Annotated in this window: 44 protein-coding genes and 1 riboswitch; of the genes, 24 read left to right on the forward strand and 20 right to left on the reverse strand. The window is 73.5% G+C overall.

Going from position 1 to position 51790, the window contains the following annotated elements; all coding sequences use genetic code 11:
* Positions 1 to 44: 44 nt before the first annotated feature.
* The 4 genes from ACFVYI_RS13180 to ACFVYI_RS13195 form a co-directional block, all read right to left on the reverse strand.
* Positions 45 to 2537, reverse strand: coding sequence for a DEAD/DEAH box helicase (locus ACFVYI_RS13180; protein WP_387884517.1), 2493 nt, complete (start codon positions 2535 to 2537; stop codon positions 45 to 47).
* A gap of 297 nt (positions 2538 to 2834) precedes the next feature.
* The gene (locus ACFVYI_RS13185; RefSeq protein WP_387884355.1) at positions 2835 to 3500 is read right to left on the reverse strand and encodes a hypothetical protein; all 666 of its coding nucleotides are present in this window, start codon (positions 3498 to 3500) and stop codon (positions 2835 to 2837) included.
* On the reverse strand, positions 3493 to 5349 hold the full coding sequence (locus tag ACFVYI_RS13190; protein ID WP_387884357.1) for a hypothetical protein: 1857 nt from the start codon (positions 5347 to 5349) through the stop codon (positions 3493 to 3495). The genes ACFVYI_RS13185 and ACFVYI_RS13190 overlap by 8 nt, the downstream gene beginning before the upstream one ends.
* A gap of 25 nt (positions 5350 to 5374) precedes the next feature.
* Positions 5375 to 5827 (reverse strand): hypothetical protein, encoded by a 453-nt coding sequence (locus tag ACFVYI_RS13195; RefSeq protein WP_387884360.1) that lies wholly within the window; start codon positions 5825 to 5827, stop codon positions 5375 to 5377.
* Between the two features lie 226 nt (positions 5828 to 6053).
* Between ACFVYI_RS13195 and ACFVYI_RS13200 the strand changes: the two genes are divergently transcribed.
* The 3 genes from ACFVYI_RS13200 to ACFVYI_RS13210 all read left to right on the forward strand — a co-directional run bounded on the left by ACFVYI_RS13200 (position 6054) and on the right by ACFVYI_RS13210 (position 8470).
* Positions 6054 to 7268: an 8-amino-7-oxononanoate synthase gene (locus tag ACFVYI_RS13200; RefSeq protein ID WP_387884362.1), complete on the forward strand. Its 1215-nt coding sequence runs from the start codon at positions 6054 to 6056 to the stop codon at positions 7266 to 7268.
* A gap of 91 nt (positions 7269 to 7359) precedes the next feature.
* Entirely contained in the window at positions 7360 to 7863 is a 504-nt protein-coding gene (locus ACFVYI_RS13205) for a hypothetical protein (RefSeq protein WP_387884364.1), read from the forward strand.
* Positions 7864 to 7939: 76 nt separating this feature from the next.
* On the forward strand, positions 7940 to 8470 hold the full coding sequence (locus tag ACFVYI_RS13210; protein ID WP_387884367.1) for a hypothetical protein: 531 nt from the start codon (positions 7940 to 7942) through the stop codon (positions 8468 to 8470).
* 143 nt (positions 8471 to 8613) lie between these two features.
* Here ACFVYI_RS13210 and ACFVYI_RS13215 read toward each other — a convergent pair whose 3' ends face one another.
* The 3 genes from ACFVYI_RS13215 to ligD all read right to left on the reverse strand — a co-directional run bounded on the left by ACFVYI_RS13215 (position 8614) and on the right by ligD (position 11232).
* Positions 8614 to 9495 carry an aminoglycoside phosphotransferase family protein gene (locus ACFVYI_RS13215; protein WP_387884369.1) on the reverse strand — a complete coding sequence of 294 codons (882 nt, stop codon included), beginning with the start codon at positions 9493 to 9495 and terminating at the stop codon, positions 8614 to 8616.
* A complete protein-coding gene (locus ACFVYI_RS13220; protein ID WP_387884370.1) occupies positions 9492 to 10142 on the reverse strand; it encodes a GNAT family N-acetyltransferase in 651 nt (216 codons plus the stop codon). The genes ACFVYI_RS13215 and ACFVYI_RS13220 overlap by 4 nt, the downstream gene beginning before the upstream one ends.
* An 82-nt stretch (positions 10143 to 10224) precedes the next feature.
* Positions 10225 to 11232: a non-homologous end-joining DNA ligase gene (ligD, locus tag ACFVYI_RS13225; RefSeq protein ID WP_387884373.1), complete on the reverse strand. Its 1008-nt coding sequence runs from the start codon at positions 11230 to 11232 to the stop codon at positions 10225 to 10227.
* 75 nt (positions 11233 to 11307) lie between these two features.
* Between ligD and ACFVYI_RS13230 the strand changes: the two genes are divergently transcribed.
* Complete coding sequence (locus tag ACFVYI_RS13230; RefSeq protein WP_387884376.1) at positions 11308 to 12369, forward strand: ATP-dependent DNA ligase; 1062 nt, start codon at positions 11308 to 11310, stop codon at positions 12367 to 12369.
* A 77-nt stretch (positions 12370 to 12446) separates the two neighbouring features.
* Here ACFVYI_RS13230 and ACFVYI_RS13235 read toward each other — a convergent pair whose 3' ends face one another.
* Positions 12447 to 13808 carry a serine hydrolase domain-containing protein gene (locus tag ACFVYI_RS13235; RefSeq protein ID WP_387884379.1) on the reverse strand — a complete coding sequence of 454 codons (1362 nt, stop codon included), beginning with the start codon at positions 13806 to 13808 and terminating at the stop codon, positions 12447 to 12449.
* A 535-nt stretch (positions 13809 to 14343) separates the two neighbouring features.
* Between ACFVYI_RS13235 and tdh the strand changes: the two genes are divergently transcribed.
* From tdh to ACFVYI_RS13250, 3 genes are all read left to right on the forward strand, one after another.
* On the forward strand, positions 14344 to 15372 hold the full coding sequence (gene tdh, locus ACFVYI_RS13240) for an L-threonine 3-dehydrogenase (protein ID WP_387884380.1): 1029 nt from the start codon (positions 14344 to 14346) through the stop codon (positions 15370 to 15372).
* 29 nt (positions 15373 to 15401) lie between these two features.
* Positions 15402 to 16595 (forward strand): glycine C-acetyltransferase, encoded by a 1194-nt coding sequence (locus ACFVYI_RS13245; protein ID WP_387884383.1) that lies wholly within the window; start codon positions 15402 to 15404, stop codon positions 16593 to 16595.
* Between the two features lie 465 nt (positions 16596 to 17060).
* Positions 17061 to 17972 (forward strand): LysR family transcriptional regulator, encoded by a 912-nt coding sequence (locus ACFVYI_RS13250; protein WP_387884385.1) that lies wholly within the window; start codon positions 17061 to 17063, stop codon positions 17970 to 17972.
* A gap of 93 nt (positions 17973 to 18065) precedes the next feature.
* Here ACFVYI_RS13250 and ACFVYI_RS13255 read toward each other — a convergent pair whose 3' ends face one another.
* The 3 genes from ACFVYI_RS13255 to ACFVYI_RS13265 form a co-directional block, all read right to left on the reverse strand.
* A complete protein-coding gene (locus tag ACFVYI_RS13255) occupies positions 18066 to 18461 on the reverse strand; it encodes a CBS domain-containing protein (protein WP_387884388.1) in 396 nt (131 codons plus the stop codon).
* Positions 18462 to 18548: 87 nt separating this feature from the next.
* Positions 18549 to 20120, reverse strand: coding sequence for a DEAD/DEAH box helicase (locus tag ACFVYI_RS13260; RefSeq protein WP_387884390.1), 1572 nt, complete (start codon positions 20118 to 20120; stop codon positions 18549 to 18551).
* Between the two features lie 366 nt (positions 20121 to 20486).
* The gene (locus ACFVYI_RS13265; protein WP_030918248.1) at positions 20487 to 20690 is read right to left on the reverse strand and encodes a cold-shock protein; all 204 of its coding nucleotides are present in this window, start codon (positions 20688 to 20690) and stop codon (positions 20487 to 20489) included.
* Positions 20691 to 21218: 528 nt separating this feature from the next.
* Between ACFVYI_RS13265 and ACFVYI_RS13270 the strand changes: the two genes are divergently transcribed.
* Positions 21219 to 21446, forward strand: coding sequence for a hypothetical protein (locus ACFVYI_RS13270; RefSeq protein ID WP_360640631.1), 228 nt, complete (start codon positions 21219 to 21221; stop codon positions 21444 to 21446).
* A 156-nt stretch (positions 21447 to 21602) separates the two neighbouring features.
* Here ACFVYI_RS13270 and ACFVYI_RS13275 read toward each other — a convergent pair whose 3' ends face one another.
* Positions 21603 to 22190: a GNAT family N-acetyltransferase gene (locus tag ACFVYI_RS13275; protein ID WP_387884393.1), complete on the reverse strand. Its 588-nt coding sequence runs from the start codon at positions 22188 to 22190 to the stop codon at positions 21603 to 21605.
* 84 nt (positions 22191 to 22274) lie between these two features.
* Entirely contained in the window at positions 22275 to 23309 is a 1035-nt protein-coding gene (locus ACFVYI_RS13280) for a LacI family DNA-binding transcriptional regulator (protein ID WP_387884395.1), read from the reverse strand.
* Between the two features lie 382 nt (positions 23310 to 23691).
* Between ACFVYI_RS13280 and ACFVYI_RS13285 the strand changes: the two genes are divergently transcribed.
* The 3 genes from ACFVYI_RS13285 (at position 23692) to ACFVYI_RS13295 (ending at position 28165) form a co-directional block, all read left to right on the forward strand.
* The gene (locus ACFVYI_RS13285) at positions 23692 to 24855 is read left to right on the forward strand and encodes an MFS transporter (RefSeq protein WP_387884397.1); all 1164 of its coding nucleotides are present in this window, start codon (positions 23692 to 23694) and stop codon (positions 24853 to 24855) included.
* 115 nt (positions 24856 to 24970) lie between these two features.
* Entirely contained in the window at positions 24971 to 25678 is a 708-nt protein-coding gene (locus tag ACFVYI_RS13290) for an alpha/beta fold hydrolase (RefSeq protein ID WP_387884400.1), read from the forward strand.
* A 3-nt stretch (positions 25679 to 25681) separates the two neighbouring features.
* The gene (locus ACFVYI_RS13295) at positions 25682 to 28165 is read left to right on the forward strand and encodes a beta-glucosidase (RefSeq protein ID WP_387884401.1); all 2484 of its coding nucleotides are present in this window, start codon (positions 25682 to 25684) and stop codon (positions 28163 to 28165) included.
* A gap of 61 nt (positions 28166 to 28226) precedes the next feature.
* Here ACFVYI_RS13295 and ACFVYI_RS13300 read toward each other — a convergent pair whose 3' ends face one another.
* The 6 genes from ACFVYI_RS13300 to ACFVYI_RS13325 are packed head-to-tail and all read right to left on the reverse strand — an operon-like array spanning position 28227 to position 34962.
* Complete coding sequence (locus tag ACFVYI_RS13300; protein WP_387884402.1) at positions 28227 to 29654, reverse strand: amidase; 1428 nt, start codon at positions 29652 to 29654, stop codon at positions 28227 to 28229.
* Positions 29651 to 30535, reverse strand: coding sequence for an ABC transporter ATP-binding protein (locus ACFVYI_RS13305; RefSeq protein ID WP_387884405.1), 885 nt, complete (start codon positions 30533 to 30535; stop codon positions 29651 to 29653). Before ACFVYI_RS13305 ends, ACFVYI_RS13300 begins: the two co-directional genes overlap by 4 nt.
* A complete protein-coding gene (locus tag ACFVYI_RS13310; protein ID WP_387884408.1) occupies positions 30532 to 31503 on the reverse strand; it encodes an ABC transporter ATP-binding protein in 972 nt (323 codons plus the stop codon). Before ACFVYI_RS13310 ends, ACFVYI_RS13305 begins: the two co-directional genes overlap by 4 nt.
* Positions 31503 to 32372, reverse strand: a complete 870-nt coding sequence (locus ACFVYI_RS13315) for an ABC transporter permease (RefSeq protein ID WP_387884410.1) — start codon at positions 32370 to 32372, stop codon at positions 31503 to 31505. The genes ACFVYI_RS13310 and ACFVYI_RS13315 overlap by 1 nt, the downstream gene beginning before the upstream one ends.
* Positions 32369 to 33325: an ABC transporter permease gene (locus tag ACFVYI_RS13320; protein ID WP_387884413.1), complete on the reverse strand. Its 957-nt coding sequence runs from the start codon at positions 33323 to 33325 to the stop codon at positions 32369 to 32371. The genes ACFVYI_RS13315 and ACFVYI_RS13320 overlap by 4 nt, the downstream gene beginning before the upstream one ends.
* Positions 33325 to 34962, reverse strand: coding sequence for an ABC transporter substrate-binding protein (locus ACFVYI_RS13325; protein WP_387884414.1), 1638 nt, complete (start codon positions 34960 to 34962; stop codon positions 33325 to 33327). The genes ACFVYI_RS13320 and ACFVYI_RS13325 overlap by 1 nt, the downstream gene beginning before the upstream one ends.
* A gap of 153 nt (positions 34963 to 35115) precedes the next feature.
* Between ACFVYI_RS13325 and ACFVYI_RS13330 the strand changes: the two genes are divergently transcribed.
* Together ACFVYI_RS13330 and ACFVYI_RS13335 are read left to right on the forward strand one after the other, a co-directional pair.
* Positions 35116 to 36198, forward strand: coding sequence for a LacI family DNA-binding transcriptional regulator (locus ACFVYI_RS13330; protein ID WP_387884417.1), 1083 nt, complete (start codon positions 35116 to 35118; stop codon positions 36196 to 36198).
* Positions 36199 to 36241: 43 nt separating this feature from the next.
* Positions 36242 to 37171 carry a Gfo/Idh/MocA family protein gene (locus tag ACFVYI_RS13335; RefSeq protein WP_387884419.1) on the forward strand — a complete coding sequence of 310 codons (930 nt, stop codon included), beginning with the start codon at positions 36242 to 36244 and terminating at the stop codon, positions 37169 to 37171.
* Between the two features lie 87 nt (positions 37172 to 37258).
* On the opposite strand, the gene ACFVYI_RS13340 is transcribed toward ACFVYI_RS13335, so the two are convergent.
* Complete coding sequence (locus ACFVYI_RS13340; protein WP_387884421.1) at positions 37259 to 37801, reverse strand: hypothetical protein; 543 nt, start codon at positions 37799 to 37801, stop codon at positions 37259 to 37261.
* A 233-nt stretch (positions 37802 to 38034) separates the two neighbouring features.
* On the opposite strand from ACFVYI_RS13340, the gene ACFVYI_RS13345 reads away from it, so the two are divergent.
* The 11 genes from ACFVYI_RS13345 to ACFVYI_RS13395 all read left to right on the forward strand — a co-directional run bounded on the left by ACFVYI_RS13345 (position 38035) and on the right by ACFVYI_RS13395 (position 51683).
* Positions 38035 to 38733: a hypothetical protein gene (locus ACFVYI_RS13345; RefSeq protein ID WP_387884424.1), complete on the forward strand. Its 699-nt coding sequence runs from the start codon at positions 38035 to 38037 to the stop codon at positions 38731 to 38733.
* An 85-nt stretch (positions 38734 to 38818) separates the two neighbouring features.
* The gene (locus ACFVYI_RS13350; RefSeq protein ID WP_387884427.1) at positions 38819 to 39004 is read left to right on the forward strand and encodes a hypothetical protein; all 186 of its coding nucleotides are present in this window, start codon (positions 38819 to 38821) and stop codon (positions 39002 to 39004) included.
* A gap of 208 nt (positions 39005 to 39212) precedes the next feature.
* Positions 39213 to 39974: a GNAT family N-acetyltransferase gene (locus tag ACFVYI_RS13355; RefSeq protein ID WP_387884429.1), complete on the forward strand. Its 762-nt coding sequence runs from the start codon at positions 39213 to 39215 to the stop codon at positions 39972 to 39974.
* A gap of 100 nt (positions 39975 to 40074) precedes the next feature.
* Positions 40075 to 40986: a glutathione S-transferase C-terminal domain-containing protein gene (locus ACFVYI_RS13360; protein WP_387884431.1), complete on the forward strand. Its 912-nt coding sequence runs from the start codon at positions 40075 to 40077 to the stop codon at positions 40984 to 40986.
* Positions 40987 to 41139: 153 nt separating this feature from the next.
* Positions 41140 to 42222: an ADP-ribosylglycohydrolase family protein gene (locus ACFVYI_RS13365; protein ID WP_387884434.1), complete on the forward strand. Its 1083-nt coding sequence runs from the start codon at positions 41140 to 41142 to the stop codon at positions 42220 to 42222.
* A gap of 205 nt (positions 42223 to 42427) precedes the next feature.
* A riboswitch (SAM riboswitch) is annotated at positions 42428 to 42537 on the forward strand.
* 260 nt (positions 42538 to 42797) lie between these two features.
* Positions 42798 to 44432, forward strand: coding sequence for an ABC transporter substrate-binding protein (locus tag ACFVYI_RS13370; RefSeq protein WP_387884437.1), 1635 nt, complete (start codon positions 42798 to 42800; stop codon positions 44430 to 44432).
* Complete coding sequence (locus tag ACFVYI_RS13375) at positions 44429 to 45508, forward strand: ABC transporter permease (protein WP_387884440.1); 1080 nt, start codon at positions 44429 to 44431, stop codon at positions 45506 to 45508. The genes ACFVYI_RS13370 and ACFVYI_RS13375 overlap by 4 nt, the downstream gene beginning before the upstream one ends.
* Before the next feature lie 3 nt (positions 45509 to 45511).
* The gene (locus ACFVYI_RS13380) at positions 45512 to 46501 is read left to right on the forward strand and encodes an ABC transporter permease (protein WP_387884442.1); all 990 of its coding nucleotides are present in this window, start codon (positions 45512 to 45514) and stop codon (positions 46499 to 46501) included.
* The gene (locus ACFVYI_RS13385; protein ID WP_387884445.1) at positions 46494 to 48197 is read left to right on the forward strand and encodes a dipeptide ABC transporter ATP-binding protein; all 1704 of its coding nucleotides are present in this window, start codon (positions 46494 to 46496) and stop codon (positions 48195 to 48197) included. The genes ACFVYI_RS13380 and ACFVYI_RS13385 overlap by 8 nt, the downstream gene beginning before the upstream one ends.
* A 590-nt stretch (positions 48198 to 48787) precedes the next feature.
* Positions 48788 to 50473 (forward strand): enoyl-CoA hydratase-related protein, encoded by a 1686-nt coding sequence (locus tag ACFVYI_RS13390; RefSeq protein WP_387884520.1) that lies wholly within the window; start codon positions 48788 to 48790, stop codon positions 50471 to 50473.
* 154 nt (positions 50474 to 50627) lie between these two features.
* Positions 50628 to 51683, forward strand: coding sequence for a hydrogenase expression protein HypE (locus tag ACFVYI_RS13395; RefSeq protein ID WP_387884447.1), 1056 nt, complete (start codon positions 50628 to 50630; stop codon positions 51681 to 51683).
* Positions 51684 to 51790 lie beyond the last annotated feature (107 nt).

Below are 51790 nucleotides of genomic sequence, written 5' to 3' on the forward strand. Positions count from 1 at the left end.
CCCCCGGGTGGGCCCCGCCGCCGGTCGCTCGGCCGGTCGGGTGCTCAGCCGTCCAGGCGGTCCACCGCGGTGACCCGCAGGACCGCCCGGCCCTCCTCGTCGGAGCCGTACAGGTCGACCTCGGCGCTGATGCCCCAGTCGTGGTCGCCGGCCGGGTCGTCGAAGATCTGCCGGACCTTCCAGGAGGAGTCCTCCTCCTCGATCAGCAGCATCTTCGGACCGCGCGCGTTCGGGCCGGTCCCGAGGTCGTCGTGCTCCTCCCAGTACCCGTCCATCGCGTCCGCCCAGCGGTCCGCGTTCCAGCCGTACTCGCCGTCCAGCTCGCCGAGGGCGGCGTAGTGCTCCAGCGCGGCCAGCTCGACCCGGCGGAACAGTTCGTTGCGCACCAGTACCCGGAACGCCCGCGCGTTGGCCGTCACCGGGGCCGGCTTGTCGTCCAGCGTGACCTCGGGGGCCTGCGGGTCGGTCGGGTTCGCCAGCTGCTCCCACTCGTCCAGCAGGCTGGAGTCGACCTGGCGGACCAGCTCGCCGAGCCAGGCGATGACGTCCTTGAGGTCGTCGGTCTTGATGTCGTCGGGGACGGTCTGCTCCAGCGCCTTGAAGGCGCCGGCCAGGTAGCGCAGCACGATGCCCTCGGTGCGCGCCAGGTCGTAGTGGCCGACGTAGTCCGAGAAGGTCATCGCCCGCTCGTAGAGGTCGCGGACCACGGACTTCGGCCGCAGCTCGTGGTCGCCGATCCACGGGTGCGCCCGGCGGTACACCTCGTAGGCGTGGGTGAGCAGCTCCTCCAGCGGCTTCGGGTAGGTGATGTCCTGGAGCCGCTCCATCCGCTCCTCGTACTCGATGCCGTCGCGCTTCATCTCGCCGATGGCCTCGCCGCGCGCCTTGTTCTGCTGGGAGGCGAGGATCTGGCGCGGGTCGTCGAGGGTGGCCTCGACCACCGAGACGACGTCCATCGCGTACGAGGGCGAGGCCGGGTCGAGCAGCTCGAAGGCGGCCAGCGCGAAGGTGGAGAGCGGCTGGTTGAGCGCGAAGTTCTCCTGGAGGTCGAGGGTGAGCCGGACGATCCGGCCCTCCGCGTCCGGCTCCGGCAGCCGCTCGACCACGCCGCCCTGCAGCAGCGAGCGGTAGATCGCGATGGTGGTGCGGATGTGCCGGCGCTGCGCGCCGCGCTCCTCGTGGTTGTCGGTGAGCAGCTTGCGCATCGCCTCGAAGGCGTTGCCGGGCCGGCCGATCACCGACAGCAGCATCGCGTGGCTCACCTTGAAACGGGAGACCAGCGGCTCGGGGTCGGCGGCGATCAGCCGTTCGAAGGTCTCCTCGGACCAGCCGACGAAGCCCTCCGGTGCCTTCTTGCGGACGATCTTGCGCTTCTTCTTCGGGTCGTCGCCCGCCTTGGCGACGGCCTTGTCGTTCTCGATCACGTGCTCGGGCGCCTGGGCGACGACCTGCCCGACGGTGTCGAACCCGGCCCGCCCGGCCCGGCCGGCGATCTGGTGGAACTCCCGGGCGCGCAGCACCCGCACCCGCACCCCGTCGTACTTGGAGAGCGCGGTGAACAGCACCGTGCGGATCGGCACGTTGACGCCCACGCCGAGCGTGTCGGTACCGCAGATGACCTTCAACAGCCCCGCCTGGGCGAGCCGTTCGACCAGCCGGCGGTACTTGGGCAGCATGCCCGCGTGGTGCACGCCGATCCCGTGCCGCACGAAGCGGGACAGGTTGCGGCCGAACTTGGTGGTGAAGCGGAAGTTGCCGATGAGGTCGGCGATGGCGTCCTTCTCCGCCTTGGAGCACATGTTGATGCTCATCAGCGACTGCGCCCGCTCGACGGCCTCCTTCTGCGTGAAGTGCACGACGTAGACCGGTGCCTGACCGGTCTTCAGCAGCTCTTCCAGGGTGTCGTGCATGGTGGTGCGGCGGTACTCGTAGAAGAGCGGGACGGGCCGGGTCGCCGAGCGGACCACCGTGGTCGGCCGCCCGGTGCGGCGGGTCAGGTCCTCCTCGAAGCGGCGGACGTCACCGAGCGTCGCGGACATCAGCAGGAACTGCACCTGCGGGAGTTCGAGGATCGGGATCTGCCAGGCCCAGCCGCGGTCCGGCTCCGCGTAGAAGTGGAACTCGTCCATGACGACCTGGCCGACGTCGGCCCGGGCGCCGTCCCGCAGCGCGATCTGCGCGAGCACCTCGGCGGTGCAGCAGATGATCGGCGCGGTCGGATTGACGCTCGCGTCGCCTGTCATCATGCCGACCTGCTCGGTGCCGAACATCTTGCAGAGGTCGAAGAACTTCTCCGAGACCAGGGCCTTGATCGGCGCGGTGTAGAAGGTCCGCTTGCCCTCCGCCAGCGCCGCGAAGTGCGCGCCGGCCGCCACCAGGCTCTTGCCCGACCCGGTCGGCGTCGCGAGGATGACGTTGTTCCCCGACACCAGCTCGATCAGGGCCTCCTCCTGCGCCGGGTACAGCGTGATCCCGCGCTCCTCCGCCCAGGCGGCGAACGTCTCGTACAGCGCGTCGGGGGTGGCGGGCTTCGGCATCAGATCAAGGAGGGTCACCCGGCTATCTTGCCTGCTCGCGTCCACCCCGGGCAAAGCCCGGGGCCGCTCACCGGGCGGGAACGGCGGGCGGGGAGGTCACCGGACCGAGGCCCGCGCAGTGTTCCCCGGCGATCGCCGTCCGCGCGGTGCGCCAGGCGACGGTCACGTGAGGGGCCCGCAACCCGTCGACGCCGGTACCGGTGGCGGCGGCGAGCCGGGCCTCCTCGGTCGTCGGTGCCGCCTGCCGGGCCGCGGCCCCGGCAGGCGGTGGGCGCTGCGTACGGGGTGGCCCAAGGTTCAGCTCCGCGGCACGGTGGGCGCCCGGTCGGGGAGGTGCACCTCGGTGCAGCCTTCCTGGCGGACGATCTCCTGTGCGGTGCGGTGCGCGAGGTCGACGAAGGCCTGGGCCCGCTCCTGGTCCGACAGTCCCGACAGGGTGAGGTCGCCGCTGATGTCGATGCGGCGGTAGACGGCATCGGGCTTGGCCTGGTGCCGGCCGTCGCACCGGAGCAGGACGGTGGGGAAGAAGCCGAGGCGCAGCCAGGCATCGGTTCCGCTGCCGAAGTCGAGCTGCCGGGCCTGCCCACCGGAGACCTTCCTCGTCAGGTCCTCCAGGCCGGACCGGTGCTCGCCCTCGTTCTCCTGCCGGACCTCGATCTGGACGGCGGGTTCGCCGCCCTTGGGCTGCCAGGCGATCGCGCACGTCACGTCGGGCGTCTTCCCGGACAGGTCACCGCCGGTGGACCATTCGGTGCCCTTCCCGTCGTCGCCGACCAGCGGGCGGACCTGGTCGTGGGTGAGCAGACCCCAACAGGCGCTGTCCGGGAGGTCCACCGACTGCCAGGGCTTCCACTGCAAGAGCCCGGCGGCGGCCAGTACCAGGGCGAGGGCGGCCGCTGCGCCGATCTGCCGGGGCCGGGACCGGCGGGCCGGAACGGCGGTTTCCTGCGGCTCGTCAGGCATGCTGGATCACTCCGTAGGTGTCGCGGCCACTGCCGTAGCCGTCCTTGATCTTGCCCGCCGCGCTGGGGGCGAGGTCGTTGATGTACTTCGGGTCCATGCCCTCCCTGGCGGCGGCGTCCCTGATGGCCTGCTCGACGGATCCCTGCGCGCCGGTGACGGCCTTGTTGTAGGCCTCCAGCGCCTCGTTGCTCGCCTGGTTCGTGGAGTCGACGTGATAGCTGTCCGCGACGCCGTCCATGATCTGGTTGACGACCTCGTTGACCATGGGGCCGGCGACGGGCGCGCGCTCCTCCAAGGCCTTGCCGCCGGTCATCTCCCAGATCGCCCCGGCCCATTCCCGCTTTGTGGCGACGGCCTCGTTGTACTCGGCGTCCTTCGCGGTGTGCTTGTTGTAGACCTCGTCGACCATCGCGCTGGTCAGCAGCCCGGTGATCTCCCCGCCGGGCCCGGAGACGTTCTGGATGGCCGCGGTGAGGTCTCCGTGGTCGCCACGGTGGGCGATCACGTCGTTGATCGCCGCGGTGGTGTACGCCTGCTGGGCGGTGGCGATCGAGGCGTAGGCGTCGGGGTTGCGGCCGAGCGTGACGACCAGCCGCTGCACGTCCTCCTTGCCGAGCTCCGTCGGGACGCCGGAGACCGGGAGCTTGACGGTCGAGCCGTCGACGGCGTGCTGGACGTCTCCCATGTACGCGCCGGTCATGTGGGCGAGACTGCCGTTGAGTTCACCGAAGAGTGCGTTGTCCCCGTACAGCAGGCCGGCCGCGTCCTTGTCGCCGAACTTGTGGACGCTCTGCTGCATGATGGCGCCCATCTCCTTGGTGTGCGGCGGCAGCTCGCCCTTCTCGTCGTCGTAAGCCCGGCCCGTGGTCGCCGCCTCCAGGGCGTGGCCGAGGGCTCCCACCTCGAAGGCGTCGGCCGTGCCCGGGTTGGGGCGCAGCGGGTAGGGCATGTCGCGCAGCAGGGAGCGCTCGCCGCTGTCGGTGAGCATGTCGAAGTACTTGTTCTCGCCGCCGTGGCTCTTGACCGTGCCGTCCGGGTTGTAGGTGGTCGGCGGGTCGCTGAAGAACTTGGTGGCCGCCTCGGGGCTGTGGCCGAGGGCCTCCAGGACGGAGGACATCGGGTTGAAGCCGTGGACGTTGCCCTTCTCGTCCGTCACGCCGGTGAACTGGAACTCCTGGAACGGCGAGCCGTGCATCGCCGCGACCGCGTCCCAGCGGCCGGGGTTCTCGTTGGTCAGCTGGGTGACGTGTTCGGCGATCGGGTTGATGAAGTGGGCGTCGTAGTCGCCGTGCCGCAGGATGTTGCCGAGGATCTGGTAGCCGTAGGGGCTGGACTTCGGGTTGGCCTTGGGGTCGAGCGGGATCTGCTCGCCGCCGGCCTTGCGCAGGCGCTGCTCCCACTCGTCGGAGACGTGCGGCTGCTTGTGGCTGTCGGTGGCGGTGGCCAGGGTGAGGCCGAGGCCGTCCTGGATGCCCTTGACGGCGGCCTTGCGGGCCGGGCTGTCGCTGAAGTCGCCGCTCTGCGCCGTCGCGCCGTAGGAGGCGAGGAAGGTGGCCGGGTCCTGCCCGCCGTAGAAGGCGGCCGCGAACTCGTCGTGCGCCTCGCGCAGGGTGCGCGCGATGGCGGAGGCCTCCTCGAAGGCGGCGTGGATCTGGTCGCGGGTCCGGGTGAGGGATCCGGCGGCCGTGTCGGCGCTGGGGCCGTGCCAGCCGGACTGCTGGAGGGGGCCGATGACCTCGTTCTGCATCTTGGTCGAGAGGTCCCACGTGCGGACCATGGCCTCGAAGTCGCTCGCCGCCGCGTTGAGCGAGGCCAGGTCGAGGTGCTGGAGCTGGCTGAACGTCACCATGTCGGTCTGTGCTTCCCCCGGGTCCTCAGGCGTGCTGTTGCGCGAACTGGCTGTGGATCGAGGCCTCGGTCGCCTCGTAGTTCTGCGCGGTGGTCTGCAGGTTCCGGCTGATCGTGCCGATGGCCTGCTCCAGGGCGTGGGTCTGGTCCTGCCAGACGCTCCACGCGTTGTTGAGCCCGGCGCAGAGCCTGAATCCCATCAGCGAGGCGACCGCGCTGTTGACGTGTTCCCAGGGCCGTCCGCATTCGGTGCGGACGGAGCCCTGGAGGGCGGCGGCGTTGGTCCCGGCCGTCCGGAGCAGTCCCGGGTTGGCGGTGACGGTCTGCCCGCCGCCGCCCGCCGGCACGGTGACCGGGGCCGTGGTGCCGGCGGCCGCCGCGGCGAGGTCCGGAAACTGCTTCTTCGCGTCCGCGGTCAGGTTCCCCGAGCTGTCGAAAAGCCAGGGATTCATCCGGCGCTCGAATTCCAGGTCTGCCATCTGTGTATTCCCCCCGGTGTCAGATCGCTGGTGGAGCGTAGCTGATCGAACAGGCGGCCGAAAATGCTTGGGAAGGGCTTTAGGTTCTTTGCGAAATGCTGGCAATTGAAGTGAATCCAAAGCATTGGAAACATGAATTCTGTGCCAACGCGACGTGAATGGTGGATCGAAGATGTGCCGTTTCGCACATTGCCCGGCTCGCGCCCGCCGTGCCAGAGTGCCGGGCATGGCCCACCGCACCGCGTCCGAATCACCCGTCCTCACCCCGGCGGCCGCCGTTCCCGACCCCGCCGCCGTCTTCGACTGGCTCGACGAGACGGCCGAGCTGCGCGCCCGGGCAGGCCTCACCCGGACGCTGCGCAGTCGCCCCGCCGAGGACCAGGTGCTCGACCTCGCGGGCAACGACTACCTCGGGCTGACCCGTCACCCGGCCGTCGCCCGGGCCGCCGCCGATGCCGCGCTGCGCTGGGGCGGCGGTGCCACCGGCTCCCGGCTGGTCACCGGAACCACCGCCCTGCACACCGAACTGGAGGGCGAGCTGGCCGAGTTCTGCGGAGTGGAGGCGGCCCTGGTGTTCTCCTCCGGCTACACCGCCAATCTGGCCGCGCTGACCGCGCTCACCGACCCGGACACCCTGATCGTCTCCGACGCCTACAACCACGCCTCGCTGATCGACGGCTGCCGGCTCGCCCGCGGTGACGTCCACCGCGCTCCGCACAGCGACCCGGACGCCGTCCGTGCCGTGCTCGCCGGGCGCACCCACCGCCGGGCGCTGGTGGTCACCGACTCCGTCTTCTCCGTCGACGGCAACGCGGCCCCGCTGTCCGGGCACTCCGCAGCCGCCCGCGCCCACGGCGCCGCCCTGCTGGTGGACGACGCGCACGGGTTGGGCGTCCTCGGCCCCGGTGGTGCCGGCGCGCTGGCCGCCGCCGGACTCGCCGGCGAGCCGGACACCGTCGCCACCGTCACCCTGTCCAAGTCGCTCGGCTCGCAGGGCGGCGCGGTGCTCGGCCCGCGCCGGGTCATCCGCCACCTCACCGAGACGGCGCGCACCTTCATCTTCGACACCGGCCTGGCCCCGGCCGCCGCCGGGGCCGCCCTCGGCGCGCTGCGCCTGCTGCGGGCCGAGCCGCACCGCGCCGAGCGGGCCCGCGAGGTCGCCCGTGGCCTGGCGGCCCGGCTCACCGCCGCCGGTCTGCGGGCCTCCGCGCCGGACGCGGCGGTCGTCTCGGTCCGGGCCCCCGGCCCGGAGGCCGCCGTCGCCTGGGCCGCCGACTGCCGCCGCGCCGGCCTCGCCGTCGGCTGCTTCCGCCCGCCCTCCGTCCCGGACGGCGTCTCCCGGCTGCGCCTCACCGCGCGGGGTGACCTGACGGACGATCAGATCGCGTACGCGGTGCGGATCATCGCCTCCCTCGCCCCGGAGGGCGCGCACACCGCCTGACCGCAACCGCCCGCCGGTCGGTCCGCGTCCCCCGGGAGGGGCGGTGCGGGCCGACGGGGCGGTGCGGCGAGGGGACGGTGGGATGCGGCGGGTGCGGCGGTTCCTCGGCAGGGCGCTCGTCGTGGCGGCGGCCGTGGCCCTGTGCGGGGTGTGCCTGCCGGCGGTGAGCCGCACCGCCCCGCACGTCGCCCGGGCCGCCGGGTGGTCCGGCGAGCCCGGTTGGTACATCCGCGGGGTCTGCGCGCCGTGGCGCGAGGGTGCGCGTGACGACTGCCCGGGGAGGTTCACCGCCGCGCACGGCGAACCCGTCTGCTCGTACGCGCTCCAAGAGGACGTCAGGGTCCGGACCGTCACCCCCGTCCGGTGCGAGGGCGGCACCTGCCACGCGACCGGGGTGAAGCCGGTCGCGTACTGGGTGGCGATGACCCTGTTCGGGCTGGCCGCCCTGCCGGTGGCGGCCTTCCTGGTCGTCCTCCTCGGCGCCGGGAACACCTGGGCGCGACTGTTCGTGGGGCTGCCCGTCGCTACCGGCGTCGTGCTCGCGGTGGCCTTCCTCTGCCTTCTCGTCTCCGGCGCGGCTGCCGAGAATCCCTGACGGAAGCCCGTCGGGCGGTCGAACCGGGCGGCTCGTCCGTGCGTCCCTGCGACCGGGGCGACGGACGGGGGCGGGGATGGATCCGGACATTCGGCGGGCGCTGGTGAAGGCACTGACGATCGTGGCGGCGATCCTGGCGCTGCTCGGGGTGGGCGGCTGGGGCGCGGTGACGGCCGGGGAGGGCCTCGGGTACGCGGCAGGATTCTCCGGCACGCCCGGGGTGCTGGTCGCGGACCGGTGCCTGCGCACCGACTCCGCCGAGGCCGTCCCGGCCGAGACCGGCGACTGCCGGGGCACCTTCTTCCCCGACGGCGGCGGCCTGCCGAACGAGCACGCCCGGATCGACTGGAAGGTGGAGACCCACACCCGGGTCCGGGTCTCCTGCGAGGACGGCGAGTGCCACCTGGCCGGTACGGCCGGGCTGTTCAAGTGGTTGAGCCTGTTCCTGTTCGCCCTCGCGGCGATCGCGCTCGGCGTGTGTCTGGCCGCCCGGCTGCTGTGCTCGCTGGTCCCCTGGAGGTGGCTGGTGACGGCGCTGGCGATCACCACCGGCGCCCTTCTCACCGGCGCCTTCGCCTTCCTCCTCGGCGGCCTCGCCGCGGGCTGACCCCCTGGTGCACGCCGAGAGCGGCGTGGGCCGCCCGACGGCGGACGACACGCGATCGTCCGCGCCCCGAGGCCGGGCCTCGGGGGCGGTCGCTTGCCGCACAGGAAGTCGGACCGGCCGACTTCCTGCGCGGCAGTACGGCCTCAGAGCCCCGCCAGCTCCAGCAGGAACGTCGTCTCCGCGTCCCGCCGCCCGGCCGCCGCGCGTGGGGCGGCGACGATCACCGCGAGGGCCCGGCACCAGGCCAGGACCCGCTCCGGGTCGGCGCCCGGGACGAGCGCGCTCAGTCCGGCGATCCGCCGGTCCAGGACGGGGCGGTCGGTCACGCCGTCGAGCACCCAGTCCACCAGGTCGAAGTCCGGATCCCCGAGGGTGGGGCGCGGGTCGATCGCCACCGGTCCGGCCGGGCCGTCCAGGACGTTGGACGGGTGCAGGTCCCCGTGGACGAGGGCGAGCTGCCCGCCCGCGGCCAGCTCCCGGGCGAAGGAGCGCGCCCCGGGTGGCACCGCGCCGGGTGCCCGCCGCTCGGTGAGGTCGAAGAGGAACTCCACCCGGTCGCCGAGCGGCCGCAGGGCGAGCCCGTCCACCGGTACCGAGCGCAGGGCGCCGAGCAGCGGCGCCACCTCCGCCGGCCGCCAGGACCGCTGCCGCAGGGTGCCTCCCGGCGCGACGTCCGCCAGCAGCAGGGCGTTCGCCGCCGCGTCCGCCTCCAGGAGCCGTACCACGGACGGCAGTCCCGTCCAGGCCCGCAGGGCCACCGCCTCCTCCGCGGCCACTTCGGGGTCGGGTGTCAGCTTCAGCCAGACGGTGGCGCCGTCGCCGCGCTCGCAGCGGAACACCCGTGACGTCCCGCCGCCGCCGGCCGCACGCAGGGTCAGGCCCCAGCGCCGGGCCAGCTCCTCGACCACCTCCGGCAGCGCCGCGCACCAGGCCTCGGTCGCTGGGCCGAAGCGGACCGTCAGCCGGTCCTGGACCTCGGCCGGCACGGTCACCAGGTCGCGCTGAACCGTCTCGTCCCCGTTCACGGTCGGCCCACCACCAGCAGTGTCTCGGCGCCGACCGGGCGGTAGCCGGCCGCCTGGAAGGCCCGCACGCTGGTGGCATTGCCGGGCGCCTGCTGCGACCAGATCCACTCGCCCTCAGGGAGCAGATGCCGGGCGCTCGTCGCCAGCGCGCGCCCCAGGCCCCGGCCGCGCGCCTGCGGGTCCACCTCGATCGCGCACTCCCACCGCCCGGCCACCCCGCGCCCGAGCACCAGGACCCCGCCGTCGACCGTGAACACCCGGACGTCCTCCCGGTAGCGCAGGGCGCGCAGCACCCGGGGGTGCGCCCGGTCCCGGACCTGGGCCAACGGCAGCGGCGGGTCGCCGGGGAGCCGCTCGGCCACGGTCAGCAGGTCGATGTTGTTGACCACCCGGCCGGTCCGCTCGGCGAACGCGGTCAGGAAGGGCGGGCAGAGCGGCGCGGCCAGCGGGTCGCTCGGCACGGCGGCCAAGACGGCGCGCACCCAGGCCGGGTCCTCGTCGGTGAACACCACGGCGTGTGCCGAGAAGGACAGCACGCCGGCCTCGCGCGCCGACGGCTGCGGCACCACCGTCACCGATCCGTCCGACGGCGGGAACAGCCCGCCCGCCGCGTCGGCCAGGATCTTCCTCAGCCCGTGCCCGCCCACCCCGAACCCCCCTGACGCTCTTCACCCGAAGGACGCCAGCCTAGGTGATCACCGACGGCCGACCGCCCCGCCCCCTGCCCCGTCAGGTCTTCCGCGCCCGGCTCGGCTGCACCCGGCTCGGCTCGCCGGGGGCCTTCGGGTGGTCCGGCGGGTACGGCAGCTCGCCCAGCCCCTCGTCCCGCAGCTGACGCTCGTACAACTCCAGCAGCCCGTCAAGCCGGTAGGCCTTGTCGTCCATCTCCGCCTGCAGGTCGCCGAGTTCGGCGAACCGTGGCGGCACCGTCCGCAGGTCGAAGTCCTCCGGCGTCGCGTCGTCCAGCTCCTCCCATCGCAGCGGCGTCGAGGCGGTCGCCCGGGGGCGGGCGCGCAGCGAGTAGGCGGAGGCGATGGTCCGGTCCCGGGCCATCTGGTTGTAGTCGACGAAGATCCGCTCGCCGCGCTCCTCCTTCCACCAGGCCGTGGTCACCCGGCCCGGCATCCGCTGCTCAAGCACCCGGCCGAGCGCGATCACCGCGTGCCGGCCGTCGGTGAACGTCCACTGCGGTTCCAGCGGCACGTACACGTGCACCCCGCGCCCGCCGGAGGTCTTCGGCCAGCCGCGCAGCCCGTGCTCCTCCAGCACCGCGCGGAGCTCGTGCGCGACCAGCGCGGCGTCGTGGAAGTCGGTGCCCGGCTGCGGGTCGAGGTCGATCCGCAGTTCGTCGATGTGGTCGGTGTCCGAGCGGCGCACCGGCCAGGGGTGGAAGGTCAGGCAGCCCAGGTTGGCCGCCCAGAGCACCGCGGCCGGCTCGGTGGGGCAGATCTCGTCGGCGGACCGCCCGCTCGGGAAGCTGATCCGTGCCGTCGGGAGCCACTCCGGCAGGCCCTTCGGTGCCCGCTTCTGGTAGAAGAACTCACCCGTGACCCCGTCCGGGAACCGCTGCAGCGTGGTCGGTCGGTCCCGCAGCCCGCGCAGCGCCCCGTCCGCCACCGCCAGGTAGTACTGCGCGACGTCCAGCTTGGTGAAGCCGCGCTCGGGGTAGTAGACCTTGTCCGGGTTCGACAGCCGGACGCTGCGCCCGGCGACATCCAGTTCCACGGCTGAGCCCATGCCTCTCACGCTAAGCCCGCTGGACGGGCTCCGCCCGGCGCGCGCCCCGGAACGGTTGGCGCGAGGATCGGAGCCATGGACCTGCCCGTGATGCCGCCGGTGGCGCCGATGCTCGCCAAGTCGGTGGCCAAGATCCCGCCGGGAATGCAGTACGAGGCGAAGTGGGACGGCTTTCGCACCATCGTCTTTCGCGACGGCGACGAGGTCGAGCTCGGCAGTCGGACCGGCAAGCCGCTGACCAGGTACTTCCCCGAACTGGTGGAGGCGCTGAAGCGGGAGCTGCCGCCGCGCTGCGTGCTGGACGGCGAGGTGGTGATCGCCCGGGACGGCCGGCTGCGGTTCGAGGAGCTGCTGGAGCGGATCCACCCGGCGGCCAGCCGGGTGCGGCTGCTCGCCGAGCGCACCCCCGCCTCCTTCGTCGCCTTCGACCTGCTCGCGCTCGGCGGCGCCTCGCTGCTCGACGAGCCGCTCTCGGTGCGGCGCCCGGCCCTGGAGACGGCGCTCGCCGACGCCGCCGACCCGGTCTTCACCGCCCCCGCCTCCACCGACCGCGAGCTGGCGCAGAGCTGGTTCGCCGAGTTCGAGGGGGCCGGACTGGACGGCGTGGTGGCCAAGCCGCTGGACCAGCCCTACCGGCCGGGGGAGCGGAGCATGTTCAAGATCAAGCACGAGCGCACCGCCGACTGCGTGGTGGCCGGCTACCGCGAGCACAAGAGCGGTCCGGTGATCGGCTCGCTGCTGCTCGGCATCAACGACGCCGAGGGGCGGTTGCAGCACGTCGGCGTCTGCGCCGCCTTCTCGATGGCCCGGCGGCGTGAACTCGTCGAGGAACTGGCGCCGTTGCGGATGGACGACGTGTCCGCCCACCCGTGGGGCGGTTGGGCGGACGAGGCCGCCCACGCCGACGCCCGGCTGCCCGGCGCGGTCAGCCGCTGGACCGGCGGCAAGGACCTCTCCTGGGTGGCGCTGCGCCCCGAGCGGGTGGTCGAGGTGGCGTACGACCACATGGAGGGCACCCGCTTCCGGCACACCGCCCAGTTCCGCCGCTGGCGCCCGGACCGCACCCCGGAGAGCTGCACCTACGCGCAGCTGGAGGAGCCGGTCTCCTACGACCTGGCCCGGGTGCTGGGGATCTGACCGCCGGTCGGACCGGCCGCCCGGGCACCGGTCGCGCGTCGGGCGGCCGGCTCCACGGGTCGGTCGGGCCGGATCGGTCAGGCCACCGAGGCGGACGGGGAGGCGCTCCCCGTCGCGGGCGGGAACGAGTAGACGTTGCCCGGCGAGACGATCTCGGTGATCGCCTCGGCGAAGAGCGTGGACGGCTCCTCGCCCTGGGACGAGATGTCGGTGTTCAGCAGCACCACCAGCGTGGCCTGCGCCGACGGCAGGTAGACCACCGCGCTCTGGTAGCCCGGCAGCGAGCCGTTGTGCCCGATCCAGCCGTGGTTGACGAAGAGCCCGAGCCCGTAGCCGACGCCCGGCAACGGTGTGGGCGGTGTCACCAGCCGTTCGGCCTGGGTGGCCGGCTTCAGCAGCGTGCCGGTGGCCAGGACCTTCGCCCACTTCTGCAGGTCGGCCAGGTCGGAGATGACGGCGCCCGCGGCCCAGGCCCAGGACGGGTCCCAGTCGGTGGCGTCCGCGATCGTGCCGTCCGGTGTCTGGTCGGTGTAGCCGCGCGCGTGCGGCTGGGGGAACGACGCGTCGGTCGGGAAGACCGTCCGGCCCAGCCCGGCCGGATCGAACACCTGCTGCTTCAGGAACACGTCGAGCGGCTGCCCGCCGACCTTCTCCACCACCAGGCCGATCAGCACGGTGTTGGTGTTGCTGTACTCGAACCGGGTGCCCGGGGCGAAGTCGGCGGGGTGGTCGAAGGCGTACCCCAGCAGCTGTTGCGGGGTGAAGACGCGGTTCGGGTCGTTGATCACGGCCTGCTGGAAGTTCGGGTCCGCGCTGTAGTTGAAGAGGCCGCTGCGCATGTCGGCGAGCTGGCGCAGGGTGATGGTGTCCCCGTTGGGCACGCCGGCGAGGTACTTGCCGACCGGGTCGTCCAGCCCGACCTTGCCCTGGTCGACCAGCCGCAGCAGCCCGGTGACGGTGAAGGTCTTGGTCTCGCTGCCGATCCGCATGTTCAGCCCGGTGACCATCGGGGTGCCGGCGACCTTGTCGGAGACGCCGAAGGCCTTGAGGTAGCTGCCGTCGGGTGTGGTCAGAGCGACCATCACACCGGGAACGGACGCCTCGCTCAGCACCCGCTGCACCGCCGAGTCCAGCCGTGCGGTGACATCCGGGGTGAGCGCCGCCACGGTGCCGCCGGACGAGGCCGAGGAGCCGGACGCGCCTGCCGAGCCGGATGCGCCGGTCGACCCGCTCGGTGACCCGGCCGAGGAGTCGGAGGCCGTCGCCGAGGGGCTGAGCGCAGCGGGCACCGCCGTGACCGCGCCGGCGGCCGGCGGGTCGGACGCGGCCCCGCCGGAGCACCCGGCGGCGGCCAGCAGGCCGGTCAGGGCCAGCACCGCGGTGGCCGCCCGCACGGAGCGGCGGGGGAGCGGGGCGAGCGGCCGTGGTGTCTTCGTCATGGTCGAGGCGCCTCTCTGGGCCGAGCGGCCCCGGAGCGGCGCTCCACGGGGCCACGGGGGGAGCGATCGCCACGGTATGCGCGCCACGACCGCCCCGCGCGCGGGCCGCCGCCCGCTGGCCCGAACGGCCCACCCCCGGTCGGCCGGCGCGATCCGGCGCGCGCCGCGCACTCCGACCGCTGTCGCCCGCCCGTTCCTCGTGGCCCGCCGCCGAGCCGTCCCCGAGCGCCACGTGAGCCCCGGGCCGGTCCACCCGTCCCGGGGCCCCGAGCGGGTGCCGAGCGGGTGCCGAGCGCCCCGGGCGCTCGGCCGAACGGGTGGCCACCGGCACGCCGCGACGGCCGCCGGGCCCGGCTCGGGCACGATCGTTTAGCCCAGCTGTGGCGCCCCTTAAGAATTCCTCGATGGACCGCACCCCCTCCCACCAGGCAGATTGCTCCATGCCCGGTGCGAGGAGGCAGGAGCAGCCACCCCGCCGGGCCCCGTCGGCCTGCCCACACCAGGCCGCCCCCACCATGCGTCAGGAGCCGCCGCAGTGAAGGCACTCGTCAAGCAGAAGGCCGAGCCCGGACTCTGGCTGATGGACGTCCCGAAGCCTGCCATCGGCCCCGGCGAGGTGCTGATCAAGGTGCTGCGGACCGGCATCTGCGGCACCGACCTGCACATCCGCAAGTGGGACGGCTGGGCCCAGCAGACCATCCGGACCCCGCTCGTCCTCGGCCACGAGTTCGTCGGCGAGGTGGCCGAGATCGGCGCGGCCGTCACGGACATCTCGGTCGGCGACCTGGTCAGTGGCGAGGGCCACCTGGTCTGCGGCAAGTGCCGCAACTGTCTGGCCGGCCGCCGCCACCTCTGCCGCAACACCGTCGGTCTCGGTGTCGGGCGCGACGGCGCCTTCGCCGAGTTCGTCGCCCTGCCCGCCTCCAACGTCTGGGTGCACCGGGTCCCGGTGGACCTCGACGTCGCGGCGATCTTCGACCCCTTCGGCAACGCCGTGCACACCGCGCTCTCCTTCCCACTGGTCGGCGAGGACGTGCTGATCACCGGGGCCGGCCCGATCGGCATCATGGCCGCCGCCGTCGCCAAGCACGCCGGCGCCCGCAACGTGATGATCACCGACGTCTCGCCGTACCGCCTCGACCTGGCCCGTGAGGTCGGTGTGACGCTCGCCCTGAACGTGGCCGAGCACACCATCGAGGAGGGCCAGCAGAAGCTCGGCCTGCGCGAGGGCTTCGACGTCGGTCTGGAGATGTCCGGCCGCCCCGAGGCGATGCAGTCGATGATCGCCAACATGACCCACGGCGGGAAGATCGCCATGCTCGGCCTGCCCGCCGAGCAGTTCCCTGTCGACTGGGCCTCGATCGTCACCTCGATGATCACCATCAAGGGCATCTACGGCCGCGAGATGTTCGAGACCTGGTACGCGATGTCCGTCCTGCTGGAGGGCGGGCTCGACCTCAGCCCCGTGATCACCGGCCGCTACGCCGCCGCCGACTTCGAAGCCGCCTTCGACGAGGCCGCCAGTGGCCGCTGCGGCAAGATCATCCTCGACTGGACCGTCTGAGACCGTCTGACCCCCTCTAGGGAGACACCGTGTTCGACAACGTGCGCGACGACCTTGCCGCCACCCTCGACGAGATCCGCGAGGCCGGCCTCTTCAAGCCCGAACGGGTGATCGGCACCCCGCAGAGCGCCGCCGTCACCGTCACCGGCGGCGGGCGGCCCGGTGAGGTGCTGAACTTCTGCGCCAACAACTACCTCGGCCTCGCCGACCACCCCGAGGTGCTCACCGCCGCCAAGGACGCGCTGGACCGCTGGGGCTACGGCATGGCCTCGGTCCGCTTCATCTGCGGCACCCAGGACGTCCACAAGGAGCTGGAGGACCGCCTCTCCGGGTTCCTCGGCCAGGAGGACACGATCCTCTACTCCTCCTGCTTCGACGCCAACGGCGGTGTCTTCGAGACCCTGCTCGACGAGCGCGACGCCGTCATCTCCGACGCCCTGAACCACGCGAGCATCATCGACGGCATCCGCCTCTGCAAGGCCCGCCGGTTGCGCTACGCCAACCGCGACCTGGCCGACCTGGAGCAGCAGCTCAAGGAGGCCCAGGGCGCCCGCCGCCGACTGGTCGTCACCGACGGCGTCTTCTCGATGGACGGCTACGTCGCCCCGCTGCGCGAGATCTGCGACCTGGCCGAGCGCTACGACGCCATGGTCATGGTCGACGACTCGCACGCGGTCGGCTTCGTCGGCCCGAACGGGCGCGGCACCCCCGAGCTGCACGGCGTGATGGACCGCGTCGACATCATCACCGGCACCCTCGGCAAGGCCCTCGGCGGCGCCTCCGGCGGCTACGTCGCGGCGCGCCGCGAGATCGTCGCGCTGCTGCGCCAGCGCTCGCGCCCCTACCTGTTCTCCAACTCGCTCGCCCCGGTGATCGCCGCCGCCTCGCTGAAGGTGCTCGACCTGGTCGAGCGCTCGACCGAGCTGCGCGAGAAGCTGGCCGCCAACACGGCCCTGTTCCGGTCGAAGATGACCGAGGCGGGCTTCGAGATCCTGCCCGGCGACCACCCGATCGCACCGGTGATGATCGGCGACGCGGCCAAGGCCGGCCGGCTCGCCGAGCTGCTGCTGGAGCGCGGGGTGTACGTGATCGGCTTCTCCTTCCCGGTGGTGCCGCACGGCGCGGCCCGGATCCGGGTGCAGCTGTCCGCCGCGCACTCCACCGAGGACGTCGAGCGCGCCGTCGCGGCCTTCGTCGACGCGCGCGCCGCGCTCGGGGAGTAGTACCCCCCACCGGGCGGTCCGCGTCCGGCCGCGCCCCGGTGCTCCCGGGGCCGGCCGGGTGCTCCCGGACCGCTCCCAGGACCGCCCGTGGCCCGTCCGCTCGGAACCGGACGCGCCACGGGCACCGACCGCCGTGCGGCACAGGCCGGACCGGCCCGCCTGCGCCGCACGGCCCACCACCGGCGGCCGCCCACCACCGGCCGCGGATCATCACCGCACGGCGCCAGCAGCGGTACGGCGCGCCGCCTGCGGTACGGGGCCCCTGTCGTACGGCGCGCCGCCACAGACCAACTGCCCCACCCTCCCGCCCGGGAGCGGGGCGTCGACCCGGCCGACGCCCCGCTCCCGTCCGCGGTCGCGGTGGGCTTCGCCGCACCCGGCTCCGGCGGCCCGTGCCGCCACCTCCGGCTCCGCCCGTCCCACCCGTGGCTCCGGCACCCCCCGGCACGCTGGCAGAATTGGCGTGTGATCGACGCACGACGGCTGCGGACCCTGCGGGCCGTGGCGGACCACCGCACCGTGACCGCTGCGGCGGCCGCCCTCTACCTCACCCCCTCGGCGGTGTCCCAGCAGCTGGCCGCGCTGGAGCAGGAGACCGGCCACCACCTGCTCGCCCGCGAGGGCCGGGGGGTGCGGCTCACCGCCGCCGGCGAGATCCTGCTCGGGCACGCCGACGCCGTCCTCGCCCAGCTCGAACGGGCGGAGGCCGATCTCGCGGCCTACAGCGCGGGTGTGGCCGGCGAGGTCACCGTGGCCTCCTTCGCCACCGGGATCTCGCTGGTGCTGGCGCCCGCCATCGGCACCCTCGCCGTCCGGGCGCCCGGCGTCCGCCTCAAGGTGCTGGACGCGGAGGGCGACGCGAGCCTGCCGATGGTCCTGGACGGGCGCGCCGATCTGGCGGTCGCCGTCGAGTACCGGGGAGCGCCGAGGGCCGACGACGCCCGGCTCACCAGGGTCCCGCTGTACGCCGAACCGTTCGAGGCGGTGCTGCCGCTCGGCCATCCGCTGGCCGCCGGAGAGGGGCCGATCGCCGTCGCCGACCTGGCCGACGAACCCTGGATCGGCCCCTACCCGGGCAACCCGTGCCACGACGTGGTGCTGCTGGCCTGCGAGCACGCCGGGTTCCAGCCGCGCCTGGTGCACTCCTCGGACGACTTCCGCGCCGTCGTGGCGCTCGCCTCGGCCGGTGCGGGGGTGGCCCTGGTGCCGCGCTCCGCGCTGCTCGGGGTGGAGCTCGGCCGGGTCGCGGTCCGGCCGGTGGACAGCGCCCTCGCCACCCGTCGGGTGTTCGCCGCCGTCCGGGCCGGCGCGGACGGCCACCCGCTGATCCGCCCGGTGCTGGAGATCCTCACCGAGGTGGCGGCGGCCACCGGCTGAGCGTGCCCGCCGCCCCGGGGCCGGGCCCCGGGGACGACGAGGACCCGCCGTCCCCGGCGGGCCGGGGGCGGCGGGTCCTGATCCGGACGGGGCTCAGATGCTGAGCAGTCCGATGACGTGGCCGTCGTCGTCCACCACCGGCCAGGCTTCCAGGCCGCGGGAGCGCATCGTGGCCGCCGCGGTGGCGGCCGGCATGCCGGCGGTGGCGAACGGCGCGCGGTCGTGCTTCACGGCACGCACCGGGGTGCGCTCGGTGTACCAGGACCGGGCCCGGAACGGCGCGAGGTGCAGACGGGTCAGCAGCCCGGCGCAGCGGCCCTCCTCGTCGCGGACCAGGGCGTGCGGGGCACCGGAGCTCAGCAGGATGTCCAGCGCCGTGTCGACCATGACGTCGTCGCTGATCTGCAGCTCGGGGTGGGTCATCACGTCCCCGACGGTGACGGCGGAGTCGGCGGCGAGGTCGGCGGGCTGTTCGAGGGCCGTGGTCATGGGGCTCCTTCGGGTCGGTCCCGCCGGTGACGGCGGCGATCAGGGAGGGTGCTCGACGGCGCCGCTGCGGGGGCCGGTCCGTGCGTGCTACGCGGCCAGGTCGACGCGCCGCGACCCACCACGACGCGAGCCGGTGCCGCCCTGCGAGGAGCCGCCCTGGGACGTGCGGCCCTGCCCGGTGCGGCCGGTGGAGGAGGCGGGGCGGCTGCGGCGGTTGCGACCGCCCGAGGCGCCGCGACGGGGCCGCTCGACCACCGGGTCGGCGATCACGACGGGCACGCCGGTCGGCACGCGGGCGCCGGTGATGCGGGCGAGCTCGGGGTCGCTGGAGTGGACCCGGGTGGACTCGGGGGTGATGCCGGCGGTGGCCATCATGCGGGCCGTCTCACGGCGCTGGTTGGGCAGGACGAGCGTGACGACGGTGCCGGACTCGCCCGCCCGGGCGGTACGGCCGCCGCGGTGGAGGTAGTCCTTGTGGTCGGTCGGCGGGTCCAGGTTGACGACCAGGTCGAGGCCGTCGACGTGGATGCCCCGGGCCGCGACGTTGGTCGCGATCAACGCGGTGACCTGGCCGTTGCGGAACTGCTGGAGGGTGCGGGTGCGCTGCGGCTGGGACTTCCCGCCGTGCAGCGCGGCCGCCTTCACCCCGCTGGCGAGCAGCTCGTCCACCAGCCGGTCGGCGCCGTGCTTGGTGTCGGTGAACATGATCACGCCGCCGTCGCGGGAGGCGATGTGGGCGATCGTGGCGTTCTTGTCGCGGCTCTCCACGTGCAGGACGTGGTGCTCCATGGTGCTGACCGCGGCGGCGGACGGGTCCACCGAGTGGGTGACCGGGTCCTTGAGGAACCGGCGCACCAGACGGTCGACGTTGCGGTCCAGGGTGGCGGAGAACAGCATGGTCTGGCTGTCGGCCTCGACCTGGTCGAGCAGTTCGATGACCTGGGGCAGGAAGCCCATGTCGGCCATCTGGTCGGCCTCGTCGAGGACGGTGATCCCGACGCTGTCCAGGCGGCAGGCGCCGCGCTGGATCAGGTCCTTGAGCCGGCCCGGGGTGGCGACGACGACCTCCGCGCCCCGGCCCAGGATCTGGGCCTGGCGGCCGATCGACATGCCGCCGACCACGGTCGCGAGCTTCAGCCGCACCGAGTGGGCGTAGGGGGTGAGCGCCTCGGTGACCTGCTGGGCGAGCTCACGGGTGGGCACCAGGACGAGGGCCAGCGGCCGGCCGGGCTCGGCCTGACGGCCGGCGGTGCGGGCCAGCAGGGCGAGCCCGAACGCGATGGTCTTGCCGGAGCCGGTCCGCCCGCGCCCGAGGACGTCACGGCCGGCCAGCGAGTTCGGCAGCGTCGCGGCCTGGATGGGGAACGGCGAGGTCACACCCTGGCGGGTGAGCGTCGAGAGCAGGGCCTTGGGCATGTCGAGCTCGTCGAAGGACTCGACGGCGGGCAGTGCCGGGGTGGTGCTGACCGGCATGGCGAACTCGCCCTGCACGGAGGAGCCCTGGCGTCGGCGCGGACCGCCGCCGGAGCGGGAGCCGTAGGAGCCACCGCCGGTCGAGCGGGAGCCGTAGGAGCTGCCACCGGCCGAACGGGAGCCGTAGGAGCTGCCGCCGGAGCGGGAGTTGGCGTTCTGGTACGAGGAGCGACTGGAACGGTTCATATGGAGACCTTCCTCAAGGTGGCACGTCACGAGGAAGGCTCCGCGCCCACGGGTACCGGGCGGAGGCTGCAAGGAACGGGCCGGAACAGGGACGAGCGGAGCGTGGACGGTGAAACCGTGCGGCACGCGTCACCTACGGTCGGCGCTCACCGCGCGGGCGGGAGCGAAGAACCTCGAACCGTGAGTGTTCACGGCGGGGCGCCGACCCTGACGCGGTGCGGAGCATCTCGCGTGGGGACGGCCGCCGGTGGCGGAGCCGGGGAGCCCGGATGACCGGGCGTCGGTGGTCCTGCAATGCCGAGGGGCCCGCACCGTGCGTGTACGCGGTGCGGGCCCCTCGCTGCCGGGCGGGTGCCGTGGCAGGAACTACAGCGGACGAATGTTCTCGGCCTGCGGGCCCTTCTGGCCCTGCGTGACGTCGAACTCGACCTTCTGGCCCTCGAGCAGCTCACGGAAGCCGTTGGCGTTGATGTTCGAGTAGTGGGCGAAGACGTCGGGGCCGCCACCCTCCTGCTCGATGAAGCCGAAGCCCTTTTCCGCGTTGAACCACTTCACAGTGCCATTAGCCATAAAGAAATCTCCTTCAAGGGGCTGTCCGGAGCCCGCACCATGCGTGCTCCGAGATGCCGCGATGATGACCCACCCGGGGAAGAGCCGGGAAAACAGAAAATGTGCCTGCGATACCTCAGCAGGCGCACACAAAGTTCATGGGAACCACTACTGCAACTCATTCGACTCTAGCAGGCCGGGGGTCGTCGTGGTGGAGGATTTCACCCCCGGCACTTCGGGAGGCTCTCCCGGGGGTGACCGCAGTGGCACCGGCGCCCTTCCCAACGCATCGCCTGCCCAGGGGAGTTGCTGATGTGACGGGAGGGGCGGGAGGGTCGGCGACCCGCCCGGAAATACCGGCGACGGCGGGTGTGGGGCCGCCGAGGGCGACCGCGGGCCGCCGGCCCGGTCCCGGCGGCCCGCGGCCCGCCGCCGGCACCTATTTCCGCCGGTCCGGCAGGGAACAGCAGTACCCGGATTCCGGTTCTGTGCGAATTCGAGACCTTCGGAACGGCCCGCTCCCGTGCGTTCCGGCGCATACTGGAGGGGATGACGAAATCAGCAGCAGTCCGGCGCACCCTGCCCACCAGCCCCTTCAAGGCCCGGGTCGAAGCACCTCTCAAGCGGTTCGCCGTGGGCGACCGGGTCACCCACGACACGTACGGCCTCGGCCGGGCCATCGCGGTCGAGGGTGACGGCGACATCGCGGTACTCGTCGACTTCGGTTCACGGCAGGAGCGGATCACCCAGCCGTACACCGCCATGTTCAAGCTCTGAACCGCAGTTCGAACTCCGACCCGGGGCGCCCCGGGGCCGTGCCGGCCCCGGGGACGCAGTGCTGTCCCGCCGCACCGCGGAAGCCCCGGCACGTCGGCCGCTGACGGACGACCGTGCCCCGGCGCCGGGGCACGGGCGCGGGCCTGCCACGGACCGTCAGCCCCCGTGACCGCCGCGGCCCCGGTGCGGTGCGGTCCGCGCCTGTGAGCGGGGCAGCCGCCAGACCTTGTCCTCACCGGTCTCCGCGGGAGCGAGCCGTTCGGCGGGCCGGCACGCGTGCTCGACGAAGCCGAGGCGCCTCGGAACGGCGCCGCTCGCACGGTTGGCCGAGTCGTGGACGATCTCGACGTGGTCGACGCCCGGGAGGAGAAACGCCTGTTCGACCAGGGCCCGAGCGGCTCTGGTGACCAGGCCGCGGCCGGTGGCGGCGGGGTGCAGCCAGTAGCCGATCTCCATGCCGTGACTCGGCCGGTCGGCGCGGCGGAACAGCTGGCAGGCGCCGACGATGGCCTGCTCCGTCACGATCGCATAGGTGTACGCGTCCCCGTTCTCCCACTGTTCGGTGCGGCGGGCCAGGAAGTCGCGGGTGGTGTCGAGGCTGTGCTCGGCGACCCAGGGCATCCACGGCCGGAGGTGGTCGAGCGACTCCTCGATCACCCGGAAGAGTTCGGCGAGGTCCGCCTCGCCCTCGAAGCAGCGCAGCGTCAGGTCGTCCAGCGGGATCAGCTCGGGTGGGGAGGGCATGCCACGAGCCTTGCGCAGGAGCCTGGTCGGTCACAACCGGATTCGCCCCGCGAGGGCCGTGGTCGGGTAGTCGGTAGTCCGTGGTCAGGCGGACTCACGGACGACCATGCGCACGCCCAGCAGGTTCTGCGTGGTGGGCACCTGGTCGGGTTCGGTCACCAACCGGTCGACCAGGGCGGCGAGTTCGTCCCCGTCGGGCAGAGTCAGGTGGACGGTGGTCAGCCTCGGTCGGAGCAGTCGGGCCAGCATGAGGTCGTCGGCACCCACCACGGCGACCTGCTCCGGTACCGCCAGGCCGGCGTCCTGGAGGGCGCGTTGGACGAGCATGGCGTACTCGTCGTTGTAGGCGAACACCGCGTCCAGGGCCAGGGCGCGGCAGCGATCGGCGAGTTCGGCGGCGGCCTGCTCGGTGTAGTCGAGCGGGAGGGGCTCGACGTGCACGGCGCCGCCCGCGTCCGCGACGTCCGAGCCGCCCGAGGCGGCGGCACGCACCCCGGCCAGCCGGAGACTGCTGAACGCGTCGAGGCCCGGATCGGTCGGTACGACCACGCCGATCCTGCGGCGACCGGTGGCGACGAGGTGCGCCCCGGCGGCGGCACCGACCTCGCTCTGGTCCAGGACGAGGGTGTGCGCACCCGCGACCGGAGGAATGCCGAGGGTCACGACCGCCCGAGTGCCGGCCCGGTGCAGGGTCTCCACGCCCGAGGGAGTGAGCACCGGCTCGATGCAGAGCACCGCCGCCGGGCGCAGCTCGGCCCAGGCGCGGGCGGGATCGCCCCCGGTACCCGGGCTCCGGCCGTACAGCACGCCGGTGTACCCGTGGCGTTGGAGGGCCTGCTGCAGCTCCCGGTAGAAGGAGCTGAACAGCGGGCCGATCGGCCAGGAGTGGCCGACCAGCAGCACGATCGCGCTCCGGCCGGCCCGCAGTGAGCGCGCGGCGGCGTGCGGGACGTAGCCGAGCTCCTCGGCGGCGGCCCGCACCTTCCGCCTGGTCTGCTCGCTGACCCGGCCGCCCGGCGTGTCGTTGAGTACGAAGGACACCGTGGCGCGGGACACCCCGGCCAGGCGGGCGACATCGGCGCTGGTCGGCGGCGTGCTCGGCTTCGTGTGGATGGTCATAACGGTTGGAATCTTTTCACGACCGGGGGCTGGCGTGGAGGGCGGATCCCCTGATACATATCTCGCATGGCCTTGGTAACACGTGTAAGCAGATCATGTGTAAGCACATCACGTGTAAGCACAGCGCGTGCCACCACCTCGGCCATCCGAACCTCCCTTCCGCCTGCCCGGCCCCCCACCCACGCGCCGGGCGCTCCCCCTGGAGGGCAATGTGGCCCTTTCCCCCACCAGACCCGATGACAGACCCGACGGCAGACCCGACGCGAATCCCGGCTTCGGTCCCGATACGACGCCCGGTCGCGGGCCGGACACCGACACCGCACCCGGTGGTCCGGCCGAGCCGTCCGGCCCGGCCGCCACGCCCGGCCGCGGCCTCCTCCCGTTGCTGTTCGCCGGCAACACCGCGATGTACGCGCTCTACATCGGCGTCGCCGGCGTCCTGCTGCCCCTGCAGATCGAGCACATCGACCCCGCCGCGAAGGTGGCCAACCTCGGTCTGGTCAGCGGCGTCTCCGCGATCTTCGCGACCGTCTTCAACCCCTTCGCCGGCGCGCTCTCCGACCGCTCCGGCCGCCGCAACCCCTGGATCCTGGGCGGCGGGCTGGCCGCCGTCGGCGCGATGGCCCTGCTCGGCAGCGTGGACTCCGTGCTGCTGCTCGCCATCGTCTGGTGCCTCGGCCAGGCGGTGATGAACTTCTACCAGGCGGCCCTCACCTCGGTGGTCCCCGACCGGGTGCCGACGGCCCGGCGGGGCGCGGCCTCGGCCGCGGTCGGCCTGGGGCTGCCGGTCGGCAGCACCGTCGGGGTGGTGATCGGCTCCGCGTTCGCCGACCACTACCGCACCGGCTACCTGCTGCTCGGCCTGATCGTCGCGGCCGGCGCCGTGCTCTTCACCGCCGGCGCCAAGGAGCAGCGGATGCCGGCCAAGGCGCCGACCCCGCTGCGGGAGCAGGCGGCCGCCTTCCTCGGGGTGCTCCGCACCCACGACTTCCGCTGGGCCTTCATCGGCCGGTTCCTGCTGGTGCTGGGCTACTTCGCGGTGGTCGGCTACCAGCTCTACATCCTCCAGGACCACATCGCGCTGCCCGAGGGGATGGCGGCCGCCGACGCGGTGGCCGTCCTGACCCCGGTCTCCTCGGTGGCGATGGCGGTCTCCACGGTGGTCGGCGGGGTGCTCTCGGACCGGCTGAACCGCCGCAAGCTCTTCGTCGCCGTCTCGGCCGTGCTCTCGGCGGTCGCCCTGCTGATCCCGGTGGTCAGCCCCACCTGGCCCGGCATGATCGTCTTCTCCGTGGCCAACGGCCTGGCCTTCGGCTGCTTCATGGCCGTCGACACCGCGCTGGTGACCATGGTGCTGCCCAAGGCGGAGGACGCCGCCCGGGACATGGGCGTGCTCAACATCGCCAACGCCGGGCCGCAGATCCTCGCGCCCTTCGTCGCCTCCGTCGTGGTCGGCCTCGGCGGGTACACCCCGCTCTTCCTGCTCGGAGCGGTCCTGGCTGTCCTCGGCGCACTCGCGCTGAAGCCGATCCGCAGCGTCCGCTGAGCGGTCCCCCCGGCCCGCGCATGCCTCCGGGCCCGCGCAAGCCCCCCCAGCCCGCGCAGGCCCCCGCGCTCGGGCACCCCCTCACGTCCGAGCTTCCCCAGAAAGGTTCCATCCCATGAAGTTGCACACCCAGGAGTGGGGTTCCGGCGACCGCGTCGCCCTGCTGGTGCACGGCATCATGTCCGACCACCGCACCTGGCGGCGGGTCGGCCCGGCACTGGCCGAGCGCGGGTACCGCGTCATCGCCGTCGACCAGCGCGGCCACGGACGGAGCCCGCGCGGCACGGGCCGCACCGCACAGGAGCGCTACGCCCTGGAGGCGTACGCCGAGGACCTGGTGGAGACCCTGCTGGCCGGGGCGGAGCTCGCCGTCGGCCACTCGCTCGGCGGCATCAGCCTGCTGGGCGCGGTCGAGCGGCTGAAGCCGGCCCGCGCCGTGTACGTCGACCCGGCCTGGCAGTTCGGCCGGGTCGAGGGCGTCGACCCGCGGATGTTCGTGGAGTTCCGGCACGCCACCCGGGAGCAGATCACCGCGCTGAACCCGCGCTGGGAGGCCGCCGACGTCGACGTCGAGCTCGCCACCCTCGCCGTCTGGGACGAGGAGTCGGCCCTGGCGTTGTCCGGCCAGGAGTGCGGCCTGCCGGCCGTGCCGGCCGTGCCCTCGCTGGTGGTGCTGGCGGACGACAGCTTCCTGGTGGCCGCCGAGGACGCCGAACTGCTGCGCGCCCGCGGCTTCGAGGTGCGCACCGTGCCCGGCGCCGGCCACACGGTCCACCGGGACGACCACGACGGCTTCCTGACCGCGCTCGACGGCTGGATCTGAACGATGAACGACCCGAAGGAGACCGCCATGACCGCCGACGCCAGGCGCGAGGCCGCCGTCGAGGCCGCCCTCGCGCGGCTGGACCTGACCGCCAAGGTCGCCCTGCTGAGCGGGGCCGACATGTGGTCGCTGCCCGCCAACGAGGAGATCGGGCTCGGCCGGCTGGTGATGTCCGACGGCCCGGCGGGCGTCCGCGGCGAGCACTGGACCGCGGACGACCCGTCCGTGGCGCTGCCCTCGCCGACCGCGCTCGCCGCCACCTGGGACGTCGACCTGGTCCGCCGGGCCGGCCGGCTGCTCGCCCAGGAGGCCCGCCGCAAGGGCGCCCACGTGGTCCTCGCGCCGACGGTCAACCTGCACCGCAGCCCGCGCGGCGGCCGCCACTTCGAGTGCTACTCCGAGGATCCGCTGCTCACCGGCGAGATCGGCGCGGCGCTGGTCGCGGGCGTCCAGGACGGCGGCGTCGGCACCACGCCCAAGCACTTCGTCGCCAACGACTCGGAGACCGACCGCTACACCGTCGACGTCCGGGTGGACGAGCGCACCCTGCGGGAGCTGTACCTGGCGCCGTTCGAGGCGATCGTCAGGAAGGCCCACCCGTGGGGCCTGATGGCCGCCTACAACGGCGTCAACGGCCGGTCCATGAGCGAGCACGACGAGCTCAACAACCGGGTGCTGCGCGAGGAGTGGGGCTTCGACGGGATCCTGGTGTCGGACTGGACCGGCGCCCGCGACACCGTCCGGGCGGCGCTCGGCGGCCTCGACGTCGCGATGCCCGGCCCGGCCACCGTCTACGGCGAGCACCTGGTGAGGGCGGTCCACGAGGGTCTGGTCCCGGAGGAGACGGTGGACGGACTCGCCCGCCGTGTCCTGCGGTTGGCCGCCCGGGTGGGGCTGCTGGCCGGAGCCCCGGCCGCGGTGCCGGCCGAGCTGCTGCCCGCGCCGATCGACGGCGAGGCGCTGGTCCGTGAGCTGGCGGCCCGCTCCTTCGTGCTGCTGCGCAACGAGGGCGGCGTGCTGCCGCTGGACCGGGCGCCGGCCCGCGTGGCGCTGATCGGCGCGGCCGCCGCCGAGGCCCGGATCGGCGGTGGCGGCAGCGCCCAGGTCTTCCCGACCCGGGTGGTCAGCCCGCTGGACGGCCTGCGCGCGGCGCTGGGCGAGGGCACGGCCCTCGTCCACGCGGTCGGCGCCGACCCGCGGACCTTCCTCCCCCCGGCCGCCTTCCCGTGCACCGCCGAGCTGCTCGGCGCCGACGGGCACGCGCTCGGCACGGCCGCCCTGCCCGAGGGCGGCGTCCGCTGGCTGGGCGCTCTGCCGGGCGGCGTGTCCTTCGAGGACCTGGCCGAGGTCCGGCTGACCGGCGTCCTGGCGGCCGACGCCGACGGGCGGCACCGGCTGGCCGTGCGCGGCGTCGGCCGGTTCCGGCTGGAGGCGGACGGTGAGGTGCTCTTCGACGGGGTGCTGCTGCCCGAGGGCGCGGATCCGGCCGCGGCCTTCCTCAACCCGCCGGAGCGCCGCTTCGAGCTGGACCTCGCGGCGGGCGGGCGGACCGTGGTCACCCTGACGTGCACCCTGCCCGAGGCGGCCGCCGTGGCCGGCTTCGGCCTGGTCTCCTTCACCCTCGGCCACGCCGCGCCGACCGTCTCCGACGACGAGCTGATCGAGCAGGCCGTCGCGGCGGCCCGCGCCGCCGAGGTCGCGGTGGTCGTGGTCGGCACCACCGAGGAGGTGGAGAGCGAGGGCGTCGACCGGGCGGGTCTGCGGCTGCCCGGCCGCCAGGACGAGCTGGTCGCCCGGGTCGCCGCCGCCAATCCGCGCACGGTGGTGGTGGTCAACGCGGGCGCCCCGGTCCTGATGCCGTGGCGCGAGTCGGTCGCGGCCGTGCTGCTCGCCTGGTTCCCCGGGCAGCAGGCCGGTGAGGCGCTGGCCGACGTGCTGCTCGGCGCGGTCGAGCCGGGCGGCCGGCTGCCCACGACCTGCCCCGCCGAGGAGGCCGACAGCCCGGTGTGGGAGGTCGCCCCGACCGACGGCCGGCTGGAGTACACGGAGGGCCTGTTCATCGGCTACCGGGCCTGGCAGCGCCGGGCCGGCGCGGCGCCCGCCTACTGGTTCGGCGCGGGCGGCGGCTACACGGACTGGTCCTACGAGGGCATGGAGGCGCGCTTCGTCGGCGACCACGACACGGTCGCCGAGGTCGCCGTCCGGGTGCGCAACACCGGCGCCCGGCCCGGCCGTGAGGTGGTCCAGGTCTACCTGGCCCCGGACGGGGTCGACCGGACCCGCCCCGATCTCCAACTGGCCGGATTCGCCGTGGTGGAGGCCCGCCCCGGCGAGACGGTCACCGCCCGGGTGCGCATCCCGCTGCGGGCCGTGCAGACCTGGGACACCGCCGCGCACGACTGGGCGGCCAGGCCGGGCGTCTACACCGTCTCGGCCGGCCGCCACGCGGCGGACCGCCCGCTGACGGTGGCGCTGGACGTCGTCTGAGTCGACGCACGCGGAGGGGGCCCGGCCGCCGGCCGGGCCCCCTCCGCCGTCCCCGCGCGGGTCAGAACCGCGCGATGCGCTGCCAGGGGCGGACCGCCTCGACGGCGGCGGCCGCGCGGAAGACCGTGACGTCGTCGTACGTCCGGCCGACCAGCTGGACGCCGGTGGGCACGCCGGTGGCGGCGACGCCGGAGGGCACCGACAGCACCGGGTGACGGGCGGCGATGTTGAACACCGTGGTGAGTGCGGTGTCCACGTAGTGCTCCAGCTCGACGCCGTCCACCACCGGGCGGGTCACCGTGTAGTCGTCGTCGGCGAGCAGCGCCGGAGTGCCCGAGGTGGGGCAGAGCAGCACGTCGTAGCGGTCGAGCAGCTCGCCGAGCACCGCCTGGATCCTGGCCTCGATCTCCAGGCCGGCCAGGAAGGCGCCCGGCTCCCGGCCGGCCGCGCCGGCCTGCTCGGCGAACGCGAGCGCGTACGGGGTGAGCAGCTCGCCGAACTCGGCGGCCACCGAGGAGACGTAGGGGCCGAAGACGGCCCCGAAGTGGATCATCGAGGCCGTCCGCACCTCCTCGCGGGAGAGCTTGACGTCCACCTCCTCGACCACCGCGCCGGCCGCGCGCAGTGCCTCCGCGACGGCCCGGGTGTTGGCGGCGACCTCGCGGTCCACCGGCCAGTCGCCGAGGTCGGGGGAGTAGGCCACCCGCAGCCCGGCCACGCCCTCGAACCGGTCGGGCAGCACCAGCTTGGGCCGCAGCGAGACACCGTCGAGCGGGTGCGGTCCGGCGATGACGTTCTGCAGCAGCGCGGTGTCGGCGACGGTCCGGGCCATCGGGCCGTCGTGGCAGTAGGTGTCCAGGTTGAACGGCGCCATCGCGGGGACCCGCCCGTACGGTGGCTTGTAGCCGACCGTGCCGGTGCAGGAGGCGGGGAGGCGGATCGAGCCGCCGATGTCGGAGCCGGTGGCGAGGGTGGTCGACCCGGAGGCGAGTGCGGCGCCCGAGCCGCCGGAGGAGCCGCCGGGGGAGTAGGCGGGGTTCCACGGGTTGCGGGTGATGCCCCACAGCCGGGACTGCGTGAACATCGCGCAGCTGAACTCCGGTGTGGTGGTGCGGGCGTGCACGATGCCGCCGGCGGCGAGGATCCGGTCGACCACCGGGTGGGTGCGGTCGGCGGTCTCCTCGCGGAAGGCCAGCGAACCGTCGGTGGCGCGGCGGCCGGCGATCGGCTGCTCCTCCTTGGTGGCGACGGCCAGGCCCTCCAGGGGGCGGGGCGGCTCGCCCCTGCCGCCGTAGCGGGCCTCGGCGGTGCGGGCGGCGGCGAGCGCCTCCTCGAAGGTGCGCTCGGCGAGCGCGTTGACCCGGGGCTCGACGGCCTCGGCCCGCTCGATGACGGCGGTCATCAGCTCGACCGGGGAGAGCGAGCGGTCCCGGAAGCGGCGCAGGGCCTCGGTGGCGGGGAGGTGGGCGAGTTCGGTGCTGTCGGTCATGCGCCGGTCTTCCGTTCGATGGGGTGGTGGCGTTCGGCCTGAGCGGCCTCGGTGCGCTGGAGCTCGCGGCGGCCCTCGGTGATCCGGGCCGGGTCCCAGCCGCGGCGCGGGACGGAGTCGAGCAGCAGCCGGGTGTAGGGGTGCTGCGGACGGCCGAGCACCCCGGCGGTGTCACCGGCCTCGACCACCCGGCCGTCCTTGAGGACGATCACCCGGTCGGTGATGTGCCGGACCACGGCGAGGTCGTGGCTGACGAACAGGAACCCGATGCCCGCGTCCCGTCGGATGCCGGCGAGCAGGTCGAGGATCTGCGCCTGGATCGAGACGTCGAGGGCGGCGACCGCCTCGTCGAGGATCAGCACGCGGGGTTCGGCGGCCAACGCCCGGGCGATGGCGACGCGTTGGCGCTGGCCGCCGGAGAGCCGGCGGGGCAGCGCCGCGGCCTCCCGCTCGCCGAGTCCGACCTGGTCGAGCAGTTCGGCGACCCGGGTGCGCCGGGCCGCCGGGCCGCGCGGGGAGTGCAGCCGGAGCACCTCGTCGACGCAGGCCGCGACGGTGATCCGGGGGTCGAGCGAGAGGTACGGGTCCTGGAAGACCATCTGGATCTCGCGGGCGCGGGCCAGCCGTTCGCCGCGGCCGCGGGCCCGGGCGGACCGGTCGCGGCCGTCCAGGTGGACGGTACCGCCGTCGGGGGTCTCCAGGCCGACCAGCATCCGGGCGGTGGTGGTCTTGCCGCAGCCGGACTCGCCGACGATGCCGAGCGAGCCGCCGGGCGGCAGGGTGAACGAGACCCCGTCGACGGCCCGGTGGTCGCCGAAGCGCTTCCGCAGGCCGGCCACGACCAGGCCGGGGGAGGGGGCGGTCGCGGCAGGAGACGTCACAGCAGGATCCCTTCGTCCGCGCGCAGACAGGCGGTGAGGCCGTCGCCGTGCGGTTCCAGCGGGGGCGGCTCGGCGGTGCAGCGAGGCTCGGCGAAGGCACAGCGGGCGGCGAAGGCGCAGCCGGTCGGCGCTTCGGCGAGCGACAGCGGCCGGCCCGGGATCGGGCGCGGCGGGGCGGCGTCGGGCTCGATCCGCGGGGTGGAGGCCAACAGGCCCGCGGTGTACGGGTGCCGCGGGTGCTCGAACAGGTCGCGGGCGGACCGGGTCTCGACGATCCGGCCGGCGTACATCACGTACACCCGGTCGCAGATCGCCGAGGCCAGCTCCAGGTCGTGGGTGACGAAGAGCATGCCGGTGCCGCGCTCGGCCTGCAGCCGGGTGAGGATGGCGATCACCTCGGCCTGGGTGGTGACGTCCAGCGCGGTGGTCGGCTCGTCGGCGAGCAGCAGGGAGGGCCGCCCGGCCAGCGCGGCGGCGATCACGACGCGTTGCAGCATGCCGCCGGAGAACTGGTGCGGGTAGCGGCGCAGCGCGCCGCGCGGGTCGCGGACGCCGACCGCGTCGAGGAGTTCCTCGGCGCGGGCGGTGGCCTGTTCGGCGGGGGTGCCGGCGGCCCGCAGGCCCTCGGTGAGGAAGTCGCCGACCCGGCGCAGCGGGTTGACCGAGGCGCGCGGGTCCTGGAAGACCATGGCGACCTGACGGGCCCGCAGGTCGCGCAGGCCGGACCGGTCCATGGTCAGGACGTCGCGGCCGGACACCCGGACCCGGCCGGTGGTCGTGGCACGCTCGGGCAGCAGCCCGAGGATGCTGCGGCAGGCCACCGACTTCCCGGAGCCGGACTCACCGACCAGGCCGACGGTCTCGCCGGCCGCGACGCGCAGCGAGACTCCGTCCAGGATCGGCCGGGCGGCTCTCCCGCCGGTCAGCTCGACCGTCAACTTCTCGATTTCCAGAAGGGTTTCGGTCATCACCGCTCCCGCCTCGCGATCCGGTCGGCGATGCCCTCGCCGACGATTCCGAACGCCACGACGGCGACCACGATGCAGACGGCGGGCGCCAGCGCGGGCAGCATGGCGCCCTGCAGGACGGCCTGTTGGCCCTCGTTGATCATCGCTCCCCAGTCGGCGGTCGGCGGTTGGACGCCGAAGCCGAGGAAGGACAGCGCCGCCAGGTCCATCAGCGCGTACCCGAAGTTGATCGCCGACTGGGCGAGCACGGTGGGCGCGATGTTGGGCAGCAGGTGTCGCAGGCAGATGGTCCAGCCGGACCAGCCCTGCACCAGGTAGGACTCGATGTACGGCCGGGCCTTCTCCTGCCGGGCGATGCCGCGCACCAGGCGCCCCACGTACGGGCTGTAGGCGATCGCCATGGCGATGACCGGCGCGGTCAGGCCCGGCCCGGTGACCGCGACGAAGAGGATCGCCAGCAGCAGCCCGGGGAAGGAGAACACCAGGTCCATCGCGCGGGACAGCAGGGCGTCGACCCAGCCGCCGCGCCAGCCGGCCACCACGCCGAGCAGGATGCCCAGCACGGTGGAGAGGCCGACCACCAGCAGCGGGCCGAGCAGGCCGGTGCGGGCCCCGTACAGCAGCCGGGACAGGATGTCGCGGCCGGACTGGTCGGTGCCGAGCAGGTGGTCGGGCCCGGTGCCGACCAGGCTGGAGCCGAGGTCCATCAGGTCCGGGTCGTACGGCGCGAGCACCGGGGCGAGCAGTGCGACCAGCACCAGCAGGGTCAGCACCAGCACGGCGGTGGTGAACAGCGGGCCCTGGCCGAGCGCCTTCAACCGGCCCAGCAGGGGGCGGCGGTGGGGCTCGACAGCGGCGACGGCGGTCATGCCGCACCTCCTCGACGGATGAGCGAGAGCCGGGGATCGACCAGGGGTGCCAGCAGGTCCACGGCGAGGTTGACCAGGACGAACCCGGTCACGGTGAGCAGGGTGATCGCCTGGACGACCGGGAAGTCCTTGACGGTCACCGACTGCACCAGCAGCGAGCCGACGCCGGGCACGTTGAACGCGGTCTCCACGATCGAGGTGGAGACCAGCAGCCCCGCCAGCATCGAGCCGCCGACCGTGACGATCGGCCCGAGCGCGTTGCGCAGCACGTGCCGGCGGACCACCGCGCGCTCGGCGACGCCGCGGGAGCGGGCCACCTCGACGTGCTCGCGGCCGAGTTCGTCCAGCATCGAGGAGCGGGTCACCCGGGCCAGCAGGCCGGTCAGGGTGACGGCGAGGGCGACGGCCGGCAGGGTCAGGTGGTAGAGCCGTTCGCCGAAGCCGGCGCCCTGCGACCCGGGTCCGGGGAACCAGCCGAGCTGCACCGAGAAGACCGAGACCAGCACCAGCGCGCTGGCGAACGGCGGGGTGGCGGTGGTGATGCCGGTGCCCACCAGCACCACCCGGTCGACCCAGCCGCCGCGCAGCGCGGCGAGGACGCCGGCGGACACGCCGAGCAGGCAGACCAGCAGGGCGGCGTACCCGACGAGCAGTGCGGTGGACGGCAGCCGGGAGCCGATCAGCGCGCCGACGTCCTGGCGGAACTGCACCGAGCGGCCGAAGTCGCCGTGCAGCACGCCGCCGAGCCACTTCAGGTACTGGGTGAGGAAGGGGTCGTCCAGGTGGTACTGGGCGGTGATCGCGGCCCGCGCCTCCGGCGTCGCCGGATGGCCCTTGAGCAGGAAGGACACCGGGTCCCCGGGGGCGAGGTGCACGGCGCTGAAGACCACGAAGGAGGTCACCAGCAGCACGCCCGCCAGCCCGAGGAGCCGGCCGAGGAGGTAGCGGGTCATCAGTTCGCGGCGCCGATCGTCGCGGCCCACGGGTAGTACAGCTGGGCGATGCCGGTGGGCGCGCCGGTGATCCGCTTGTTGAGGAACAGCGAGTACGGCGCCTCGTACAGCGGGATGCTCGGCAGCTCGTTCACCGCGATCTGCTGCAGTTCGGCGGTGAGGTCGGCCCGGGTGGCGGGGTCGGCGGCGGCGATCGCGCGGTCGAAGAGCGCGTCGTAGGCGGGGTTCGACCAGTTGCCGTAGTTGCCGAAGTCGCCGGTGTGCAGCGACTGGTAGAACTCCAGCGGGTCCGGGGTGTTGTCGTAGCCGTTGGTCACCACCAGGTCGATGCCCGCGCGGGCGGCCGGATCGACGAAGAGGGCGGTGTACGCGTCCGGTGCGACCGGCTTGAGTTCGACGTCCAGGCCGATCTGCTTGCCGGCCGACTGCACGGCGTTGGCGACCACGCTGATCTCCGGGGCGAGCGAGCTGGTGGCCATCACGACCTTCCGGCCGGTCGCGCCGGCCTCCTGGACCAGCTTCTTGGCGCCCGCCAGGTCGTAGACCGGCTCGGGCAGCGCGGCGAAGTACCCGGCGGTGCGGTCCGGGGCGACGCCCCAGGCGGCCTGCGCGGCGGGGGCCTTGGCGGGGGTGCCGACGCCGGCCGCCGCGGCCTTGACGATGGCGGTGCGGTCCAGCGCCTTGGACAGCGCCTGACGGACCCTCAGATCACCGAGGGTGCCCTGGAGGTCGAGGACGGCGAGGCCGGCGGCGCCGGTGTTCGGCCCGAAGTGCACCGTGCCCCGGTCGGAGGACCTGAGCTGTGCCAGCGAGGCGGAGGGCACCATGTAGCCGCCGTCGACCGAGCCGGAGAGGAAGGCGTTGGCGCGGGCGGCCGGGTCCTGGATGAAGACGAACTTCACGCTGTCCGCCTTGGGGGTCAGCGAGGTGTCCCAGTAGGCGGGGTTCTTCTTCAGGGTGAGGCTGTCGCCCTGCGACCACTTGTCGACCGCGTAGGGGCCGGTGCAGTCGACCCCGCCCTGGGGGCTGCCGTAGTCCTTGCCCGCCTTGGCGAGGTAGGCCGCGCTCTCGACGGTGCCGGGGGAGGCGGCGAGGAGTTCGTTCAGCAGCACGTCGGGCTTGGTGAGGTGGATGGTCACCTCCAGCGGGCCGCTCTTCTCGATCGAGTCGACGTTCTTGAAGGCGCTGCCCCAGGAGGAGCCGGTGGCCGGGTCGAGGTGGCGCTGCAGGGAGGCGACCACGTCGTCCGCGGTCATGGTGGCGCCGTCGTGGAACTTCACGCCCTCGCGCAGGGTGTACACCCAGGTCAGCGGGTCTGGGTTGGTGGACTTCACGGCCAGGCCGGGGGCGATCTTCAGGTCGGGGGTGACCCGGAACAGCTGTTCGCAGACGTTGGCCAGCACGGTGTTCGGCGGGTAGTCGTAGGCCACCGCGTAGTCGAGGGTCTGCGGTTCGGCGTACAGCGACCAGGTGAAGGACGGGATCGCGCCCTTGGCGGCGGGGGTGTCGGGGGTGACCTGGTAGGCGGCGGCGTCCGTGGAGCCGTCGGCGTTCTTGGTGGCGCCGGAGCAGCCGGTGGCGGTGACGGCGAGCAGCGTGGCAGTGGCGAGCAGGCTGGCGGATCTGGACAGGCGCAAGGAGACCCACCCCTTTCAGGGCGTCGTGGGGGGCGCTTGGAGATGGTGGCGAGTATTGATGCGGGAACGTTCCCGCACAAGCCCTTGCGGGAACGATTCTTCAGAGGTCACGGAAGGGTGACGCGAGGCGGCCGGGGGTGGCAGCATCGGCACATGACGCAAACCCCGCGCGGCGGCGGACCGACCGCCTCCCCCCGAGTCCGCCTGGTCGACGTCGCCCGCGAGGCCGGGCTCTCCAAGACGACGGTGTCGGCCGCGCTCAACGGCACCGGCCGGATGTCCGAGGCGGTCCGCGAGCGCGCCCGGGAGGCCGCCCGGCGACTCGGCTACCGGCCGAACGCCACCGCCCGGCTGCTCCGGGCCGGCCACGCGCGGCTGATCGGGTACGCGGTCGGGGAGTTCGCCACCTCCCCCTGGGCCTACCTCGACTCGCCCTACTACGCGCGGCTGACCAGCGCGACCGCCCAGGCGGCACTGCAGCACGGGTACGCACTGGTGATGCTGCCCACCAGCTCGGGCCCGGGCGAGTGGGCCGACCTGCCGCTCGACGCGGCCATCGTCGCCGACCCGATGGCCGGCGACCCGATCGTGGAGGACTTCATCGCCGCCCGCATCCCGGTCTTCACCGACCGCTCGGTGGAGGGCCGGGCCGGCGCGTTCTGGGTGGACATCGACACCGACGCGGCCGTGACCGAGGTTCTGGACCACCTGCGCGCCGAGGGCGCCCGACGGATCGCCCTCGTCCTGCCGGACACCGCGATCCGCTTCCACGCCGCGCTGGTCGACTCCTACCGGGCCTGGTGCGCCGGGCACGGCGCCGAACCGCGCGAGGAGTTCTCCAGCGGGCCCGGCAACGGCCCGGCCATCGCGGCGGTCGAACGGGCGCTGAGCGCGGCCGAACCGCCGGACGCACTGCTGGTGGCCAGTGAGGCGAGCCCGCCGCTGATCCTGGACGCCGCCCGGCGGCACGGCCGCACGGTGCCCGGGGACCTGCTGCTGGTGTGCATCAGCGAGGACGCCGCGGCCGAACACGCCGACCCGCCGGTCAGCACGCTGAGCCTCCAGCCGGCCCTGGTCGCGGTGGCCGGGGTGGAACTCCTGGTCGCGGCCCTGGAGAGCGGCGAGACCGAGCCCACCGGCACGCTGGTGGACACCCGTCTGGAGATCCGCGCCTCGTCCAGGCGGCGGTCCGAAGGGACCCGCCGTCGGACCGGGGTGCGAGCGGGCGACGAGTAGGGTGGGGCGCGGCCGATGATTGTCTGGACCACTGGAGCACCCGATGAGCCTGACCCCTGCCCCTGACGCGCTGCTCCCGGTCGGGGTGATCGGGCTCGGCGACATCGCCCAGAAGGCCTATCTCCCGGTCCTCACCGCGCTGCCCGGCCTCGACCTGCGGCTGATGACCCGGGACCGGGCCAAGCTCGACCGGATCGGCGACGCCCACCGGATCGCCCCCGAGCACCGCTTCACCGACCTGGGCGCGCTGATCGGCAGCGGCATCCGGGCCGCCTTCGTGCACGCCGCCACCGACCAGCACGTCCCGATCGTCGAGCAGCTGCTCACGGCCGGCGTCGACGTCTACGTCGACAAGCCCCTCGACTACACCCTGGACGGCTCCCGCCGGCTGGTCGACCTCGCCGACCGCACGGGCCGCTCACTGGTGGTGGGCTTCAACCGCCGCCACGCGCCCGGCTACGTGCAGGCGAAGGAGCGGCCGCGCGACCTGATCGTGCTGCAGAAGAACCGTGAGGGCCTCCCCGAGGCGCCCCGCCCGATGATCTTCGACGACTTCATCCACGTGGTGGACGTGCTCCGCTTCCTGGTGCCCGGCGAGATCGAGCACGTGGACGTCCGCTCCCGGGTGCGCGACGGCCTGGTCGAGCACGTCGTGCTCACCCTCGCCGGCGAGGGTTTCACGGCGCTGGGGATCATGAACCGGGTCTCCGGTTCGACGGAGGAGATCCTCCAGGTGTCCGGCGGCGACTCCAAGCGCGAGGTCCACAACCTCGCCGACGTCATCGACCACCGCGGTCAGCCCACGATCCGCCGCCGCGGCGACTGGGTCCCCGTCGCCCGCCAGCGCGGCATCGAGCAGGTCGTCCTCGGCTTCCTCGACGCCGTCCGCGCCGGCAAGACGCTCGACGCCCACGACGCCCTGCGCACCCACGAGTTGTGCGAACTGATCGTCGGGCGCCTGGAGTCCGCCTGAGCTTCGGACGACACGGCCGCCGCCGTCCGGAGCGGACGGCGGCGGCCGTGGTGGGGGTCGTCATGGTGGGGGCCGTGGTGATGGGGGTCAGCTCCAGGGGTTGGCCGGCGAGTCGTTGATCGCGGTCCAGAAGCGGGTGTTGCTGGGGATGTTGCCGTAGGCCCAGAAGGTCCAGCCGCCGGTCTGTTCGAGGTTCGGGCCGTAGTGGCCGTCGTGGAACTCGGCCTCGCGCCAGCCGCTGCCGTAGGCGGCCTGGCAGACGCTGTCGGCCGCGGCGCGGCTGTTGAGGCGGGAGCCCTTCACCGGCTGGCTGAGCGCGACCGTACCCAGGGCCCAGCCGTTGTGGAAGGCGATGGTCAGGCCGGCCGGGGCCGGGCTGCCGTCAACGTTGAGGCAGAGTACGGGAAGTGAGGCCGACGGCGCGGTGTCGCCGTGGTAGGCGTCGCTCGGGCTGCCGGCCGGTCCGCCGACCTGGACGGTGCCCTCCGGCCCGTAGGCGACGACCCCCCAGGTCATCCCGTAGTGCGTGGCGGGCCCGGTCGCCGCGTCGGCCGGGACGGCGGTCAGCGGGACGAGGGCGGCTGCGGCGATGGCCGCCGCCGCGGCGGCGAGGCGCTTGGTGCGGGTCATGGGGTTCCTCCAGGAGCTGCGGACCTGTGGTGGGAAGGCGACCGGTCCCTCGCGGTTCCGGTACGGACCGACCCTCTCAACCGGCAGCACGATTTCGGCACGGTCCGGTCACCGGGTCCTCGTCGGCCGTGACGACCCGACGGCTCACCCGGCCGGCGCCGAGCCGCGCATCCCGGTCCGGTGCGACTGGTGAGCCGTCGGCGTCAATCCCGGTGGCGAGGTGACAATGGGGCATGCCATCAAGCCCGGACCCGACCGATCCGCTGCGGGTGACGCCGGATCAGGCCGCCGCGCGGGGAGAGCACTGGTGGCCGGTGGTGCTCGCGGTCACGGTCGTCGCGGTGCTCCACGTGACGCTGCCGAGCCGCTACCGGGTCGATCCCGCGTGGGTGCTGCCGGTCGCCACGTTCTCGCTGCTGGCGGTGCTGGTCGTCGGGGACCCGGGCCGGATCGACCGCCAGAACGCCTGGCTCCGGGTCGTCACCCAGCTCCTGGTCGGCTTCATCACGGTGGCCAACATGTTCGCGGGCGTCCACCTGGTGGCGGACATCCTGACCGACAACAGCCTGTTCGCCAACAACGCCACCGGGCTGCTGGCGACCGGCGGCGTGGTCTGGGTGACGAACGTGGTCGCCTTCGCGCTCTGGTACTGGAGCCTGGACCGCGGCGGCGCCGCCGCCCGCGCCCACCGTCCGTCCGAGAACCCGGCGTTCGTCTTCCCCGAGATGCAGTACGCGGACCATGCGCCGGCCGGCTGGGTGCCGCGGTTCGCCGACTACCTGTCGCTCTCCTTCTGGACCGCGACGGCCTTCAGCCCCACCGACGTCTCGGCGATCAAGGTGTGGGCCAAACTGCTGATGATGACGCAGGCGGCGATGTCCCTCGCCCTGGGCACTCTCGTCATCGCCCGGGCGATCAACATCCTGCAGTGACCGCGATTCGGGATTGCCCCTGGTCCCGGGCGCGTTGAGCGGTACTGTGGACCTTCACGGTTGCCGGACGCGAAACGGACGGGCGATGCACGCACGCCGACTGCGGGACGAGCGGGTGGTCTTCGGACGCCCGCCGCTGTCGCACGCGGCGTTCCGCCCGTCGTCCGGAGCCCACTGCGCGGTGACCGGCACCCGGGCCCGTGGCGCCCGGCTCGTGCGACGCCGCTGGATCGACGGCGTCGGCTCGCCGACCGGCCTCTGTCGCCCGTAACGGTCCGCACCCGCCCGTCGCCCCGGCGCGCCCGGTAGCCCTGCCCCTCGTGGCCCGTACCGGCCTCCTGCCTCCGGCCTGCCCGGAACGTGCCGGACACCTGCCCGGTGCCTGCCCGAGGCCCGGTCACGCCCGGCCACACGCGGTCACGCCCGGCCACGTCTCCGCTGAAGACACCGAGAAGATCAAGATCGAGGAACGGCTTCGCATGCCCCAGCACCCCGTGCTCACCCCCGACGACACCACACCCACCACGGACGACGCCTCCGGCGCCGCGCACCGCCACCCCCTGGACAACCCGGCCCGGGCCGCCCTGCTCGGCCCGCACGCCCACCTCGCCGAGCGGCACGGCGACGTCCTGCGCTACCCGGCCGACGTGTCGCCGTTCGTGGCCCTCCCGGACCGGCCCGACCGGGAGACCTGGCGGAACGTGGCGGCGCTGTACGGACCGGGCGGTGTCGTCAGCGCCTCCGGCTCCCCGGACACGGTGCCGGCCGACTGGGAGATCCTCATGCAGGGCCCGGGTGTCCAACTGGTGGACGAAGGCGTCCGGGCCGTGCCCGACGAGGAGGCCGTCCGGCTGGGCCCCGCCGACGTGCCGGAGATGCTGGCCCTGGTGGCGCACGCCCGGCCCGGCCCGTTCCTGCCCCGCACCATCGAGCTCGGCGGCTATCTGGGCATCCGGCGCGGCGGTGCCCTGGTCGCGATGGCCGGGGAGCGGCTGCGCCCGCCGGGCTGGACGGAGATCAGCGCCGTCTGCACGGCCGAGTCGCACCGGGGACAGGGCCTCGGGTCCCGGCTCGTCCGGGCGGTCGCGGCCGGGATCCGTGAGCGGGGCGACACGCCGTTCCTCCACACCTCGGCCGACAACACCACGGCGATCCGGCTCTACGAGTCGCTGGGGTTCCGGCTGCGCCGGCAGGTCACCTTCCTCGGCCTGCGCGTCCCCGGCGGAGACCGGAACGGGTGACGGCGGCCCCTGCCGGACCCACCCGAGGACCACCGCACCGAAGAAGCACCGAAGCAGCACCGAAGCACCGCACCGTTCCACCCCTTCCAAGGAGTTCGATGTGAGCCAGAACGTGAACTACGCCAGCCCCGCCGACACCGCCGTCCACGGCGAGTACCGGATCACCAGGGCCCCGGGCGACGAGCGCCCGCTGTACCGCTTCACCGGGCGGATCACCGCCGACGGCAGCAGCGGGTTCCTCGCCGAGCCCGGCCGCTACCACATCTACGCGGGCTGGTTCTGCCCCTGGGCGCAGCGCACCACCATCCAGCGCGCGCTCAACGGGCTGGAGGACGTCGTCTCGGTCTCCTACGTCGACGGCGGGCGCGACGGCCGGGGCTGGGCCTTCCGGGAGACCCACGGGCCGGACCCGGTCAACGGGTTCACCCTGCTGCGCGAAGCGTACGAGCGGACCGAGCCCGGTTTCGACGGGCACATCTCGGTGCCGACGCTGTGGGACCGGCAGACGGGACAGGTGGTCAGCAACGACTTCCGGACCATCGGCATCGACCTCGCGACGCAGTTCGGCCGGTGGAGCAACGGGGCCGACGCCTACCCGGAGGACCTCCGGGCCGAGATCGACGCGCTGGACGCCCGGCTGGGCCCGGCCGTCAACCACGGCGCGGGCGCGGCGGCGGGCACCGGGGAGGCCGCGCTGGCGGCCCGCGCCACGCTGCTGGAGACCTTCGCGGAGCTGGACAGCCGGCTGGCCACCAGCCGCTACCTGCTGGGCGACCGGCTGACCGAGGCGGACGTGCGGCTCTGGGTGACGCTGGCCCGCTTCGACGTCGGGCCCAACCGCGCCCGCACCATCACCCCCGGCCTGGCCGAGTACCCCCACCTGTGGGCCTACGCCCGCGATCTCTACCAGCAGAAGCCGTTCACCGGGACGACGGACTTCGCCACCTTCACCGAGCCGGGCGCGACCGTCCCCGACTGGAACGCCCCGGTGGAGCGCCCGCAGGTCGCCTGAGCCCCGAACCGGCCGGGGCCCCGGGGCCGGACCCCGGGGCACCGGCCGTGCGGCGGCGGCGCAGCGGCTCGCGGTCGCACGATCGAACCCGTGTGATGGGATGTCGTCGACGAGACGGGCGGGGACGGGCAAGGGCGGGCGATGGTGCGGAAGGTGACCGTGGACGAGTCGCGGGCGCGGGGGCTCATGCTCGGGTCGGCACTGGGGGACGCGGCCGGGGCGCTGCGGGGTCGCTGGCCGGCCGAGGGGCCGTTGCCGATCGGCGTCAGCACGCAGCTGGCGGCGTTCACCGCGGAGGGCGCGATCCGCGCCTCGGTGCGGATGAACCACCGGGGCATCAGCCACGCACCGTCCGTGGTGTGGCACGCGTACTGCCGTTGGGCCGTCCTCCAGGGGATCGAGCCCGAACGGATCTCCGAGCGCTGGACGGCCGGCGGCGGAAGCGCCTGGCCGGACGGCTGGCTCGTGCAGGTGCCGGGCCTGGGGGTGCGTCGCGGTTCCGCACCGGCCACCGTCACGGCGCTGACCGGCCTGATCCAGGGCACTCCGGAGAAGCCGGTGACCGGCAGCCGGGGTGCCCACGCGCTCACCCGGGGTCTGCCGCTCGGGCTCCTGTGGGCGCTGTCCGGCGCGGACGACTGTGCCCTGTCGGTCCGCCGGACCGCTGCCCTCACCCACGGCGCCCGGGACGCGCAGGACGCCGCGGTCGGCGCGGCGCAGGTGGTGGCCCGCTGCCTCACGGAGAGCGATCCGATCACGGCCTGGACGGCGTCCTCGCCCGGCGACGGGCACCCGTTCGACGCCGTGGTCCGCAGCCTGCCCATGCCGCACTCGGCGACCCCGGAGACCGTCCTCGACCTGCTGAAGGCGCCGGGGGGCAGCCCGGACCCGGGGCAGCTCGCCTGGATCGCCCCGGACGCGACGGCCTCCTCGGCGCTGCTGGGCGCGCTCTTCGTCGTCTCGCGCCTCCCGGGCCGGGACACCGTGCGCGCCGCCCTGGAGTTCGCGGCCGGTGCGCCCGACGGCAGCTCGGTGGCGTGCACGGCAGGTGCGCTGCTCGGTGCCGCGCACGGTGTCGGGGCGCTGCCGGCAGGGCTGCTGAGCCGACTCGAACTCGCCTGGGTGATCGACACCTTGGCGCGTGACCTGTTGCAGGAGTACGTCGATTCGCCCGGTGGCGGCGACTACCGGCCGGCTCGTGACCCCCTCTGGTGGCCCCGCTATCCCGGCTGGTGAGCGCCGGCCGGCCCGCCCGGTCGTCACCCGGAACACCCCGTCGCGTGCCATGACCGCTGGTCAGCGGGTCAGGGCCGGTCCCTCCGACGCTCGTGGCCGGCCCCGCGCGGCGGCGCGGGAGGAGGGTCGAGCGCGGCCGCCTCCTCGCAGACCCGTTCTCAACGGGCATTGACGCCGGTCGTTTTGTTGATCTACGGTTCCAGCGCGCCACGAGTTCCGGTGTTCAAGCCCTGGCTGGCCGGACGGCAACCCCCTGACGCGGTGGGGTGCTCCAGGTGAAGGCTCGGTGGACGTCCCGTTCCACAAGCGCGATCGCTCCGGCCATGGGCCGGCGCCAAGACCAGGAGGTTGGAATGGCAGGGCTGTTCAGCCGCCGCCACATCGACCTGCTGCTGGTCTCCAGCGCACTCTGTCGCCGCTGACCACCGGACGGCCGCCCGGCCGGACCGGTCCAGTGATCGGCTCCTTCGCGATGCGCACCGCCCGGACACCGGCACGGCCCCGTTCACAGCCGCCGGCACGCCCCGGGCACGGCGCACTCGCGTCCATCACGCGTGCGGAAGCAGAGAACTCCCATGTCATCTCTCATCGGTTCGACCAGGCACAGCCTCGCGGTGATATCCCTCGGTACGGCGGCGGTGGTGGCCCTGACCGCCTGCACCAGCTCGCGGACCGCCGGCGGCGGGACGGCGGAGAAGGCCCTCACCATCGGCACCACCGACCAGGTGACCGGTCTCGACCCGGCGGGCTCCTGGGACGCGGGTTCCGGGACGATCGAGAGCGAGGTCTACGCGACCCTGCTCAGCGCCAGGAACGGCTCGTCCGACGTGTCGCTGGACCTCGCGTCCGCGATCGCGCTGACCGACCCCACCACCTGGACGGTCACGCTGAAGCCGGGCCTGAAGTTCGCCAATGGACACGAACTGACCTCCTCCGACGTCAAGTTCAGCTTCGACCGGCAGCTGGCGATCGCCGACAAGAACGGCCCCTCCTCGCTGCTCCACAACCTCGGGTCGGTGGCGGCGCCGGACCCGGCGACGGTGGTGTTCACCCTCAAGTCGGCCAACGACACGCTGTTCCCGCAGGTCCTCTCCACCGCGGCCGGCTACCTCGTGGACGAGCAGGTGTTCCCCGCGGACAAGGTCCTCGACGACGCGGCCGTCGTCGCGGCCAAGCCCTGGAGCGGCCCCTACGCGATCGGCAGCTACGACCGGAACTCGCTGGTCTCCTTCACCGCGAACACCGCCTACCAGGGGCAGCTCGGCACCCCGAAGACCAAGAACGTGCAGCTCAAGTACTACACGGACGCCGGTAACCTCAAGCTCGACGTCCAGCAGGGCACCATCGACGTGGTCTACCGCACCCTGCCCATCACCGACCTCCAGGACCTGTCCACCAAGCAGGGCATCGAGGTGCACACCGGCTCCGGCAACGGCATCCGGTTCATCGTCTTCAACCTCAAGACCCAGCCCTACGGGTCGGCCACCCAACAGGCCGACCAGTCCAAGGCCCTGGCGGTCCGTCAGGCGGTCGCCGACTCGATCGACCGGGCCCAGCTCGCCTCGCAGGTCTACAAGAAAACCTTCCAGCCGCTCTACAGCTCCGTCCCCGACGGCATCACCGGTGCGACCCCCTCCCTCAAGTCGCTCTACGGCGACAAGCAGGGCGGGCCGGACAAGGCCGCCGCGGCGCAGCGGCTCTCGGCTGCGGGCGTGAGCACCCCGGTCACCCTGAACCTGCAGTACAACCCCGACCACTACGGCTCGTCGTCGGCGGACGAGTACGCGCTGGTCAAGACCCAGCTGGAGGCCACCGGCCTGTTCAAGGTGAACCTCCAGTCCACCGCCTGGGCCCAGTACGGCAAGGAGCGCGTCGCCGACCAGTACCCGCTCTACCAGCTCGGCTGGTACGCGGACTACCTCGACGCCGACAACTACCTCTCCTCGTTCTACGCCGAGAACAACTGGGTGAACAACGGCTACACCGACCCCGCCGTGCGGGCGGTGATCAAGCAGGAGGAGACCGAGACCGACGCGGCCAAGCGCACCGCGCTGATCCAGCAGGCGCAGGACGCGACCGCGGCCGCGCTGCCGCTGCTGCCGCTGCTCCAGGGCTCCACCGCGATCGTCACCCGGAGCGGGATCGAGGGCGTGCCCGCCAAGCTCACCAGCGCGTACCAGTTCCGCTGGGCGGAGCTCGTGAAGAAGTGAGCGTCCCCGTACAGGAGGCCTCCGGCGCCGTCGGCTCGACCGGCGGCGCCGCCGGGTACGGTCTCGCCCGCTACCTGATCGTCCGCTTCCTCCTCATCGTCCCCACCGTGCTCGTCCTGGTCAGCGTCGTCTTCTTCCTGATGCGCGCCACCGGCGACCCGATCACCACCGCCTTCGGCGACCGGCTGACCCCGGCCCAACTGCAGGAGAGACTGCACCGGGCGGGCTACGACCGGCCGCTGCTGACCCAGTACCTCGACTACCTGCGCGCCACGTTCACCGGGGACTTCGGCACGACGGCCACCGACAACCAGGCGGTGTCGCAGGTGCTGCGCACCTACGGCGCCGCGACCGTCGAGCTGTCCTGCTTCGCGCTGCTCGTCGCGCTGGCCGTCGGTCTGCCGCTGGGCATGGTCGCCGCCTCCTACCGCGACCGCGCGCCCGACGTCGCACTGCGGCTGTTCGCGATCCTCACCTACGCCACCCCGGTCTTCTTCTTCGGGCTGCTGCTGAAACTGGTCTTCGCGATCTGGCTGGGCTGGTTCCCGGCCTCCGGCCGGGCGGGCATCGACGTCCAGCTGGAACTGCAGGACCAGACCAGTACCACCGGCTTGTACCTGGTCGACGCGCTCCGCAGCGGCGACGGGTCCGCGGTCGTCGACGTGCTGCGGCACGCGGTGCTGCCCGGCCTCGCGCTCGGGCTGCTGGTCGCCGGTGTGCTGCTGCGCCTGGTCCGGACGAACCTGATCGGGACCCTCTCCGCCGACTACGTGGAGGCCGCCCGCTCCCGCGGGGTCGGCCGGCTGCGGCTGGTGACCAGGCACGCCACCCGGCCGGCCCTGATCCCCGTCGTCACCGTCCTCGGCCTGCAGGTCGCGGGGCTGCTCGGCGGGGCGGTGCTCACCGAGACCACCTTCGAATGGAAGGGCCTCGGCTTCGAACTCGCCCACTATCTGACGGTCCGTGACTTCACCGCCGTGCAGGGGATCGTGGCGATCTTCGCCGTGGTCGTCGCGCTGACCAACTTCCTCGTCGACGTCGTCGCGGCGCTGATCGATCCCCGAGTGAGGTACTGAGTGGTGAACCAACTGCTCGCCCATTGGGGCGTCGGACCGCGTCGGCGCCGGCTCCCGCTGCCCGCCGGGGTGCGCGGCAGTGCCGGGCTGCAACGCGTCATGCTGCTGACGGGCGCGGTGCTGACCGGCCTCTTCCTGCTCGCGGCCCTCCTCGCCCCGCTGCTCGCTCCCCACGGCCACGCGCAACTGCGCAGCGGGGAGGAACTCTTCGGTTCGCAGCAGCGCCCGAGTGCCACCCACCCGCTCGGCACCACCATCGCCGGGTACGACGTGCTGTCCCGGACGCTCTGGGGCACCCGGACGGCCCTGGAGATCATCGTCGCCGCCCTGCTGCTCTCGGTGGTGGCGGGAGTCCTGCTCGGTCTCCTCTCCGGCTACCTCGGCGGGTGGGTGGACCGGCTGCTGGTGGGGCTCGCCGACGCGATGTACGCGTTCCCCTCGCTGCTGCTGGCGATCATCATGTCGATCGTGATCAGCGGCGGCCGGTCCAGCCTGGTCGGCGGCCTGGGCGCGGCGGCCTGTTCGGTCGCCGTGGCCTTCGTACCGCAGTACTTCCGGGTGGTGCGGGCCGAAGTGGCCCGGGTGAAGGCCGAGCCGTTCGTCGAGGCGGCCCGGGTGATCGGTACCGGCATGTGGCGGATCATGTTCCGGCACGTCCTGCGGAACTCGGTGCGCACCCTGCCGCTGATCCTCACCATCAACGCCTCGGAGGCGATCCTCACCCTGGCGGGCCTGGGCTTCCTGGGCTTCGGGATCGAGCCCAACTCCGCGGCCGAATGGGGCTACGACCTCAACCGCTCGGTCACGGACGTCACCTCGGGGATCTGGTGGACGGCGCTCCCGCCCGGGCTGGCGATCGTCCTCACCGTGCTCGGGACGACCCTCCTCGGCGAGAGCCTCACCGATCTGGCCGACCCGAGGCTGCGCCGCCGCCAGGGCGAGGGGCGCCCGCTCACGGAGACCGTACCGAACGGAGGACCCGGCGATGACTGACCTGCTGCGCATCGAGGACCTGCACATCTCGTTCGGCACGGACGGCGGTCGGGCGCCCGCCGTCCGCGGGGTCTCCCTGTCGGTGGCGCCCGGCGAGGTGCTCGCCCTGGTCGGCGAGAGCGGCAGCGGCAAGACGGTGACCGCGAAGTCGGTCCTCGGACTCCTGCCCGCCACGGCGTCCACCGGCGGACGGGTGCTGCTGGGCGACGGCCTGGCCGAACCGGTCGAGGACGTGCTGACGGCGTCCCCCGCCCGGCTGCGCGCCCTGCGCGGCACGCACGCCGCGATGGTCTTCCAGGAGCCGTCCACCGCGTTGAACCCGGTGTTCACCATCGGCTGGCAGCTCGCCGAGGGGTTGCGGGCCCACGGGGGCGGATCACGGGCGCAGCGGCGGGCCCGGGCGATCGAGATGCTCGGGAAGGTCGGCATACCCGAGCCGGCCGTGCGGGTGGACCACTACCCGCACCAACTCTCCGGCGGCCAGAAGCAGCGCGCCGTCATCGCGATGGCCCTGGCGCTCGGCACCCGGCTGATCGTGGCCGACGAACCGACGACCGCGCTGGACGTCACGGTGCAGGCCGAGATCCTCGAACTGCTGCACCGGTGCCGGACCGACTTCGGCACGGCCGTCCTGCTGATCACCCACAACATGGGCGTGGTCGCGGACCTCGCCGACCGGGTGGCGGTGATGCGCGAGGGGCGCATCGTCGAGCAGGCGCCCGTCCGCACCCTGTTCGCCGCACCGGCCCACCCGTACACCCGTGAACTGCTGGCCGCCGTACCCGCCTTCACCACCGCCGTCGTGCCGCCCGTTCCCCCGCCCGTCCCCCCGTCCGACGGCCGGCCCGCCGAAGCCGCCGTGGAGCCCGTGGTCAGGGCCTCCGGGCTGACCGTCGAGTACCCCGCGCGACTGGGCGGCAAGGCCTTCCGCGCGGTCGACGGGGTCAGCTTCGAGATCCGCCCCGGCGAGGTGCTCGGTCTGGTGGGGGAGAGCGGCTCCGGCAAGTCGACGATCGGCCGGGCGGTCGCCGGCCTGGTCGGCGTCGGCTCGGGAGAGCTCGACGTGCTCGGCGAGCCACTGGCGGCCCGGGGACGGCTGCGGCGGGCGCGTCGTTCCACGGCGGGCAGCAGGGCCGGGCAGATCGGCTTCGTCTTCCAGGACCCGGCGACCAGCTTCAATCCGCTGCTGACGATCGGCGAGTGCGTCGGGGAGCCGCTGACGGTCCACCGGCGCGACCTCGGCGCGCGGGCGATCCGGGCGGAGGTCGAGTCGCTCCTGGAGTCGGTCCGACTGCCGCGCGGCCACGCGGATCGCCACCCGCACGAACTCAGCGGCGGCGAACGCCAACGGGCCGGGCTGGCCCGGGCGCTGGCGCTGCACCCACGATTGGTGATCGCCGACGAGCCGACCTCGGCGCTGGACGTCTCGGTCCAGGCGAAGGTGCTGGAGCTGTTCGTCCGGCTCCAGCGGGAACGCGGCTTCGCCGCACTGTTCATCAGTCATGACCTCGCGGTGGTCCAGCAGGTGGCGGACCGCGTCGCCGTCCTGCGCCACGGGCGGATCGTCGAGTCGGGCAGTGCCGCACAGGTCCTCGGCGCACCGCGGGCCGACTACACGCAACGGCTGATCGCCGCGCTGCCGGTTCCCGACCCGACCAGGCAGGCCCGCCGGGAGCGCAGCCCCGCGCACACCTGACGGCGAACGGGCCGGGCGCGCCGCGTGGCTGCGGCGCGCCCGGCCGCGCTCGGCCGAGCCGTTCGTGCCCGGAGGACCAGGTCGGCGATCTCCCGCCCGGCTCGTCGGGGGAGGCGGGTGAACCGGGGCGTAGCCTTCCGGTCACGCTGCCCGACCGGCGCCGACCTGCGGCGGAGTCGGCCCGACGAGGTGTCGGTCGAGCCTTCGATGTCCGCGCGGTAGCGTTACGTGGATATGACATGTACGCTGCGTGTCGCTGGTTGCACAGCATGCGGGCCTGGCCGCTGCTCCGTGGGGGGAGTCACGTCCAGGCCCGGCCGCCGGCCAGGGACCTCGGTTGTGCTCGTGGGGGAGCTTCAACCGGGGCCCTTCGGCGGGCTACTGACGGTATGCCCGCTCCGACCGGGCTTCAGTCATACAATCGTGCGCCGGTCGCCCGGATTCTCACGGGGCCGTCCGGGCACGTCCCTTCGGCATGTGACGTGACGGCCCGTCCGGCCGGGTGAACGGGCGGCGCGGCGAGGTGGGCGGCGCCGGGCCGGGGCGGATGATCGGCGGGTTCACGGGTGCCCACACAGCCGGAGGCGGCCATGCGGATCCTGCTCGTCGCGAGCGCGTTCAACAGCCTCACCCAGCGGGTCCACGCCGAGTTGCGGGACCGCCGGCACGCGGTCGAGGTCCATCCGGCCGGTGACGACGACGCGCTGCGCGGGGCGATCGCCAGGTGGGCCCCGGAGCTGGTGGTCGCACCGATACTGCGGACGGCGCTCCCGCGCGACGTCTGGTCGGCGTTGCCGTGCCTGATCGTGCACCCCGGCCCGCCGGGGGACCGCGGGCCCTCCTCCCTCGACTGGGCGATCCACGAAGGAGCGGTCGACTGGGGCGTGACGGTGCTGCAGGCCGACGAGGTGATGGACGCCGGCGCCGTCTGGGCCACGGCCACCTGCCCGCTGCCGCCCGTCGGCAAGAGCGACCTGTACCGCAACGAGGTCTCCGACGCCGCGGTCGGGGCGGTGCTGCGGGCCGTGGAGCGGTTCGCCTCGGGCGCCTTCGCCCCGCGCCCGCAGAGCGGCCCCGACTGGCGGGTGCCCGACCACACCAGGCCCTACCTGCGCCAGGAGACCCGCCGGATCGACTGGGCCGGGGACGCCACCGACACCGTGCTGCGCAAGCTCCGGGCGGCGGACTCCCAGCCCGGGGTGCTCGACGACCTGCTCGGCGCCGAGTGGTACCTGCACGGCGGCCACCGGGAGCACGACCTCGGCGGGCGCCCCGGCGATCTGCTGGCGACCCGGGCCGGAGCGGTCTGCCGGGCGACGGTCGACGGCGCGGTGTGGATTCCCGAGCTGCGCCGCCGCCGTCACCCGGGCGGCCCCGCCACCTTCAAGCTGCCGGCCGTCACCGCGCTCGGCGACGCGCTGCCGGCCCTGCCCGAGGTGCCCGCGCCGCTGATGCCGGCGCCGCGGGACCGGGTCTGGTCGGACATCCGCTACCGGGAGGACGGCCCGGTCGGTCTGCTCCGCTTCTCCTTCCCCGGCGGCGCGATGAGCACCGGGCACTGCCGCCGCCTGCTCGACGCCTACCGCTTCGCGGTGGCCCGGCCGACGTCCGTCCTGGTGCTGGGCGGCGGCCGCGACTTCTTCTCCAACGGGATCCACCTGAACGTCATCGAGGCCGCGTCCGACCCGGCGGCGGAGTCCTGGGCGAACATCAACGCCATCGACGACCTGGTCGAGGCGGTCCTCACCACCACCGACCGCCTGGTGGTCGCGGCCCTCGGCGGGAACGCCGCCGCCGGCGGGGTGATGCTCGCGCTGGCCGCCGACGAGGTGTGGTGCCGGCAGGGTGTGGTGCTCAATCCGCACTACCGCCTGATGGGCCTGCACGGTTCGGAGTACTGGACCTACACCCTGCCGCGCCGGGTGGGGGCCGCCGAGGCCGGCCGGCTCACCGCTCAGGCGCTCCCGGTCAGTGCCGCGGCCGCGCTGCGGGGCCGGCTGGTCGACCGGGTGCTGGCGAGCGCCCCGCAGGACTTCGGGCGGGAGGCGGGCCGGCTGGCCGGGCTGCTCGCCGCCTCGCCGACCGCCCAGGGCCGGATCGCCGCCAAGAAGGCGGCCCGTGAGGCGGACGAGCTGGTGAAGCCGCTCGCCGCGTACCGCCGCGAGGAACTGACCGTGATGCGGCACCAGTTCTTCACCCCGGACGCGCCCTACCACGCGCTCCGGGCCGCCTTCGTCCGCAAGCGGCCGGCGCCCGTACCGGTGCCCGGGCCGTAGGCCCCGAGCCCTGCCCGGATGCTCCGAACGGCCGCCCCGGCTTGCGCTCCGTCCGAGTGCTCCCCCGGCCCTGCGGACCGGCGGGCAGTGGAAACCGCTGCTATGACTGGTTTGAGCCTTTTTGTCCGGCTCCCAGTTCCGAGGAGGCATCCTCATGGGTGCTGCAACAACGAGCGCCACCGACACCGATGTGGTGCACATTCTCTGGATCAACGCGGGCCTGAGCTGCGACGGTGACTCGGTCTCCCTGACCGCGGCCATGCAGCCGAGCATCGAGGAGATCGTCACCGGCGCACTGCCGGGCCTGCCGAAGATCGCCGTCCACTGGCCGCTGATCGACTTCGAGTGCGGGCCGGTGCAGGGCGCGGACAACTTCGTGGAGTGGTTCTTCAAGGCGGACCGCGGCGAACTCGACCCGTTCGTCCTGGTCGTCGAAGGATCCATCCCGAACGAGAGCATCAAGGAGGAGGGCTACTGGTGCGGCTTCGGCGACGATCCGCTGACCGGTCAGCCGATCACCACCAGTGAGTGGCTGGACCGCCTCGCGCCCAAGGCCACGGCGGTGGTCGCCATCGGCACCTGCGCCACCTACGGCGGCATCCACGCCATGGCCGGCAACCCGACCGGTGCCATGGGCGTGCCCGACTACCTGGGCTGGGACTGGAAGTCCAAGGCCGGCCTGCCCATCGTCTGCGTGCCGGGCTGCCCCATCCAGCCCGACAACTTCTCCGAGACGCTGACCTACCTGCTCTACCAGCTGGCCGGCTCCGCGCCGATGATCCCGCTGGACGACAAGCTGCGGCCGACCTGGCTCTTCGGCGCCACCGTGCACGAGGGCTGCGACCGCGGCGGCTACTACGAACAGGGCCAGTTCGCCACCGAGTACGGCACACCGGAGTGCCTGGTGCGGCTGGGCTGTTGGGGTCCGGTCGTCAAGTGCAACGTCACCAAGCGCGGCTGGATCAACGGCATCGGCGGCTGCCCCAACGTCGGCGGCATCTGCATCGCCTGCACGATGCCCGGCTTCCCCGACAAGTTCATGCCCTTCATGGACCCGCCGCCGGGCTCCCACATCTCGACCAACGCGAGCTCCGCGTACGGCGCGGTGATCCGGCGGCTGCGCTCGATCACCATGAAGACCCTCGACAAGGAACCCAAGTGGCGCCACCCGGGGCGCACGCTGACGACCGGTTACCGCAAGCCGCGGTGACCCGGCGGGGGGCCCCACGAACCCCCCCGGGGGGGGGGGCGCCGCGCCGCGGGGGCAGCCCGGCTTCGGGATGGGGAGACCGCACTGCGGGGCGCCGCCAGCGAGGG

Source organism: Kitasatospora sp. NPDC058218 (assembly GCF_042882445.1).
GTDB lineage: Bacteria > Actinomycetota > Actinomycetes > Streptomycetales > Streptomycetaceae > Kitasatospora.

What these genes read in the sequence shown, in the direction of transcription:
- ACFVYI_RS13195 (WP_387884360.1), bottom strand. Translation starts at nt 5,827, where the DNA reads ATGGCAGACCTGGAATTCGAGCGCCGGATGAATCCCTGGCTTTTCGAC.
- ACFVYI_RS13340 (WP_387884421.1), bottom strand. Translation starts at nt 37,801, where the DNA reads ATGACCCGCACCAAGCGCCTCGCCGCCGCGGCGGCGGCCATCGCCGCA.
- ACFVYI_RS13200 (WP_387884362.1), top strand. Translation starts at nt 6,054, where the DNA reads ATGGCCCACCGCACCGCGTCCGAATCACCCGTCCTCACCCCGGCGGCC.
- ACFVYI_RS13390 (WP_387884520.1), top strand. Translation starts at nt 48,788, where the DNA reads ATGCGGATCCTGCTCGTCGCGAGCGCGTTCAACAGCCTCACCCAGCGG.
- ACFVYI_RS13290 (WP_387884400.1), top strand. Translation starts at nt 24,971, where the DNA reads ATGAAGTTGCACACCCAGGAGTGGGGTTCCGGCGACCGCGTCGCCCTG.
- ACFVYI_RS13180 (WP_387884517.1), bottom strand. Translation starts at nt 2,537, where the DNA reads ATGCCGAAGCCCGCCACCCCCGACGCGCTGTACGAGACGTTCGCCGCC.
- ACFVYI_RS13345 (WP_387884424.1), top strand. Translation starts at nt 38,035, where the DNA reads ATGCCATCAAGCCCGGACCCGACCGATCCGCTGCGGGTGACGCCGGAT.
- ACFVYI_RS13265 (WP_030918248.1), bottom strand. Translation starts at nt 20,690, where the DNA reads ATGGCTAATGGCACTGTGAAGTGGTTCAACGCGGAAAAGGGCTTCGGC.
- ACFVYI_RS13300 (WP_387884402.1), bottom strand. Translation starts at nt 29,654, where the DNA reads ATGACCGACAGCACCGAACTCGCCCACCTCCCCGCCACCGAGGCCCTG.
- ACFVYI_RS13275 (WP_387884393.1), bottom strand. Translation starts at nt 22,190, where the DNA reads ATGCCCTCCCCACCCGAGCTGATCCCGCTGGACGACCTGACGCTGCGC.
- ACFVYI_RS13255 (WP_387884388.1), bottom strand. Translation starts at nt 18,461, where the DNA reads ATGACCACGGCCCTCGAACAGCCCGCCGACCTCGCCGCCGACTCCGCC.
- ACFVYI_RS13190 (WP_387884357.1), bottom strand. Translation starts at nt 5,349, where the DNA reads ATGGTGACGTTCAGCCAGCTCCAGCACCTCGACCTGGCCTCGCTCAAC.
- ACFVYI_RS13295 (WP_387884401.1), top strand. Translation starts at nt 25,682, where the DNA reads ATGAACGACCCGAAGGAGACCGCCATGACCGCCGACGCCAGGCGCGAG.
- ACFVYI_RS13210 (WP_387884367.1), top strand. Translation starts at nt 7,940, where the DNA reads ATGGATCCGGACATTCGGCGGGCGCTGGTGAAGGCACTGACGATCGTG.
- ACFVYI_RS13260 (WP_387884390.1), bottom strand. Translation starts at nt 20,120, where the DNA reads ATGAACCGTTCCAGTCGCTCCTCGTACCAGAACGCCAACTCCCGCTCC.
- ACFVYI_RS13270 (WP_360640631.1), top strand. Translation starts at nt 21,219, where the DNA reads ATGACGAAATCAGCAGCAGTCCGGCGCACCCTGCCCACCAGCCCCTTC.
- ACFVYI_RS13235 (WP_387884379.1), bottom strand. Translation starts at nt 13,808, where the DNA reads ATGACGAAGACACCACGGCCGCTCGCCCCGCTCCCCCGCCGCTCCGTG.
- ACFVYI_RS13230 (WP_387884376.1), top strand. Translation starts at nt 11,308, where the DNA reads ATGGACCTGCCCGTGATGCCGCCGGTGGCGCCGATGCTCGCCAAGTCG.
- ACFVYI_RS13335 (WP_387884419.1), top strand. Translation starts at nt 36,242, where the DNA reads ATGAGCCTGACCCCTGCCCCTGACGCGCTGCTCCCGGTCGGGGTGATC.
- ACFVYI_RS13320 (WP_387884413.1), bottom strand. Translation starts at nt 33,325, where the DNA reads ATGACCCGCTACCTCCTCGGCCGGCTCCTCGGGCTGGCGGGCGTGCTG.
- ACFVYI_RS13280 (WP_387884395.1), bottom strand. Translation starts at nt 23,309, where the DNA reads ATGACCATCCACACGAAGCCGAGCACGCCGCCGACCAGCGCCGATGTC.
- ACFVYI_RS13395 (WP_387884447.1), top strand. Translation starts at nt 50,628, where the DNA reads ATGGGTGCTGCAACAACGAGCGCCACCGACACCGATGTGGTGCACATT.
- ACFVYI_RS13350 (WP_387884427.1), top strand. Translation starts at nt 38,819, where the DNA reads ATGCACGCACGCCGACTGCGGGACGAGCGGGTGGTCTTCGGACGCCCG.
- ACFVYI_RS13385 (WP_387884445.1), top strand. Translation starts at nt 46,494, where the DNA reads ATGACTGACCTGCTGCGCATCGAGGACCTGCACATCTCGTTCGGCACG.
- ACFVYI_RS13310 (WP_387884408.1), bottom strand. Translation starts at nt 31,503, where the DNA reads ATGACCGAAACCCTTCTGGAAATCGAGAAGTTGACGGTCGAGCTGACC.
- ACFVYI_RS13330 (WP_387884417.1), top strand. Translation starts at nt 35,116, where the DNA reads ATGACGCAAACCCCGCGCGGCGGCGGACCGACCGCCTCCCCCCGAGTC.
- ACFVYI_RS13355 (WP_387884429.1), top strand. Translation starts at nt 39,213, where the DNA reads ATGCCCCAGCACCCCGTGCTCACCCCCGACGACACCACACCCACCACG.
- ligD (WP_387884373.1), bottom strand. Translation starts at nt 11,232, where the DNA reads ATGGGCTCAGCCGTGGAACTGGATGTCGCCGGGCGCAGCGTCCGGCTG.
- ACFVYI_RS13315 (WP_387884410.1), bottom strand. Translation starts at nt 32,372, where the DNA reads ATGACCGCCGTCGCCGCTGTCGAGCCCCACCGCCGCCCCCTGCTGGGC.
- ACFVYI_RS13370 (WP_387884437.1), top strand. Translation starts at nt 42,798, where the DNA reads ATGTCATCTCTCATCGGTTCGACCAGGCACAGCCTCGCGGTGATATCC.
- ACFVYI_RS13185 (WP_387884355.1), bottom strand. Translation starts at nt 3,500, where the DNA reads ATGCCTGACGAGCCGCAGGAAACCGCCGTTCCGGCCCGCCGGTCCCGG.